General features: G+C 42.9%; 55 protein-coding genes, 1 tRNA gene and 1 pseudogene (1 of these 57 only partly in view). 36 read left to right on the top strand and 21 right to left on the bottom strand.

Going from position 1 to position 57,533, the window contains the following annotated elements; translation table 11 throughout:
* A protein-coding gene (locus WKK05_RS29175; protein WP_341526505.1) for a response regulator transcription factor crosses the window boundary here: on the bottom strand, positions 1-220 show its 5' portion. It extends 509 nt beyond the left edge of the window; only the first 220 of its 729 coding nucleotides appear in the window; the start codon lies at positions 218-220; its stop codon lies off the left edge, out of view.
* 171 nt (positions 221-391) lie between these two features.
* On the opposite strand from WKK05_RS29175, the gene radA reads away from it, so the two are divergent.
* The 6 genes and pseudogenes from radA to WKK05_RS29145 all read left to right on the top strand — a co-directional run bounded on the left by radA (position 392) and on the right by WKK05_RS29145 (position 7,522).
* Complete coding sequence (radA, locus tag WKK05_RS29170; protein WP_341526504.1) at positions 392-1,912, top strand: DNA repair protein RadA; 1,521 nt, start codon at positions 392-394, stop codon at positions 1,910-1,912.
* Positions 1,913-2,055: 143 nt separating this feature from the next.
* Positions 2,056-2,464 (top strand): annotated as a pseudogene (locus WKK05_RS29165) (hypothetical protein); the annotation flags it as partial.
* 124 nt (positions 2,465-2,588) lie between these two features.
* Positions 2,589-5,312 (top strand): serine/threonine-protein kinase, encoded by a 2,724-nt coding sequence (locus tag WKK05_RS29160; RefSeq protein WP_341526503.1) that lies wholly within the window; start codon positions 2,589-2,591, stop codon positions 5,310-5,312.
* Between the two features lie 55 nt (positions 5,313-5,367).
* Positions 5,368-5,586, top strand: a complete 219-nt coding sequence (locus WKK05_RS29155; protein WP_341526502.1) for a hypothetical protein — start codon at positions 5,368-5,370, stop codon at positions 5,584-5,586.
* 42 nt (positions 5,587-5,628) lie between these two features.
* Complete coding sequence (locus tag WKK05_RS29150; RefSeq protein WP_341526501.1) at positions 5,629-5,781, top strand: hypothetical protein; 153 nt, start codon at positions 5,629-5,631, stop codon at positions 5,779-5,781.
* A gap of 514 nt (positions 5,782-6,295) precedes the next feature.
* The gene (locus WKK05_RS29145; RefSeq protein WP_341526500.1) at positions 6,296-7,522 is read left to right on the top strand and encodes a serine/threonine-protein kinase; all 1,227 of its coding nucleotides are present in this window, start codon (positions 6,296-6,298) and stop codon (positions 7,520-7,522) included.
* 46 nt (positions 7,523-7,568) lie between these two features.
* Here WKK05_RS29145 and WKK05_RS29140 read toward each other — a convergent pair whose 3' ends face one another.
* A complete protein-coding gene (locus tag WKK05_RS29140; protein WP_341526499.1) occupies positions 7,569-8,477 on the bottom strand; it encodes a DUF3365 domain-containing protein in 909 nt (302 codons plus the stop codon).
* A gap of 586 nt (positions 8,478-9,063) precedes the next feature.
* Here WKK05_RS29140 and WKK05_RS29135 point away from each other — a divergent pair.
* Both WKK05_RS29135 and WKK05_RS29130 read left to right on the top strand, forming a co-directional pair.
* Positions 9,064-10,890 (top strand): serine/threonine-protein kinase, encoded by a 1,827-nt coding sequence (locus WKK05_RS29135; protein WP_341526498.1) that lies wholly within the window; start codon positions 9,064-9,066, stop codon positions 10,888-10,890.
* Positions 10,891-11,220: 330 nt separating this feature from the next.
* Positions 11,221-12,114 (top strand): hypothetical protein, encoded by an 894-nt coding sequence (locus WKK05_RS29130; RefSeq protein ID WP_341531221.1) that lies wholly within the window; start codon positions 11,221-11,223, stop codon positions 12,112-12,114.
* Between the two features lie 16 nt (positions 12,115-12,130).
* On the opposite strand, the gene WKK05_RS29125 is transcribed toward WKK05_RS29130, so the two are convergent.
* Entirely contained in the window at positions 12,131-12,820 is a 690-nt protein-coding gene (locus WKK05_RS29125) for a peptidoglycan-binding protein (RefSeq protein ID WP_341526497.1), read from the bottom strand.
* 275 nt (positions 12,821-13,095) lie between these two features.
* Here WKK05_RS29125 and WKK05_RS29120 point away from each other — a divergent pair, with 275 nt between their 5' ends.
* The 8 genes from WKK05_RS29120 to WKK05_RS29085 all read left to right on the top strand — a co-directional run bounded on the left by WKK05_RS29120 (position 13,096) and on the right by WKK05_RS29085 (position 21,834).
* Complete coding sequence (locus WKK05_RS29120) at positions 13,096-14,544, top strand: hypothetical protein (protein WP_341526496.1); 1,449 nt, start codon at positions 13,096-13,098, stop codon at positions 14,542-14,544.
* Positions 14,545-14,786: 242 nt separating this feature from the next.
* On the top strand, positions 14,787-15,248 hold the full coding sequence (rimP, locus tag WKK05_RS29115; protein WP_341526495.1) for a ribosome maturation factor RimP: 462 nt from the start codon (positions 14,787-14,789) through the stop codon (positions 15,246-15,248).
* A gap of 133 nt (positions 15,249-15,381) precedes the next feature.
* The gene (gene nusA / locus WKK05_RS29110) at positions 15,382-16,671 is read left to right on the top strand and encodes a transcription termination factor NusA (RefSeq protein WP_341526494.1); all 1,290 of its coding nucleotides are present in this window, start codon (positions 15,382-15,384) and stop codon (positions 16,669-16,671) included.
* A gap of 153 nt (positions 16,672-16,824) precedes the next feature.
* The gene (locus tag WKK05_RS29105; protein ID WP_341526493.1) at positions 16,825-17,082 is read left to right on the top strand and encodes a YlxR family protein; all 258 of its coding nucleotides are present in this window, start codon (positions 16,825-16,827) and stop codon (positions 17,080-17,082) included.
* Between the two features lie 125 nt (positions 17,083-17,207).
* The gene (locus tag WKK05_RS29100) at positions 17,208-17,444 is read left to right on the top strand and encodes a hypothetical protein (protein WP_341526492.1); all 237 of its coding nucleotides are present in this window, start codon (positions 17,208-17,210) and stop codon (positions 17,442-17,444) included.
* Between the two features lie 138 nt (positions 17,445-17,582).
* Positions 17,583-20,705: a translation initiation factor IF-2 gene (infB, locus tag WKK05_RS29095; protein WP_341526491.1), complete on the top strand. Its 3,123-nt coding sequence runs from the start codon at positions 17,583-17,585 to the stop codon at positions 20,703-20,705.
* 178 nt (positions 20,706-20,883) lie between these two features.
* A complete protein-coding gene (locus WKK05_RS29090; protein WP_341526490.1) occupies positions 20,884-21,540 on the top strand; it encodes a low-complexity tail membrane protein in 657 nt (218 codons plus the stop codon).
* A gap of 96 nt (positions 21,541-21,636) precedes the next feature.
* Positions 21,637-21,834 (top strand): hypothetical protein, encoded by a 198-nt coding sequence (locus WKK05_RS29085; RefSeq protein ID WP_341526489.1) that lies wholly within the window; start codon positions 21,637-21,639, stop codon positions 21,832-21,834.
* Here the strand turns inward: WKK05_RS29085 and WKK05_RS29080 are convergent.
* Positions 21,831-22,370 (bottom strand): alpha/beta hydrolase, encoded by a 540-nt coding sequence (locus WKK05_RS29080; protein WP_341526488.1) that lies wholly within the window; start codon positions 22,368-22,370, stop codon positions 21,831-21,833. The genes WKK05_RS29085 and WKK05_RS29080 overlap by 4 nt on opposite strands.
* A 497-nt stretch (positions 22,371-22,867) precedes the next feature.
* Here WKK05_RS29080 and WKK05_RS29075 point away from each other — a divergent pair, with 497 nt between their 5' ends.
* Positions 22,868-24,559: a DUF1565 domain-containing protein gene (locus WKK05_RS29075; protein ID WP_341526487.1), complete on the top strand. Its 1,692-nt coding sequence runs from the start codon at positions 22,868-22,870 to the stop codon at positions 24,557-24,559.
* A gap of 355 nt (positions 24,560-24,914) precedes the next feature.
* Here the strand turns inward: WKK05_RS29075 and WKK05_RS29070 are convergent, their stop codons facing one another.
* Positions 24,915-25,184 carry a DUF3493 domain-containing protein gene (locus WKK05_RS29070; protein WP_341526486.1) on the bottom strand — a complete coding sequence of 90 codons (270 nt, stop codon included), beginning with the start codon at positions 25,182-25,184 and terminating at the stop codon, positions 24,915-24,917.
* A gap of 33 nt (positions 25,185-25,217) precedes the next feature.
* On the opposite strand from WKK05_RS29070, the gene WKK05_RS29065 reads away from it, so the two are divergent.
* Positions 25,218-25,289, top strand: a tRNA-Thr gene (locus WKK05_RS29065).
* Between the two features lie 120 nt (positions 25,290-25,409).
* Here WKK05_RS29065 and WKK05_RS29060 read toward each other — a convergent pair.
* The 4 genes from WKK05_RS29060 to WKK05_RS29045 all read right to left on the bottom strand — a co-directional run bounded on the left by WKK05_RS29060 (position 25,410) and on the right by WKK05_RS29045 (position 27,314).
* Entirely contained in the window at positions 25,410-26,105 is a 696-nt protein-coding gene (locus WKK05_RS29060) for a Rid family detoxifying hydrolase (protein WP_341526485.1), read from the bottom strand.
* Positions 26,102-26,398: a pentapeptide repeat-containing protein gene (locus tag WKK05_RS29055; RefSeq protein ID WP_341526484.1), complete on the bottom strand. Its 297-nt coding sequence runs from the start codon at positions 26,396-26,398 to the stop codon at positions 26,102-26,104. Before WKK05_RS29055 ends, WKK05_RS29060 begins: the two co-directional genes overlap by 4 nt.
* Positions 26,399-26,404: 6 nt before the next feature.
* Positions 26,405-26,773, bottom strand: coding sequence for a pentapeptide repeat-containing protein (locus WKK05_RS29050; protein WP_341526483.1), 369 nt, complete (start codon positions 26,771-26,773; stop codon positions 26,405-26,407).
* 109 nt (positions 26,774-26,882) lie between these two features.
* On the bottom strand, positions 26,883-27,314 hold the full coding sequence (locus WKK05_RS29045) for an NUDIX hydrolase (protein WP_341526482.1): 432 nt from the start codon (positions 27,312-27,314) through the stop codon (positions 26,883-26,885).
* 194 nt (positions 27,315-27,508) lie between these two features.
* On the opposite strand from WKK05_RS29045, the gene malQ reads away from it, so the two are divergent.
* Positions 27,509-29,017: a 4-alpha-glucanotransferase gene (malQ, locus tag WKK05_RS29040; RefSeq protein WP_341526481.1), complete on the top strand. Its 1,509-nt coding sequence runs from the start codon at positions 27,509-27,511 to the stop codon at positions 29,015-29,017.
* A 135-nt stretch (positions 29,018-29,152) separates the two neighbouring features.
* Here the strand turns inward: malQ and WKK05_RS29035 are convergent, their stop codons facing one another.
* Complete coding sequence (locus WKK05_RS29035; protein WP_341526480.1) at positions 29,153-29,968, bottom strand: RodZ domain-containing protein; 816 nt, start codon at positions 29,966-29,968, stop codon at positions 29,153-29,155.
* Complete coding sequence (locus WKK05_RS29030; protein ID WP_341526479.1) at positions 29,940-30,755, bottom strand: pseudouridine synthase; 816 nt, start codon at positions 30,753-30,755, stop codon at positions 29,940-29,942. Before WKK05_RS29030 ends, WKK05_RS29035 begins: the two co-directional genes overlap by 29 nt.
* A 133-nt stretch (positions 30,756-30,888) precedes the next feature.
* On the opposite strand from WKK05_RS29030, the gene WKK05_RS29025 reads away from it, so the two are divergent.
* Complete coding sequence (locus WKK05_RS29025) at positions 30,889-31,602, top strand: DUF2993 domain-containing protein (protein WP_341526478.1); 714 nt, start codon at positions 30,889-30,891, stop codon at positions 31,600-31,602.
* A 293-nt stretch (positions 31,603-31,895) separates the two neighbouring features.
* Here the strand turns inward: WKK05_RS29025 and WKK05_RS29020 are convergent, their stop codons facing one another.
* Together WKK05_RS29020 and cbiT are read right to left on the bottom strand one after the other, a co-directional pair.
* On the bottom strand, positions 31,896-32,783 hold the full coding sequence (locus tag WKK05_RS29020; protein WP_341526477.1) for a phosphatidate cytidylyltransferase: 888 nt from the start codon (positions 32,781-32,783) through the stop codon (positions 31,896-31,898).
* A gap of 183 nt (positions 32,784-32,966) precedes the next feature.
* Positions 32,967-33,569 carry a precorrin-6Y C5,15-methyltransferase subunit CbiT gene (gene cbiT / locus WKK05_RS29015; RefSeq protein WP_341526476.1) on the bottom strand — a complete coding sequence of 201 codons (603 nt, stop codon included), beginning with the start codon at positions 33,567-33,569 and terminating at the stop codon, positions 32,967-32,969.
* Positions 33,570-33,663: 94 nt separating this feature from the next.
* On the opposite strand from cbiT, the gene WKK05_RS29010 reads away from it, so the two are divergent.
* Complete coding sequence (locus WKK05_RS29010; protein ID WP_341526475.1) at positions 33,664-35,088, top strand: serine/threonine-protein kinase; 1,425 nt, start codon at positions 33,664-33,666, stop codon at positions 35,086-35,088.
* Positions 35,089-35,210: 122 nt separating this feature from the next.
* On the opposite strand, the gene WKK05_RS29005 is transcribed toward WKK05_RS29010, so the two are convergent.
* A complete protein-coding gene (locus tag WKK05_RS29005; RefSeq protein ID WP_341526474.1) occupies positions 35,211-35,393 on the bottom strand; it encodes a hypothetical protein in 183 nt (60 codons plus the stop codon).
* Positions 35,394-35,577: 184 nt separating this feature from the next.
* Between WKK05_RS29005 and tatA the strand changes: the two genes are divergently transcribed.
* A complete protein-coding gene (tatA, locus tag WKK05_RS29000) occupies positions 35,578-35,751 on the top strand; it encodes a twin-arginine translocase TatA/TatE family subunit (RefSeq protein ID WP_341526473.1) in 174 nt (57 codons plus the stop codon).
* A gap of 40 nt (positions 35,752-35,791) precedes the next feature.
* Here the strand turns inward: tatA and cphA are convergent, their stop codons facing one another.
* A complete protein-coding gene (gene cphA / locus WKK05_RS28995; RefSeq protein WP_341531220.1) occupies positions 35,792-38,497 on the bottom strand; it encodes a cyanophycin synthetase in 2,706 nt (901 codons plus the stop codon).
* Between the two features lie 172 nt (positions 38,498-38,669).
* A complete protein-coding gene (locus WKK05_RS28990) occupies positions 38,670-39,533 on the bottom strand; it encodes a cyanophycinase (RefSeq protein WP_341526472.1) in 864 nt (287 codons plus the stop codon).
* 571 nt (positions 39,534-40,104) lie between these two features.
* Between WKK05_RS28990 and trmD the strand changes: the two genes are divergently transcribed.
* The 6 genes from trmD to argH all read left to right on the top strand — a co-directional run bounded on the left by trmD (position 40,105) and on the right by argH (position 46,213).
* Positions 40,105-40,842: a tRNA (guanosine(37)-N1)-methyltransferase TrmD gene (gene trmD, locus WKK05_RS28985; protein WP_341526471.1), complete on the top strand. Its 738-nt coding sequence runs from the start codon at positions 40,105-40,107 to the stop codon at positions 40,840-40,842.
* 38 nt (positions 40,843-40,880) lie between these two features.
* On the top strand, positions 40,881-41,366 hold the full coding sequence (ispF, locus tag WKK05_RS28980) for a 2-C-methyl-D-erythritol 2,4-cyclodiphosphate synthase (RefSeq protein ID WP_341526470.1): 486 nt from the start codon (positions 40,881-40,883) through the stop codon (positions 41,364-41,366).
* 258 nt (positions 41,367-41,624) lie between these two features.
* The gene (locus WKK05_RS28975) at positions 41,625-43,412 is read left to right on the top strand and encodes an ABC transporter substrate-binding protein (protein ID WP_341526469.1); all 1,788 of its coding nucleotides are present in this window, start codon (positions 41,625-41,627) and stop codon (positions 43,410-43,412) included.
* 178 nt (positions 43,413-43,590) lie between these two features.
* Positions 43,591-44,379: a nickel pincer cofactor biosynthesis protein LarB gene (larB, locus tag WKK05_RS28970; protein WP_341526468.1), complete on the top strand. Its 789-nt coding sequence runs from the start codon at positions 43,591-43,593 to the stop codon at positions 44,377-44,379.
* Positions 44,380-44,491: 112 nt separating this feature from the next.
* Entirely contained in the window at positions 44,492-44,698 is a 207-nt protein-coding gene (locus WKK05_RS28965; RefSeq protein WP_341526467.1) for a hypothetical protein, read from the top strand.
* Between the two features lie 117 nt (positions 44,699-44,815).
* A complete protein-coding gene (argH, locus tag WKK05_RS28960) occupies positions 44,816-46,213 on the top strand; it encodes an argininosuccinate lyase (protein WP_341526466.1) in 1,398 nt (465 codons plus the stop codon).
* 150 nt (positions 46,214-46,363) lie between these two features.
* Here the strand turns inward: argH and WKK05_RS28955 are convergent, their stop codons facing one another.
* Positions 46,364-46,528, bottom strand: a complete 165-nt coding sequence (locus tag WKK05_RS28955; protein WP_202928350.1) for a hypothetical protein — start codon at positions 46,526-46,528, stop codon at positions 46,364-46,366.
* Positions 46,529-47,276: 748 nt separating this feature from the next.
* On the opposite strand from WKK05_RS28955, the gene WKK05_RS28950 reads away from it, so the two are divergent.
* Entirely contained in the window at positions 47,277-47,771 is a 495-nt protein-coding gene (locus WKK05_RS28950; protein ID WP_341526465.1) for an NUDIX hydrolase, read from the top strand.
* A 283-nt stretch (positions 47,772-48,054) separates the two neighbouring features.
* Complete coding sequence (locus WKK05_RS28945) at positions 48,055-48,888, top strand: alpha/beta hydrolase (protein WP_341526464.1); 834 nt, start codon at positions 48,055-48,057, stop codon at positions 48,886-48,888.
* Positions 48,889-48,892: 4 nt separating this feature from the next.
* Here WKK05_RS28945 and WKK05_RS28940 read toward each other — a convergent pair whose 3' ends face one another.
* Complete coding sequence (locus WKK05_RS28940) at positions 48,893-49,693, bottom strand: pantothenate kinase (protein ID WP_341531219.1); 801 nt, start codon at positions 49,691-49,693, stop codon at positions 48,893-48,895.
* A 152-nt stretch (positions 49,694-49,845) separates the two neighbouring features.
* On the opposite strand from WKK05_RS28940, the gene WKK05_RS28935 reads away from it, so the two are divergent.
* Both WKK05_RS28935 and WKK05_RS28930 read left to right on the top strand, forming a co-directional pair.
* The gene (locus WKK05_RS28935; protein ID WP_341526463.1) at positions 49,846-51,570 is read left to right on the top strand and encodes a diflavin flavoprotein; all 1,725 of its coding nucleotides are present in this window, start codon (positions 49,846-49,848) and stop codon (positions 51,568-51,570) included.
* A 163-nt stretch (positions 51,571-51,733) separates the two neighbouring features.
* Positions 51,734-53,446 carry a diflavin flavoprotein gene (locus tag WKK05_RS28930; RefSeq protein WP_341526462.1) on the top strand — a complete coding sequence of 571 codons (1,713 nt, stop codon included), beginning with the start codon at positions 51,734-51,736 and terminating at the stop codon, positions 53,444-53,446.
* Between the two features lie 491 nt (positions 53,447-53,937).
* Here WKK05_RS28930 and WKK05_RS28925 read toward each other — a convergent pair whose 3' ends face one another.
* The gene (locus WKK05_RS28925) at positions 53,938-54,171 is read right to left on the bottom strand and encodes a type II toxin-antitoxin system HicA family toxin (RefSeq protein WP_341526461.1); all 234 of its coding nucleotides are present in this window, start codon (positions 54,169-54,171) and stop codon (positions 53,938-53,940) included.
* On the bottom strand, positions 54,171-54,395 hold the full coding sequence (locus WKK05_RS28920) for a hypothetical protein (RefSeq protein ID WP_341526460.1): 225 nt from the start codon (positions 54,393-54,395) through the stop codon (positions 54,171-54,173). The genes WKK05_RS28925 and WKK05_RS28920 overlap by 1 nt, the downstream gene beginning before the upstream one ends.
* Positions 54,396-54,742: 347 nt before the next feature.
* On the opposite strand from WKK05_RS28920, the gene WKK05_RS28915 reads away from it, so the two are divergent.
* From WKK05_RS28915 to WKK05_RS28900, 4 genes are all read left to right on the top strand, one after another.
* A complete protein-coding gene (locus tag WKK05_RS28915; protein WP_341526459.1) occupies positions 54,743-55,078 on the top strand; it encodes a BrnT family toxin in 336 nt (111 codons plus the stop codon).
* Positions 55,079-55,138: 60 nt separating this feature from the next.
* Positions 55,139-55,297, top strand: coding sequence for a type II toxin-antitoxin system HicA family toxin (locus tag WKK05_RS28910; protein ID WP_341526458.1), 159 nt, complete (start codon positions 55,139-55,141; stop codon positions 55,295-55,297).
* A gap of 52 nt (positions 55,298-55,349) precedes the next feature.
* A complete protein-coding gene (locus WKK05_RS28905; RefSeq protein ID WP_341526457.1) occupies positions 55,350-55,913 on the top strand; it encodes a Uma2 family endonuclease in 564 nt (187 codons plus the stop codon).
* Positions 55,914-56,148: 235 nt separating this feature from the next.
* The gene (locus WKK05_RS28900; protein WP_341526456.1) at positions 56,149-56,721 is read left to right on the top strand and encodes a DUF308 domain-containing protein; all 573 of its coding nucleotides are present in this window, start codon (positions 56,149-56,151) and stop codon (positions 56,719-56,721) included.
* A 73-nt stretch (positions 56,722-56,794) separates the two neighbouring features.
* Here the strand turns inward: WKK05_RS28900 and WKK05_RS28895 are convergent, their stop codons facing one another.
* The gene (locus tag WKK05_RS28895; RefSeq protein ID WP_341526455.1) at positions 56,795-57,337 is read right to left on the bottom strand and encodes a phycobiliprotein lyase; all 543 of its coding nucleotides are present in this window, start codon (positions 57,335-57,337) and stop codon (positions 56,795-56,797) included.
* Positions 57,338-57,533 lie beyond the last annotated feature (196 nt).

Here is a 57,533-nt window from a genome sequence, read left to right as displayed (position 1 = left end):
CCTTTCGTAATTCTTGACACACACCGTAGCCATCTAGCTTTGGCATCATCACGTCCAAAACTACTAGGTCAGGATCGGATTTACGAAAAGTTTCTAAAGCCTCTTCCCCGTCGCCAGCCGTTACTACATCGTAGCCAATCATGGAAAGGCGCGTTTCCAAAATCCGGCGAATGCTGGCTTCGTCGTCTACCACCAGGATTTTTTCTTTATGACTTTCCAAGTTTCTCAACGCTCCTTCACTAAAATTTTACATGATTAATTTTTAATACCATAATATTAAGATATCATTCCATGAATTCATTTGGAAAAAGCTCTAACTGCCTACTATTCTTAGATTTTACTTTTTTCCAGTGATTAAATAATAATTAAGATTATTGAATAACATTTAAGAATGCCAAAGTCTAAAACCTTTTACGTTTGTAACGACTGTGGGGCAGAATCGCCTCAGTGGTTTGGCAAGTGTCCAGCTTGTGGCACTTATAATTCTCTAGAAGAACAGATTGCTGTCCAGTCTTCTGGAGATATGCCCAGTCGGGGAGTTAGTAGTTGGCACACAGCACAGAATAATGGCAAATCTGCTACTAAAACACCTAAACAGCGAGCTTCTCTGACATTTGAGCAAATTAGCGATCGCCAACTCACACGCTGGCAGTCAGGCTATGAAGAATTGGATCGGGTACTTGGAGGCGGGATTGTCCCCGGTTCTATGGTTCTCATTGGAGGTGATCCAGGAATCGGTAAATCTACTTTACTACTGCAAGTATCAAATGAACTAGCACAAAGATACCGCATTCTCTACATTTCTGGGGAAGAATCAGGACAACAAATCAAACTGAGAGCTTCTCGTTTGGGAGTATCAAAATCCTTAGATGTGGATATTAATGCGATTGAAGTAGTAGCAGAAGATACTCCGAAATCGGAAGATATTGAAAGTGTCAGTGCAGATTTGTATGTATTACCGGAAACAGATTTAGAAGAAATTTTGCGGGAAATAGACTCCTTAAAACCGAATGTGGCGGTGATTGATAGTATTCAAACAATTTTCTTGCCAGCTTTAACCTCTGCACCAGGTTCAGTAGCCCAAGTGCGTGAATGTACAGCGGCTTTGATGAAAGTGGCGAAGCATGAAGATATCACAATGTTAATTGTAGGACACGTCACCAAAGAAGGAGCGATCGCTGGGCCGAAAGTCTTAGAACACTTAGTAGATACAGTATTGTATTTTGAAGGCGATCGCTTTGCCTCCCATCGCTTATTGCGAACAGTGAAAAACCGCTTCGGCGCTACTCATGAAATCGGCATTTTTGAAATGGTGGCACATGGACTACGAGAAGTTCCTAACCCCTCAGAGCTATTTTTAGGCAATCGTGACGATCCAGCGCCAGGTACTGCGATCGTAGTTGCTTGTGAGGGAACTCGCCCCATCGTTGTTGAGTTACAAGCCCTTGTAAGTCCCACCAGCTACCCTTCTCCTCGTCGTGCAGGGACTGGCGTAGACTACAACCGCTTAGTGCAAATTCTCGCCGTGTTAGAAAAACGCGTAGGAATTCCCATGTCAAAATTGGATTCTTACGTGGCTTCTGCTGGGGGATTGAGTGTATTAGAACCAGCAGTAGATTTAGGCGTAGCAATTGCGATCGTTGCCAGTTTCCGCGATCGCATTGTCGATCCAGGTACAGTCTTGATTGGAGAAGTTGGCTTAGGCGGACAAGTGCGCTCAGTGTCACAAATGGAACTGCGGTTAAAAGAAGCAGCTAAGCTGGGATTTAAAAGAGCAATCGTCCCAAAAGGGACAAAATTTCCTGACCTTAACATTGAAATATTACCAGTATCTAAAGTCATAGACGCGATTATTGCGGCAATCCCACAACACTCATTAGAAGACAGCGATTTAGAACCAGACGAAGAGTAGGTTCCAAAAGCGGCGTTGCTGAATCAACCTATAAACTTGCTATTTGCACCTACTCTGCGAGAACGATTTCATCGAATGCGCGAGCTTTCCATATCCAGATTCAGCAGCGTCCTTTGTCCCCTTATTAAAAAGGAAGACCCACTATCACATCCATTGTCACCCAAAACTATCAAATAACGTGGGAAAAACTACCCGACGATTACAAATTGCCAGATGACCCAGTGGTCTGATACGGAAGGCGGGGAATATTCTATTAAACCAACTTACCCCCCTGGTAAATGGTTTTTTTACTAGTGCGTCTTAAAAGTACCAAATTATGCGATTTTTGAACCTGATAGCGGCAACTTAGAAATTTATCGCCTAGATAACAATACAGGCAGGTACATTGTGCAAACCCCTAACGACAACCAACTTTACTGGATAGGGGAAATGAATCTTTACCTTGGTGTGTGGCAAGGGAGACGTGAAAATCGTACAGGTAATTGGTTGCGGTGGTGGGATGAACAAGGACAACTTCTACTGTGGGGTTTCGAGTTAGCTGAACAAGATCGCGGACTTCTTGAAGAAGTCCGCGATGTGAGCTTTGCTTGTATCCAAAGTTATAGATTCCACCTTATCAAACGCCGCTATTTATGGTGTGCCAAAATAAATATCAGTAAAACTACGGTCTTGATAAATGGCGTGGAATCCAGGGCAGCAGTTGTTTGGCGATCGCTACATTATCGAAAGAGAATTGGGTAGGGGCGGAATTGGCATTACCTACCTCGCTAGAAACCCAAGTGATGAGTTCCGCGTAATCAAAACTCTTCTAGACAAGTTTTTTAATGACCCTAAATGGACACCGCACTGCAACAAGTTACGGCAAGACTTCCGAGATGAGGCTTTGCGACTGGCTTTATGTCACCATCCTCATATTGTGCAGATAGAAAATGTCTTTGATGAAGGTAATTTTCCCTGCATGGCGATGGAGTATATCGAAGGGCAAGATTTAGGTAAGCGAATCACTGAAAACGGTGCATTATCAGAAGCCGAAGCACTTATATATATTCAGCAAATTGGCGACGCTTTAACTTTAGTTCATAACAAAGGCTTGCTGCATCGGGATTTGAAGCCGAGTAACATCATGATGCGTGCAGGTAAACCCGAAGCAGTGCTAATTGATTTTGGTATTGCCAGACAATTTATCCCTGGTGCTATTCAACAGCATACAGAGAATCGTACTGATGGTTACGCCCCACCAGAGCAGTATGTACCGGATGCCGAACGGGGAGAATATATTGATGTTTATGCCTTAGCTGCGACATTGTATGCTTTGCTAACAGGACAGTTGCCAATGCCAGCACCAGCTAGATTACAAAATTTTACGCTGCGATCGCCTAAAGAATTGAATAGCAGTGTTAGCGATCAGGTGAATGAGGCAATTATGAAGGGGATGGCGTTAAATTACAGGTTCCGTCCCCAGTCGGTGCAAGAGTGGTTGAACTTGTTGGGAACGAATGTAGGGTCAATTTCGGCAACAACACCTCAAACACAATCTAACCAATCTACTCAAAATACTTCAAGATTTATTTTCCAGGTTTCTCAAAGTTGGGAATGTGTACAAACCATAAGAAACTATGCAGACTCTGTTCATTCTCTTGCTTTTAGTCCAGATGGCAAGCTATTAGCTACTGGTCTTTACAGTGTGAAATTATGGCAGCTTATCAATGGTCAAGAAATAAAAACTTATGAATATCCTAGCTGGATTCTTACTTTTAGTGCAAATGGTAAAAATTTAGCTAGTTCGTTGGGTGAAGAATTGAGTGTTTGGGATATAGATAGCGGTAAAGAAAACCTTAATTTTACACTAGGCTGGAACAATATAGATTTCGTTGCATTTAGCTCTGATGGTCAGATGCTTGCGGCTAGTATGAGAAAAGAAGAAATTCAATTATGGGATGTAAATACTGGAGATAAAGTTCGTACTATCACAATTACTGAAAGATATGGGCATCTAGTTTTTAGCTTGGATGGACGGATTCTTGCTGGTGCTACTGTAGGTATGAAATCCGAGGATATTATTAAGTTATGGGAAGTATCTACTGGCAAAGAAATCTGCACAATTTATTCTCGCTCCAAATATATAAATGCTCTTGCATTGAGTCCTGATGGTGAGATTTTAGCCAGTGAAGAAACCTACGGCGGTTTTTTTTACCCAAGTAAATCTCGGATCAGACTATGGGATGTAGCGAATGGGAAAAATATCTACTCTATTAAAGCTGATTCTGAAGTTTCTTCTCTTGCCTTTAGTCCCAATGGAGATATATTAGCCAGTGTGGATCGTTATAACGGTAATGTAAAAGTATGGCTGTTAAGTCGGGTTCAAGGAAAACAAGTTAAACTCACAAATATCCACACTTTAACTTCCAGTTACAGAGGTTTTAACAAGCCAATCAAATTTAGCCCTGACGGTCGAATTTTAGCAGATGGCATTACTCTGTGGGATGTAGCTAGTGGTAGAGAAATCTATAAACTCAATGGACATAGCGAAGCAGTTGATCTATTGACTATTAGCCCTGATGGTCAAAATATAGCTACTACGAGTAAAAGTGGTATTACACTATGGCATATACCTAGTGGCACTTTTATTCGTCGGTTTGAAAAATATTCTTTAGATACTGTAGTCTTTAGTGCAAACGGAAAGATTTTAATTAGTGCTAATAAAGATAGAATGATACTCTGGGAAGTAGCCACTGGAAGAAAAATTCAGGACACACCTTGTGAACTTAAGGAATCTAGAGTAATTTCAGCAGTTGCTTTAAGTCAAGATGGAGAAATATATGCTCAAGCCGCATATTCAGATAAAAAAATTAGACTAATAAAAGTCAGCACTGATCAAAACATTTCTACTATTACAACTCAATCTGAGGGTGTTGGCTGTCTTGCTTTTAGTCCAAATAAAGAGATATTAGCAAGCAGTAGTTTTGATAAAATCATTAAATTATGGGAAGTAAAAACTGGCGAAGCAATCCGAACTATCAACACCTATCCTCATAGTGCTACTTCTATTGCTTTTAGTCCGAATGGGAAAATTTTAGTGTGTGGTGGTAGTGATTGCATCCAGTTGTGGGATGTGGAGACACATTATGGAAGATTAATCTGCACTATTAATACTTCTATAATAAGCTCCTCAAATTCTTCCAGTGCTAAAGGTTCACTTATCTTTAGCCCTGATGGGCAAATTTTAGCTAGTAGCAGCAATGACAACACAATCAAACTTTGGGATGTGGCTTCTGGAAATGAAATTGGTACTCTGACTGGTCATTCCTCACAGGTTAATTCCATACTATTTAGCCGTGATGGGCAAATTCTAGTTAGCGCCGCTAATGATGGCTCAATCAAAATTTGGCAACGCAGCTAGTCTGGCAATAACAGCGTCAAAATAGTAAGTAAGGCTGGCAAACAATAAAAACAACATGAAAGCATACGAATTCCCAGCGAATGTTACCACCGAAGTCAAAATAGAATTACCGAATGCTGTTTTACAACAGTTAGCAAATAATCAGCAGGTAAAAGTAATTATTCTCGTCAATGAACCCACAGAAGAACAAGAGGAAGCAGATTGGCATCGTTTTGCAGCCGAGCAATTATTAAAAGGCTACAGCGAAGATGATGCTATCTGCGACACAATTTAATCGATGCAAAATTATCAATCTGGCTAAGTTATTTTTCTCAAATTGCCTTTTTCTGATGCAGTAACATTCAAACTCCGTCTAGTGTTATTACTTTTAGACAGAGGATATGATGATGTTATTGTGGCGCAGATTAGCAGTCAAAGCACTCAAACACTTTTTGATTTTGAAACTATAGAATGGCAGCAAGCAGGTTGAATGCGTCCGTCGGTAGTTAAGTTGCATAATATAAACACAGTATCAAAGCTTCTATTAGGCGTGAATCCGGATGATTTGGATTAATTATTGTAACTTCAAGTGCTTTTCATAATTGCTTCCTTTTTCACAAAGATTAACTTTTGAGAGCGATCGCACATTTAACACTAAAAATATCTATAATATTTAACTCTAGGAGTCCATAGGGTTTCTTCACCTTTTTATCTCACCCACTTACGGCTTCTTTCAACAAAGCACCCGCAGATATTACTGCAAACACGGGTTATGTTCTGACTGCTAAAATATCTAAATACGAACAGTATTATAAAACTACTCAAGAAAAAATTGTCTATTTGGTCACACAAGACCGTCAACAAATTGTAGAAAAGTCTATTTTCTCATCTTGAGGGTGATGCTAACCTCAATTCTAAGGGGCATATCAGCTTTTATCGGCTAGAGTTTCTATCTTTCAGCAAACCAAATAATGTATCAACAAAATCGCAAGGAGTGCGATGAAATGTCACAGTCTCCTATGACAAGACCAGAAATAGCTGCTGGAACTCTGATTGATAATCGCTATATTATCCAAAAACTTTTGGGACAAGGCGGATTAGGACGAACCTATTTAGCGTATGATACTCGTCGTTTTAATGAAGCTTGTGTTCTTAAGGAATTTGCACCCATTGGCACAGGGGAAAATGGACTGGAACAATCTCGCAACTTATTCAAAAGAGAAGCTAAAATTCTCCACCAGCTGCAACATCCTCAAATCCCCAGGTTCTTAGCTTGCTTTGAGGGAGATGGTCGACTATTCCTGGTACAAGAATATGTTGATGGTAAAACATATTCTGCGCTGCTGGGAGAACTTCAACGTCAAGGCAGAAATTTTGTGGAAGCGGAAGTTATACAGTGGCTAAAAAAACTGCTACCTGTTTTGGAATACGTCCATCAGCACAACATCATCCATCGGGATATTTCACCTGACAATATCATGTTACCTGAAGGCACGGATTTGCCAGTGCTGATTGATTTCGGTGTAGGCAAGCAAATTGCTGACTTGAAGGATGGGAGAAACTCCCATCACGTAACCTTTGTTGGCAAAATGTCTCTTGTCGGCAAAGTGGGATACGCTCCACGTGAGCAGATTAGCTTAGGTTTGTGTTCTCCCTGTAGTGACCTTTATGCTTTAGGAGTAACAGCTATTGTGCTACTTACAGGACGAGATCCATCTCTGCTAATGGATCAGTACTCCTTAGAGTGGCAATGGCGTTTTTATAGCTATGTTAGTGATGCTTTTGCTCAAGTACTTAATCGGATGTTAGCAGATACGCCTAACAAGCGATACCAAACAGCCAGAGAAGTTCTTGCTGGATTAGAGCGTCTTACAGCACCAGAAGTAAGAAAACCTGCACCGATTGTGGATTTGTCTCCTACCGTATTTCATCCTGAATATCAGGCTATAACACCAAGGCCACAATCGTTTAATCAATATGGAGAAACAATATTAAGTTCGCCTCTTACTTCACCAATTGAGCAAATTGAACAACCTTCGCTCAATCCAGCATTTATCAAACGTTGTCAGGAAGAGTTGGCCTATTACATAGGCCCAATGGCCAATCTAGTCGTAGAAGAAACATTAGCTGAAACTCCTCACATTTCAGCTGAGCAACTTGTTGAACTCATGGCTAAAGAAATTCCAGACATTCAAGCAGCCTTTAAGTTTAAAAACAAACTATTGTCTTAGGCTTTTGCCTGCTATTAATGTAAGAAAATTATCAATTATGATTTTATTAATTACCTGTACCCCCATGAGTACGCTTGATTCTTTTCATCGCCATTTCTAAACTTAATTGCATTCGTTTAAAAGCTTGAGCCAAATTCCCAATTTCATCATTAGAAAACTGCTCAAATTCAACGTCCATATGTCCTGTGCTGACTTCTTCTGCAATACGAGTCATACGTTTTAGGGGTTTTACAACTTGTCTATTTAAGAAAAAGTTAACTAACAGAATGGTTGCTATAAAAATAGCCGATACTATCATAATAATTAGTAAAGAAGATTGATTAGCTTTGTTGATGACTTTATTCGCTGGGACTGAAATTATTTGAGCGCCGACAATTTCATTCAAGTTCCAGCCAAATCCATTAGCTGTGCCATAAAGAGAAATCATACTTGGAGGTGCAGCTTCAGGTGTGCTATGACACTGCAAGCAACTTTGTTGAGAAATTGGTAGCGGACGAGCAATGTAAAAAATATCCCCACCAGGAATTGAGCGATATCCACTTACTTCCTTAGTGTTTGGGTTCTTTCTAAAACTTTCTACAATTTCTGCCTCAAAGCTGTCAGCTTTGTCCCGAAGATTAGTAGGATTGAGAGTTGCTTCTTTATAAAAGAAATCACGGTAGTCTGCTGTTTTTCGCAAAATCTCAAAGACTTCTCGTGCTGAATATGCAGGTACACTTTGCGGCAAAAACTCAGTTGTTAATTTGTCAACTAGTTGTGGATTAACTTGAGTATTGGTGTATTTACGAACAGAACTCATGGTTTCCATCAACATCAGACCTGTTGAAGCAATATCTTGTTTAGCATTCTGTCTTAATAGAGAAGAAAGAGCCAATCCAGTTAAGCTCAGACCGAATACCAAAATTACAAGTAGTAAAATTGTAAATTTTTGTCTCAACTTTAAATTTTTTAACATAATCTGAGTTCACTTGCTAATAACATTCTTATTCACTCTTAATTATGGGCAAATAACTAAAAAGTTAGTGAAAAGGCATAATTAAGGTAAAACTATTGGTAGTCTATTTTATATTTAAGCTCTGTATTTCAGATAATAGCGGGACATTTCTGCAACCTAAATTATTTTTATAAATATTTGTAGCCAAAATAGAGATATCTCGGTTGAAGCTTCTGCTACTTCGACTTCGCTCGGCACAAGTACACTCAGGGCAAGACGCTCAGCACAAGTCCGCTCAGCTTCAAATAATCACTTTAATTGACTTTGCCTAAACTTTTTTGCGATCGCCTATGCCAATGCGCTGAATCCCTTGAGAACAAACTGCGCGATCGCCTGCTCTCTTACCTTCACCTTTGTTAACAGAGTGTTGTTTATTTATATTCAGATACTTGTCTGCAAACCATTGTTAAATATCAGAGTCAATTAAAATTTTCTTTAAGTAACTAGTTTGCAAAAGCTACGGCAATTTCATTTGAGTATCAAATACTTCTGCTGGGTATGATAATACCGTGCCAAAATAAATACCAACATTTGGCAAATATTACTAATGGTGTGGAATCCAGGAAAGCTTTTATTTGGGGGGCGCTACATAATCGAAAGCCAACTAGGCGAAGGCGGAATTGGCATTACTTATCTTGCCAGAAATCAACGGAACGAACTGCGAGTGATCAAAACCCTCAAAGAAGAAATCCTCAATAACCCTGCCTGGATACTCCATCGAAATAAATTACGGCAAGACTTTCGTGATGAAGCAGTTCGGCTTGCAGTGTGTCACCATCCTCATGTAGTGCAAATAGAAACCATATTCGATGAGGGGAATTTGCCTTGTATAGTCATGGAATACATCGAAGGTGAAGACTTAGGACAGCGCCTGAAGCGGGTGGGGATATTGCCAGAAGCAGAAGCAGTACTGTACATCCACCAAATTGGTGATGCTTTGACGCTAATCCACTCTAAAGGATTACTGCATCGGGATCTCAAGCCACGCAATATTATGATCCGCATTGATAAGCCAGAAGCAGTACTAATAGACTTTGGGATCGCTAGAGAATTTATCCCCAATGCAATCCAGAGGCATACAGTATATCGCACTCCTGGTTTTGCTCCACCTGAGCAATATGAATTGGAAGCACCGCGAGGAGAATACATTGATATCTATGCTCTAGCTGCTACTTTGTATAATTTGCTTACCGCAGTTGTACCGACGAATGCAGATGACAGACGTCACAATATTACCTTAGAACCACCACAATTTTTTAATCCCCACATCAGCAACCGCGTAAATCAAGCGATTATGCGCGGCATGGATTTGGAGTCAACCTATCGCCCCCAGTCTGTGCAGGAGTGGTTGAATTTATTAGATTCTGATCCTAGAGAGAATGTAGCTTCAGCGCCTTTTCCTTCAGCAATAACGCTTTTAACGCAACCTCCTGAACGTGTTGCTCCTACACCAGTACCAGTTGTAATGGAGCATCACAACTGGCGGTGCGTACAGACCCTCAGAGGTCATTCCAGTATGGTTAATGCGATCGCCATTAGTCCAGATGGGCAACTTATTGCGAGTGGTAGCAACGACAACACTATCAAAATATGGCAACTAAATAACGGCAAGTTACTACGTCATTTAGGGCGTTGGTTTTCTGGTCATTCCAGTATGGTTCATTCTGTTGCCTTTAGTCCCTACGATCAGCTTCTTACTAGCGGCAGTTGGGATAACACTATTAAAATATGGCAGGTGAACACAGGTAAAGAACTCACTACTCTCACAGGTCATACTAATTGGGTGAACTCCGTTGCTTTCAGTCCTGATGGCAAACTTTTGGCTAGTGGTAGTGCAGATTCCACTATCAAAATTTGGCAAGTACATACAAATAGAGAAATCCAAACTTTCATCGGTCATACCGACTCAGTTTGGTCAGTTGCTTGGAGCCAGAATGGTGAAATTCTGGCTAGTGGTAGTGCCGACTACACAATCAAACTGTGGCACGTAAATACAGGCAGAGAAATCACTACACTTACAGGTCATTCCTTCTTTGTCAACTGTATAGCTTGGAGCCAAAATGGAGAAATGCTCGCTAGTGGTAGCAGTGACAATACCATCAAACTGTGGCAGATACGTACAGGCAGAGAAATCTGCACACTTAGAGGTCATTCTAATTCAGTTTCATCAATTGCCTGGAGCCAAAACGAGCCAATTATCGCTAGTGGCAGTTGGGACTACACAATCAAACTGTGGCACGTAAATACAGGCAAAGAAATCACTACACTTACAGATCATACTAATTATGTGAGAGCGATCGCCTTCAGTCCCGACGGAAAAACCTTAGTAAGTGGTAGTGATGACGACACTATCAAGATTTGGCGAAAGGAATAATTCATACAGCAGTTTGCCAGTTAATGAGCTAGACATTTTCAACTTAAAAGCCAGATACAGAGGCAATTTAACTCCTAACTCCTGTACAGACGCGTAGACGCAGGGAGTGCGGCTTCTCGCAGAGTATAATCACGTCTCTACTCCCCACCTTATTCTTTTAACCCTGTAGATAGACTCACTATTTCTCAAAACTTGAAACAATTGGGAAACAGGCTCTATTTTTGCATTCAATCCGTAATCTGACAGGCTATTGCTTGCATTAATGTCAGCAGTAAGGTGCTTGCTGAGATGAGGCTTAAAAAATTTTGAATATTGAATATTGAGTTACTTATGGGCTTTGGTATTGGTGACTTATTCTGGATTTTCCTGCTCCTTTCTTCCTTGCAACCCATCTGGCAAAAACGTCAGATAGAATATCGACGTGTCCGTGCTTTACAGGAGTTTCAGCAGGAACGTAAAAGTCGAGTAATTTTGCTGATTCATCGCCAAGAGTCCATCAGCTTACTAGGAATTCCTATATCGCGCTATATTACTATCGAAGACTCAGAACAAATACTGCGGGCAATTCGTTTAACGCCGCCAGATGTGCCAATTGACTTAATTTTGCATACTCCCGGCGGTTTGGTATTAGCTACAGAACAAATTGCTAGAGCATTAATTCGCCATCAGGCAAAAGTCTCTGTCTTTGTGCCTCACTACGCCATGAGCGGCGGTACAATGCTAGCTCTTGCTGCTGATGAAATTGTTATGGATGCCAACGCTGTCTTGGGGCCAGTTGATCCCCAACTAGGTAACTTCCCAGCAGCAAGTCTTTTGAAGGTAGTTAAAGATAAACCCATTAGTGAAATTGACGACCAAACCCTAATCATGGCAGACCTTGCAGGCAAGGCAATTCAGCAAGTACAAAGGTTTGTGCGGACTTTGCTCAAAGACAGCATACCCAAACAAAAAGTTCTGCCAGAAAACATTGAACCGATTATCGAAGCTTTAACAACTGGGCGCGTCACCCACGATTATCCCATCACAGTTGAGGAAGCTACAGAAATGGGGCTGCCCATAACAGTTGGGCTGCCCCGTTCTATTTATGATCTTATGGATTTGTACCCACAGCCACAAGGAGGGCGACCCACCGTCCAGTACATTCCCATGCCTTTCGATGACCGCCGCCCAATTTTACCCTCGCCCAAAGGCAGACCCTTGGAAGAACCAAATCAAAAGATTTGAGTTTTGAGGGTGAGAATTATCTTGGTGAAGCTGTTGGCGAAGCTGTTGGCGAAGCTGTTGGCGAAGCTGTTGGCGAAGCCGTTGGCGAAGCCGTTGGCGAAGCTGTTGGTGAAGCTGTTGGTGAAGCCGTTGGTGAGGCTGTTGGCGAAGCCGTTGGTTTTGGTGACGGTGAAGCCGTTGGTTTTGGTGACGGTGAAGCCGTTGGTTTTGGTGACGGTTGACCTGTAGGCTGGCTGAAGCTCTTCTTCGCTTCTTCATTTAGCTTTTGGCGGAGTGCTAAATTAGCAATTCCAGTTTCTTGCAGCTGATATTTTTTCTGAAACTCCTTCACCACCGCTTCCGTCCGAGTTCCATAAAAATGATCGCGGGGAAGGGGAGGATTGGGTTTGACAACTGCATTCAAATTTGCTTGCAGAATTTGAACGATATTAGCTGCAAAATTTTGGGTTTTTGGCCCTGCTATGCCATCAACAGGTAGCTTGTAACCCTTTTGAAACTCACTAATTGCCTTTTTAGTTTCGCTATCCGTCAAAGGTGTATTTGTCACCTTGACGTTGTAGCCTAATCCTCGCAAAACAGCACGAAATTGCTGTGGCGTATAACTACGCTGAGGAGCTGCAAAACCTGTATTGTAGCTTACTAAACTAGCGGATACCAAGCATATAGCAGCAATGGTCACGCTTGATTTTCCAAATCCACACCACATAAATTAAAACTCCATTGGATTAAATCAGCAGGATTATAGACGTTAACAGGTGCATTTTAAGTTTCTTTAATAACTTTTTTTTGATTATTAATGATTTTTGATTAATTTTTAACTTATTTGTTTAAGTGGAGTGATTTTACCAAAAATAATTTTTGTCATCTATCCACAGAAGTATATTTAATTAGAAAATAGTGTTAGTGTTGAAAGATTTGAAAGTAAAAGACTTACAAAGCTTACACCATAATATTTAAAATCTGTATAATTTAAAACCAGAAATGAAAAATGTACAATTATCAAAGCGGCGAAGCCTTTTGTTTGAGAGGTTAATGGCAATTATTGCCGTAATAAACTTAGGCTTAGTTTTGTTTGATTTAAGTTACGTACAGTGGCGGGATTTTTACTTGCGGAGATTGCCGCAAATTACCAAAGTTTATGATCCTATTAAAGGTATCGAACCCCATCGAGACACCACGAGCTATCTAGAAGCAGTAGCCGCCTTAGAAGAACAAGTAAGTCAGACAGGGTTACAGTCACCTCAGACAAAGAACCAACTTGTGCAATTAAGTCGTCTTAGTACCGAGATAATTGACAGCAATCCGTTTGCCGGAGTGAATAAGAGCGGGACTCTAGAAAAAATCAAAAATCGGATGCGCGATCGCACCCGTCAAAAATCTGCAAAACAAGCTTTTGCCACATTTTGGAGTCAGCCGTATTTAACCCAGAATGGCTGGGTGCGAGAAATAAACTTTTTTAACCAGAAAATTCGCCCTTTAATTGCCACTAATTACTACCGCAGGATCGGGGAAAACGGCGAATCCCTCGATCATTTCTGGATTATTGACTTACCATTTGTGATTTTATTTGGTATTGAATTGCTAGGGCGTACCTTCTACATCAGACGCCAACATCCCGGTTTAAGATGGTCAGAAGCAGTTTTGTGGCGTTGGTACGACCTATTTTTGCTGTTGCCGTTTTGGCGGTGGTTGCGAACTATACCTGTATTAGTCCGTCTTGATCAAGCACGCTTATTGAATCTCCATCCGGTACAACGGCAACTTAATCAGGGGATCGTCGCCAACTTTGCTGAAGAACTCACAGAAATTGTAGTGGTAAGAGTAATTAACCAAGTTCAGGGTTCAATTAAGCGGGGTGAGTTGACACACTGGCTATTGTCACAAGAAAACCTACGCCCATACATAGATATAAATAACGTTAATGAAGTAGAAGCGATCGCAGGTCTTTTAGTGCAGACAGTCGTCTACCAAGTGCTGCCCAAAATCCAACCAGATACCACCGCCATTTTGCGCCACACTATCGAAACCGTCTTCCATGAAATTCCCGTTTACCGCAACCTGCAAAACTTCCCTGGAGTGGAACACGCACAAACCCAACTAAGTGAACAACTAGCAACTCAAATCACAACTAATCTATACAAAGCTTTAGTTAGCGCTGTTGAAGATCCAGTTGGTGCAAAACTCTCCGCTCAACTGGTACAACACTTCAGTCAAGCTTTGGGAGGAGAAATACAAAAAAAACAAGTCCTCTCAGAAATTCAGAGCTTACTTTTTGACTTTTTAGAAGAAATCAAGCTCAACTACGTTCAACGTTTATCCCAAGAGGATATAGACCAAATTCTTGAGCAAACCAGACAGCTACGAACACAAGTCTCAGTTCCAGAAGTGTTAGAAAAAGGCGCTGCTCTCCCAGAAACTAGAGAAAGGTGAGAGGGGAGTGGCAGAGTGGGGAAATAACTTCTTAATGACTAATGCTAATCCCCTATGAAGCCAGTTTCCTGAAAGGAGGGAACCTCCGCACGGAACTGGCTCACCAATGCCCAATAACTACCAAAGAAATGCGCTAAACTCAAATTAGGGGCGAACCATTTTTGGTTCGTCACAATACTTCTTGGAAGATATCCATATCGCAGGAAGTGGGTTGATACCCACTTTTTTTATTGAATTCTCGCATGGCTCATCCCTTAGTTCCACAAATTATTGATTTGGCAACACCAGTGGCAGAAGAACTGGGGTTGGAAGTTGTTGGCGTGGTTTTTCACACTAACCAAAGTCCGCCAGTGTTGCGGGTAGACATCCGTAATCCTCAGCAAGAGACTGGGTTGAATGATTGTGAGCGGATGAGCCGTGCTTTAGAAGCCTCCCTAGATGCAGCGGAGATTATTCCAGATGCTTATGTCTTGGAAGTTTCCAGTCCTGGTATTTCGCGGCAACTGGTTACTGACAGGGAGTTTATTTCCTTTAAAGGATTTCCTGTAATCATCTCCACTTCACCAGCCTACGAGGGACAGCAAGAGTGGAATGGTCAGTTAATACGTCGGGATGAGACGACAGTTTATTTAAACCAAAAAGGCCGAGTAGTCGAAATTCCTCGCTCCCTAATTACTAGGGTGCAGCTGGATGAGCGCCGATAAACAAGTGACTAGAGGCTAGGGACTAAGGACTAAGGGCTAGAGGCTAGGGGCTAGAGTAAAACTTTTCTCTAATCCCTAACCCCTAGTTTTTAGTACCTAATTCCTAGCTCTTGATTTTTAAAGGAGATTGCTTATGTCAATGGTAACGTTACCTGGATTAAAAGAATTAATTGAAAGTATAAGTCGCGAGCGGAACTTACCCCGTCTTGCAGTTCAATCAGCTATTAGAGAAGCACTACTAAAAGGCTACGAACGTTATCGTCGCGCCCAAAATTTAGAGCGAAAACAGTTCGAGGAAGATTATTTTGATAATTTTGAAGTAGAACTCGATATTGATGGAGAAGGGTTTCGCGTTCTTTCTACCAAAACTATTGTTGAAGAAGTCAGCAACTCAGATCATCAGATTTCTTTAGAAGAAGTTCAATTAGTAGCTCCAGAAGCACAGTTAGGAGACTCTGTAGTGCTGGATGTGACACCAGATCAGGGAGAATTTGGTCGCATGGCAGCGATGCAAACCAAGCAAGTATTAGCGCAAAAACTCCGGGATCAACAACGCCAAATGGTGCAAGAGGAGTTCCAAGACATAGAAGGAACTGTTCTACAAGCAAGAGTTTTGAGGTTTGAAAGACAATCAGTGATTCTGGCAGTTAGTAGCGGGTTTGGTCAGCCAGAGGTAGAAGCCGAATTACCGAAGCGCGAACAACTACCCAATGATAATTATCGCGCGAATGCCACATTTAAAGTCTATCTCAAGAAAGTATCCCAAGGGCAGCAACGGGGGCCGCAATTGCTCGTGTCTCGTGCCGATGCTGGTTTGGTAGTTTATCTTTTTGCCAACGAAGTGCCAGAAATTGAAGATGAAGTGGTGCGGATTGTCGCGGTAGCGCGAGAAGCCAATCCCCCTTCCCGTTACGTAGGCCCACGGACTAAAATAGCAGTAGACACCCTAGATCGCGATGTAGACCCAGTAGGTGCTTGCATTGGAGCTAGGGGATCGCGGATTCAAGTGGTAGTCAACGAATTGCGTGGGGAAAAAATAGACGTGATTCGCTGGTCTCCAGACCCGGCAACCTATATTGCTAATGCTTTGAGTCCAGCACGGGTAGATGAGGTGCGCCTCATGGATCCAGAAACTCGGCAAACTCACGTACTAGTCGCTGAAGATCAACTGAGTTTAGCTATTGGCAAAGAAGGACAAAATGTTCGCTTGGCAGCTCGCCTAACTGGTTGGAAAATTGACATTAAAGACAAAGCTAAATATGACTATGCAGGAGAAGATGCCAAATTTACAGCCTCACGAGCCAAGTATCAACTAGAGCAAGAGCAAGAGGAAGATGACATCGATTATGAGGAACAAGAGGATGAAAATCACGAAGAACTAGAATTAGAAGATGACGGTTTTGACCCTGAAGACGATGAGTAATTGATTATCCTTGTCGAGTTCTGTTACTGTTGAGTGCATTCCTAGTCTTTAGTAGCCATTACTTTTGTCCCGGCGACTTGGTATAAGTAAAAATTGGATAATAACCAGCTTTTTTTACCAACACACTGCTGACCTGAAAGTAGCAGAAAACCGATGAAACCAAATTATCGGCGCTGTATTAGTTGCCGCAAAGTAAACTCCAAAGATGAGTTTTGGCGGATTGTCCGCGTCTTTCCGTCGGGAAAGGTACAATTAGATCAGGGCATGGGGCGTTCTGCCTATATTTGTCCGCAACAGGGCTGCCTGCAAGCGGCTCAAAAAAAAAATCGACTAGGGCGATCGCTACACGGCGCAGTGCCAGAAACACTGTACCAAACATTGTGGCAACGCCTAGCCCAAACCAATACCTAAAATAAAATTTAGTTGGAACAACTTTATTTGTGGCGGTAATCAACAGAGGAATGGTGAGGAAAGCCGACTAGTTCAGCTGGCAACACCTCCTCTCGCGATCGCTAGGGTTAGTGCCAAAATAGTAAATGGGTGTAGTTGGTAAGCGGCCCTCCAATCAAAAGAGGGGCGAAGCAACACTCCCAACAGATTCATTTGATTGTGTTGTGGAAGACTCAGAATCAGCAAAACAAGAAACTACAAAATGGCAGCCTGGTAGCGCTCAGGCGCAGTTCGGCGTCAAAAGTTCCTATAAAAAGTTTTTATTTAAAAAATTTTTATGGGTACCCATCAACCATCATCATTGGTGGAGATGCCAGCATTAAACCGAAACATCTCTCTTTCCTGATTGGAGGCACCGGCAAAATCATCAAGGGCAACCAAAAAACAGTAATCAAAGGATGGAGATGTCGCACTCCCAGGCAACCATCCGCTAAAACTGTAAATTAAAGGGGAAAGAGTGGATGAACAACGGCAAAGTTAGAATCTATGAATTATCAAAGGAATTGAATTTGGATAACAAAGAGCTACTAGCAATTTGCGACCAGCTCAATATTGCGGTCAAAAGCCATAGCAGCACGATTTCAGAATCGGAGGCAGAACAAATCCGATTAGCTGCCGAAAAACACGCAGCTACAAATGTGACGCAAAAAAAGGAACTAGGTACAATAAACCATAAACCAAATTCACCCCAAAACGGTGGACCCACGCGACCAGCTGCACCCCACAAACAGCAAATTTTGGAAATTCGTAAACCCAAAATATTGAGAAACACTACTCCCAACGCCTCTGAGGCGTCAGTTGCTACTAATAGCCAACTTGGTTCGTCTGAAGTCAATTCTCCTGCACCTCCACGGCCCTTCGCTACACCAGTCTCAACCATGAAGCCGACGGTACCTGTTAAGCCTGTCCCCCGGAATCAGTCAGAGACCGTAGAACAACCTCCTCTAACAAATCCGGAAGAGGCGCCAAATCCAAATCAGCCACCGGAAAAAATAGCAGGGGAAAAACCAGAAAAAATAGTTACTTCCAGAGCGAAACCGGAAAAACCCCAAAAACCGCAACTAGTGGCGCCACCGTCCAGACCCGCGGCAGAAGAAAAATTAGAGGTATCTGATCTGGCAAGTCAGGGAGAGAAACCGATCCTCAAACGCGAACGCCAACGGCACGAAGACGATCGCGATCAAGCTAAGCCAAAAGTTGCCAGATCGACAACTGACCAAACTCCACAAGGAGCGCCGCAAAAGCAAGCTCGTCCCACTTTACAACCTGTGAAACCGGAGCTGAGAGGCACTAGACCATCAGCACCAGTAGGAGATGGGCAAAGACCCAGACCAGCACGTCCTGGTGAAGCTGTAGCAGCAATGCCAATCGCTACTCCACCTAGAGCGATGTCAGGAGCAGCGGCGAAAGCTGACGGCTTGGGTGATGATCCAGTCACACCTGATCTCCTTGATTTGAAACGTCCGACTCCACCTCGTCCTAGTAAAGGTGGTAAGAAGTGGGTAGAAGAAGAAATCATTGACGAAGTTAAAGAGAAAGCTGGTAAGGCTGCTGCCAAAGGCAAGCGGATCAAGCCAATACTTGACGACGAGTTTGAAGAAGATTTGCTCGATGATGACGATCTAGACTCCCCAGCAATTGTCCAAGTTAGCCTTTCGATTGCTCGTCCTGCCAAGCCTAAAGCAGCTCGACCTGTACAGCTAGCAGGCACAGCAGTTGCTTCCATCCCAACTGCCAGAACTAGAAAATCATCTAGCTCCAACCGCGACCACAACCGTCGCCAAGAAGCAGAGCCAAAGCGTGAACGTCCAGAAAAAGTCAGAGTCACAGGCCCTTTGACTGTGCAAGAACTGGCAGACTTATTGATCGTTGCTGACACAGAAATTGTAAAAATTCTGTTCCTCAAAGGGATGGCGGTGAGTATCACCCAAAATCTGGATATTCCGACAATTAATCTAGTAGCAAAAGAACTAGAAATAGAAGTCGAAATCACTGAACCAGAAGCAGAAGCCCGGAAAGTAACAGAAATGCTGGATGTGGCAGATTTGGAAAATCTCCATCGCCGTCCACCAGTTGTGACAATTATGGGTCACGTAGACCACGGTAAAACAACCCTGCTTGACTCGATTCGCAAAACCAAAGTGGCTGCTGGCGAAGCTGGTGGTATCACACAACACATCGGTGCATATCATGTGGATGTGGAACATGAAGGCAAAATGCAGCAAATTGTCTTCTTGGATACCCCTGGTCACGAAGCCTTTACAGCAATGCGGGCAAGGGGAGCTAGGGTAACAGACATTGCCATATTGGTAGTGGCTGCTGATGATGGCGTCCGTCCTCAAACTATTGAAGCCATTAGTCATGCTCAAGCAGCAGAAGTGCCAATAGTTGTGGCGATCAACAAAATTGACAAAGAAGCAGCACAGCCAGACCGGGTGAAACAAGAATTAACTCAATTTGGTCTGACACCCGAAGAATGGGGCGGCGATACGATCATGGTTCCTGTGAGCGCGATCAAAGGCGAAAACCTAGATACGCTCCTAGAGATGATTCTGCTTGTAGCAGAAGTAGGGGAACTCAATGCGAACCCAGATCGTACTGCTAAAGGAACAGTGATTGAAGCCCATTTGGATAAAGCCAAGGGAGCAGTCGCTACCCTGCTGATTCAGAATGGAACCCTGCGTGTAGGAGATATGTTAGTAGCCGGTTCCGCCTTTGGTAAGGTGCGAGCAATGGTGAACGACAGAGGCGCAAGAGTCGATATTGCCTCTCCATCCTTTGCTGTAGAGGTGTTGGGCTTAAGTGAAGTACCAGCGGCAGGCGACGACTTCGAGGTCTTCGAGAATGAAAAAGAAGCACGAAACCTAGCAAGCGATCGCGCCGACAAACAACGCCTATCCCGCCTCTTACAAGGACGCGTTACCCTCACAACCCTGTCGGCTCAGGCACAAGAAGGCGAGTTGAAAGAACTCAACTTGATCTTGAAGGGCGATGTCCAAGGTTCCGTAGAAGCCATTGTGGGAGCGCTCAAGCAAATCCCCCAAAACGAAGTCCAAATTCGGATGTTGTTGGCTACTGCTGGGGAAATTACCGAAACAGATATCGACTTAGCAGCCGCTAGTAATGCTGTAATTATTGGTTTCAACACCACCTTTGCCAGTGGAGCCAGACAAGCTGCCGACGAAGCTGGTGTAGATGTTCGAGAATACAACATTATCTACAAACTCTTGGAAGACATTCAAGGAGCCTTAGAAGGTCTTCTCGAACCAGAGTTGGTGGAAGAACCCTTGGGTCAAACCGAAGTACGCGCCGTCTTCCCCGTCGGTCGTGGTGCAGTGGCTGGTTGTTACGTTCAGTCTGGCAAGCTAGTTCGCAACTGCAAAGTGCGGGTGCGACGTAACGGTAAGGTGATTTATGAAGGTGTGCTTGATTCCTTAAAACGGATGAAAGAGGATGCCCGTGAGGTCAACGCCGGCTATGAATGCGGTGTCGGTATGGATAAATTCAATGACTGGGTTGAAGGTGACATCATTGAAGCCTACCAGATGGTGACTAAGCGCCGTACTCTGACATTGACGAAATGATCACCAAGGGAGAGTGGGAGAATGGGAGAGTAGGAGCAATGAAGATAACGAAAGTGATGAAAAAGGCAAAAAGCGGAAGTTAGTCAACAATTGTTCTTTCCTCCCTCACCATTTTCATTCATTCCCCTCTCCTCTTGCTCCCTCTCCTGTTCTCCCTATCTCCCCCTCCCCCTGCTCTATGGCTTCATTTCGCACTGAACCTATCTTATGGATTCACGTCGCTGGCTTAGCGACACTGCCTATTTTTTTGGTACTTTGTTTATTGTTTTTGTCCGTGGGCGAACCGCTGTTGCCAGCGTGGATAGAACTGTCATTAGTCGCCGCTATTGGTGTTGTTCCTCTGCTGGGGATGCAGTTACGCCGACCTTTTTACATATTTGCTATTTTAGGAATTGCCCTCAAACCAGAAAATCTCACCGAGCAGCAACGAAAAATTCTTTGTTTAATTAATACAAAATTAAATCGAGTCCTGTCATTGATAGCAGCAATATTATTACTTGGTGTGCTGTGGCAGATACATTCAGTGGTTCCATTAGTCGCTGATGTAGCTAAATTTTTGCCTCAATGGCGCAGCCTAGCGCTGCTATTGGCTGGTTTAACCTTTCTGGCAAGCAATCTATTTTTACAAATTCCTGTGAGCGTAGTCAGAGTTTTGGTGACTAATGAGACAGAATTTGCTGCCTTAGAACCATTATCTTTAGAAAAGATTAAACAGGATTTCACAATTCTCGGTGTGCGGGTTAATCAAATTTTGCCCCAGCTGTTTCAATCTTTAGTAGAAATTAATACAGATTCGCAACAGCAGCCTGCAAAGTCAGACCTTGACAGGTCTTAAGCAGTTATAAGGCTGTCCTATGTGAGTAGCTTCGTAGTTGCTGAGAATGAGAACTGCTATAAAACTTTTGAAGTTAAAACTGAGGAATGAGGAACTATGGCCCAAACTCCAGCTTATGGCGAGCGCCAACTTTCTCCAGATTCTGAAATTTGGTATAGTCTCAAATATGCGATCGCTGCAAGTTCCGGCTTTCAACGCTGGCAGCTAGAACGTGATGCTCAATTACAGGGGCTTCGTTTAGAACAGCAGGTACAGCGGTATTTGCGAGAGACTTTAGAAACTTTAGCTTACTAAAAATTAAGTAAATCTTGTAGCCCTAATTGCAAGCGGCGGAGTTGACGGTATGCACTCTCCAAGCGATCGCCGTCAACTTCCACTTCAGACGTGGGATAATTTTTAATAATTTCAATTACTGACACCCGCTCATCTTGTTTAGCAGAGAGTATCAAAGCAGCACGCAAAGCTTGGCGGTCTGCTCTCCGAGATGGTGTATGAATAACCTTACTAATTTCATCTAAAATAACGTTACCAATACTGCTATTTAAAACTTTATCTAAAAGCAGAAGATTTACTTTCACTGGTTCTGTCAAATATTGACGAACTACCTTTGGATTTTGTCGCGCCAAGGCCAAATTAACTCGTAGCGAACGCGAAACTTCGCCTGTTTGGGCAAACGTAGATAACTCTTCCACTGAAAGTGATTCACGGAAGACGCTGTATTTTAGTACTACTCGTTCAGCAGCAAAGGCAGGAAGAGTGCCTAAGAGTAAAATACAGGTACTAACTATTAAAACTACCGAGCGACGCAGCGACAAAAATTTATAATGCATTTTACCTAAATTTGAGAAGGTTTGCTGTTTTTATAAGTTTATAAAAGGAGTCAAAAGTCAGGAGTAGAGACGCGATTATACTCTTACGAGCAGCCGCTCTTCGAGCGTCTACGCGTCTGTACAGGGGTCAAAAAATTGTAATTATTTTCTCGGCGTTGCTGAGTGAGAATATGAATTTGTTTCACGCAGAGGCGCTAAGACGCAGAGAGTAAGAGTTGAGAATACCCGATTTTTGCATTTCATGTCTAAATTCAGCAATGCTATTTTCTCAATTTCCCCCTTGTTCTCCTTGTCCCCTTGTCTCTCGTGTTCCTTGCCCCACTCCCTCTTCGTAAAATTTTCTGAACTCAACAGTATAAGTTCTGTGATTTATCTAAGGAATTTAGCTGAAGAAGTGCTGATCATCAAGTATAGTTTTGCATGGGTTACACAGCTACATAGCTGTTACTTTTAACCCATGACAACGTACGCAATTCAGCACACCACAGTCGTTAAAAATGAAACATTGGGGTTTTGATACTTCTTTAGCGAAAAATTTTCGCTTTCTTTCTGGCAATCAGCTCAAATCTACTTTAAGCATAGGAGCCGGATTAACGGCTTTGTTAGTTGTTTCTGGTGGTTCAATACTACTCCCTAGTGAAGTAAATGCTGGGGCTACTCACCAAGGATCTGCTCCTCATCTGACAGCGCAAGCTCCTGCAACTGCAACAGTTATTTATGTTGACCCAGCCACTGGCGCAGATACTGCTGGTGCTGGTGCAACGGCAGCAGCGCCCTACAAAACGATCGCCTTTGCCCTCGGTCAAGCTCAAGCAGGTACAATCATTCAATTGGCCCCTGGTAACTATAACAAAGAAAGTGGAGAAACTTTCCCACTTGCGCTTAAACCAGGGGTGACGCTGCAAGGTGATGAATCAGCCAAAGGTCAGGGCATCTTGATTACAGGCGGAGGTTTTTACACCAGCCGCACCTTTGCTAGACAGGATATTACAATTCTGGCGGAACAAAATACTACGATCACAGGTGTCACTGTTACTAACCCGAACTCGCGGGGTACAGGTGTGTGGGTGGAATCAACTAATCCCGTTATCAAAAACAGTACTTTTACTAACAGTGTAAGAGAAGGCGTTTTTGTCACGGGTACAGGTAATCCCAAAATCGAAAACAACCTGTTTGTGCAAAACAAAGGCAACGGGGTTTCAGTGGCTAGAACTGCTCAAGGAGAGATCCGGAATAACGTATTCCAGGATACAGGTTTTGGTCTGGCGATCGGTGGTACTTCCACACCTTTAATCACAGAAAACCAAATTATTCAAAACCAAGACGGTCTTTATATCTCAGAGTCAGCTAAGCCCGTACTGCGTAAAAATGTAATTCAGAACAACAAGCGGGATGGTGTTGTTGCCACTGTGAATGCTCAACCCGACCTTGGTACAAACGAAAGTCCTGGCGGCAATCTCATTCGCAGTAATACTCGTTATGACGTGAATAACGCCACCAAAACAAATCAGATTGTTGCTGTTGGTAACGACATCGACCAGAAAAAGATTTTTGGTCAAGTAGATTTTGTTGCTGCATCTGTGACTCCACCTCCAGGAGGGCCTGTTGCTTTCAAAGATGTGCCAGCAAATTATTGGGCAAAAGCCTATATCGAAGCTTTAGCTTCTCAAAACATTATTGCTGGCTTTCCTGATGGCACTTTTAAACCCAACGACCCGGTAACTCGCGCCCAATTTGCCACGATTATCACCAAAGCTTTAACGCCACCAACCAAACGTGCAGCCATTCAGTTTAGGGATGTAAAAAGCAATTTCTGGGCTTATAAAGCAATTCAATCTGCTTACCAAAGTCAATTCGTCTCTGGTTACCCTGATGGGACTTTTAAACCACAGCAGCAGATTCCTAGAGTACAGGCGTTAGTCTCTTTAGCTAATGGTTTGGGCTTAACTGCAAACAATCAGAATGTCCTTTCCTTTTACACCGATGCTGCTCAGATTCCTAATTATGCGATCGCGCCAGTTGCTGCTGCAACTTCACGGCAATTAGTGATCAACTATCCCACAGCTAAACAACTTAATCCTAACCGTGAGGCAACTAGAGCAGAAGTTGCTGCCTTTGTTTATCAGGCACTCGTCAACGCCGGACGCGCTCAACCAATTCCCTCATCCTATCTGGTAACAGCTCAGTAAAACCCTAGTTGGAAAATAAGAAGCGCCAAGACTAACAAATTGTCAGTTTGGCGCTCTAAAAATTGTGAGTTTTATTAAATTTGAGGTCTTTAAATTTAGATGACCCCTTTTGAACTTTATTTAGTTTATATTCAGGGTCTTTATATTAGCTGACCCCGTTTGAGCTTTTTCTAGTTTCTCAGAAATTTTTGCTTTTTCTTATTTCCTAATATTTTTTTAATTTTTTCTTTATTGATGTTTTAAGACTATGTAAAAACTTTAATTAAATTGAATAATATGAAGTTTCTTTAAAGGTAAACAGTCAAAGAAATTAACAGCAAAGTTTCTTCCTTTAGAAGTCATAGCTTTGATCCCTCTATGGGCGTCGTTGCCGACGCTGTTCCCAGCGCCAGAGGAATATCATTAAGGCAACGATTCCTATTTGGAGTGCCAAGTTAGGTAAAGCGCTGTCAAGATCCCGTCCGGCGAGTACTCGAAAGAAAAATATGAATGCGCCAATAAAACCAGAAGCACCGAAAGCTACATAGAAAAATTGCCGCAAGCCGCGATAGGGCGTTGCCATTTCTGCTTTGAGGCGGGCATATTGTTCAGAGTTCAGGCGATTTTTGGGATTTGGATTTACCATGAGTGAATCATGCTATACTATTAGATTGTGTACGCCGATGTGGCTCAGTGGTAGAGCAGCTGATTCGTAATCAGCAGGCCACGGGTTCAAATCCCGTCATCGGCTTTAAGCAAAGTATTCTTCAACACTAAAGTCTGACATAAATGTAGCTTTTAGCCAAATAGGTCTAGAGAGTATAGGGGAAGCTTTATCCACCTACACCCTTAGTTTCACACTCTATTAGCACTAAGCGCTAATCACAGCGATCGCATCAATCTCTACTAGTACATCTTTTGGTAACCGCGACACTTGGACACAAGCCCGCGCTGGGGCTGTATCTTCCGGGAAATATTTAGCATAAACGGCATTTACTGCTGCAAAATCATTCATATTAGCCAGAAATACGGTGGTTTTCACTACATCTTGGAAAGTTGCACCAGCGGCTGTGAGGATGGCTTCAAGATTAGCTAATACCTGCTCAGCTTGCTTTTTGACATCATCAGTGTAGACGACATCACCGAGTCGGGGGTCAATGGCAATTTGTCCAGCTATAAATACAAATTGACCAGAAGCTGCGATCGCTTGATTATAAGGGCCAACTGGAGCCGGTGCTTGATCAGTACGAATTACTTTACGAGTCATAGATATCACTTTCTCTAACGATGCTACCTGTTTACCGATTTCCATCTCAGAGGCAATCGGTTGGTAAACTTCTCCATCAGGCATTATCGCACCAGTTAGGTCTGCATCTTGAAGGTTCGCCCCATAGATATTTGATCCAGTTAAGTCGGCTTTGCTAAGATTTGCTCCTTTCAGATTTGCTTTCATTAAATCTGCTTGTTGTAAATCTGCTCTCTCTAAATTTGTCTCTTTTAGACAGGCTTTTCTGAAATTTACATTTCTAAGATTTGCAGCACCTAGATCAGCCTCCGCTAGATTCATGCTAGACAAATCCTTTTGAGATAAATTAACACCCCGAATTTTGATCTCTGTAAATTAGCATCTTTGAGTATGATACGAGTTAGATTTGCTTGACTCAAATCAGCTCCAAACAAGTTAGCCCCAGTGAAATTAGCGTTATTTAGGTTTGCTCTAACAAAATTTCCTTCTTTCAAAAAGGCTTCAGTGAAATTGGCAGATTCTAGATTGGCATCACTCAAATTAGCATTATCGAGGTTGGCATTACTAAAGTTCGCGATATTTAGGGTTGCCTTTCTTAAATCAGCTCTGCTCATACCGTTTCACTTTAAGGTTGATAACATGGGCAAGCTCTTGAGGCTATTGAGGCTCTTGAAGCAGGGGAAGCAAGAAAAGTGATATGTATCAATAATTTCGTGAAATGGTATCAGGTCTGCCCAACTTAAATTTAAACGAGAACTTTCCACCAAACCACTTAAGTTTGCGCTTGTCAGAGATGCCCTAGTAAGATTTGTGTTTTGAAGAAGTGCGTTACTCAGGTTTGCATCATTCAAATCTGCTCCCGTCAAATCTGCACTTGTTAAGTCTATTCCGCTCAGATTTGCACCTTTAAGGTCTACTCCTCTCAAATTTTCTGAATGAAACTTCCGTTGACCTTGTGCGTATTTCTCTAACAGTTCCTTAGCAACCATAATGCACCATTAAATACCCTTGACACAGTATAATCGCAAGGATTCTGTGTCACAGATATTCCCCTCTTCCCCTCTCTCTGCGACCTCTGCGCCTCTGCGGTTCGTTACTCTAACCTAACCTCGGACGTATCCCATAATGCCGATACTGCCAATAATCCCGTAGAATCTTGTCGTGGTCAAAACACAAATTACTCGGTACATCCCAAGACTCAAAAATACCTACACTCTTGGCATCATCCCCAGCTTGAGGTTCTCCCGATGCTGTAGCCAAAAACACAATGCTAATTGTATGCTGGCGGGGATCACGACTGGGGTCAGAATATACCAGTAATTGTTCAATCAACTCCACCTGTAAACCCGTTTCTTCCTCAGCCTCCCGCCGCGCCGCCACTTCCACAGGTTCGCCATAATCCACAAAACCACCAGGAAGCGCCCAACCTAGGGGTGGATTATGTCTTTCAATTAACACTATTGGTCGATGAGGTCGATCTACTAGTTCGATGATGATATCAACTGTCGGTGTAGGATTTCGGTAACTCATAAGTTATTTGTCATTGGTCATTGGTCATTGGTCATTGGTTTTTCACAAAAGACAAAAAGAGTTTACTTGATTTATCCTGCAAATACTGTTACGTGATAGATTCGATGCGATTGGCTTTGCCAATGCCCTTGGGCGATCGCGCCGAACCCACCGTGTATTAATAAAATCGCTCCTTCCCATAATTAAGGTTCACTATGCCTTTTCCCAGATCAAGCGGCATTTTGTTGCATCCTACTTCTTTTCCCAGTCGATTCGGTATCGGAGATTTAGGTTTAGAAGCCTACCGTTTCATTGATTTTCTCCAACAGACCTATCAACAATATTGGCAAGTTTTACCATTAGGCCCCACTGGATACGGTAATTCTCCGTATATGTCCTACTCGGCAATGGCAGGGAATCCCTTGCTAATTAGCCCAGAAAAACTGCTAGATGAGGGTTTACTAGCTGAAGGAGACTTTGCCAACTTACCAGCATTTCCAGTAGAAAAGGTAAATTTTGAGCAGGTTGTACCGATTAAGATTGGGCTATTAAAAAAAGCCTGTGAAAACTTTAGAGCTAATGCTAACCCCACACAGCAGCAAGATTTTGCAAGATTTTGCGACAGCAAAGCCTACTGGCTAGATAATTACGCCTTATTCATGGCGCTCAAAGACGCTAATGATGGTGCAAGCTGGCATAAATGGGAACCAGAACTAGTCAAACGTGAACCCCAAGCATTAGATCAGGTACAGCGTCGGCTCAATGGAGAAATTTTTTATTACAAGTTCATTCAATTTCAGTTTTTCCGCCAGTGGTCGGAGCTAAAAAGCTACGCCAATCAACGTGGTATAGATATTATTGGTGATATCCCCATCTACGTAGCTCACGATAGTGCAGATGTATGGGCGCATCCTGATATTTTTTCCTTAGATGAAAAGACAGGAGAAGCCGCACAAATGGCAGGAGTCCCACCAGATTACTTTAGCGAGACTGGTCAATTATGGGGCAATCCAGTTTATGACTGGGAGGCATTGCAACAACAAGACTTTAAGTGGTGGGTGCAACGTTTTGAGGCAATGCTGGATTATGTAGATATTATTCGCATTGACCACTTCCGGGGGTTCGAGGCTTTTTGGTCTGTGCCGCAAGGGGAAGAAACTGCTATGAATGGCAAATGGATTAAAGCACCAGGTGATACTTTTTTTGAAGTGATTAGACAGAAATTAGGCAAACTACCTGTCTTGGCAGAAGATTTAGGGGTAATTACGCCAGAGGTAGAAGAGCTGCGAGACAAGTTTGAATTTCCAGGTATGAAAGTTCTGCAATTTGCCTTTGGTTCTGATCCCGGTAATCCGTTTTTACCATTCAATTACCCACGAAATGCTGTAGTTTATACCGGGACTCACGACAACGACACAACTGTGGGCTGGTTCAATACAGCTAGTGACAACGAAAAGCAAAGTTTGTTGCTTTATTTAGGTTGTATTAGTGATGATGGTATCCACTGGGATCTCATTCGCCTGGCTTTGAGTTCCGTAGCCAACCAAGCGCTTATTCCTTTGCAGGATGTTTTAGGGTTGGGAAACGAAGCGCGGATGAATTTTCCCAGTCATGCTGAAGGTAACTGGGAGTGGCGCTATCAAGCGGCAGATTTGACACAAGAATTAGGCGATCGCTTGAAAAATCTTACCAGACTGAATGGCCGCGCCCCTAAAACTGAGTAAAGAGTGGTTAGTTAGGAGTAGAGACGCGATTAATCGCGTCTGTACAAGAATTAGGAAGAGACGCGATTAATCGCGTCTGTACAAGAATTAGGAGTTATTATTCTCTCCCCTGCTCCCTTTGTCCCTATCTTCTTCTCAAAACTTGGGCTTAGCCGCAATTTGAATTTCTTCCATTTTCCCTGGTTCTCCCATTTCTTTGGCTTTCTCCTGATTGACACTCATCAATACCCCACCAGCATTATCAGTTTTTACTGTCAATTGTTCTTGGGCTTTCCAAGTGCGGTGAGTTCCCTCTGGGAGAGTACCCTCAAACTCCGTTTTGCCATCAGCTATTACGCGAATCCAGGATGAAGCTTTTAAGGTGACACCAATCTGTACTGCCTGAGTTTCTTTTAAACTGTTGAGATTGTCACTGACGGGTTTAACTTTTAGTGACTCTTGTGCTTGGGCTGCTTCCGGTTTGACAACGTACTCTTTTTCTGAGTCTGGTGAATTTTGGCTGTTACTTACTTGTAGCGTGGCATTATTCAATAACTGAGATAAGCCATTTACAGTGCATACAATTAGAAATATGTAAAGAAAATAAAGATGAATTGGGCGTAATTGGCCTAAACGTGGAGTTTTACCAGTAAATTTAGGATTTGCTTGTTGAGAACTAATAGGAAATGTGCTGGCAAATTTCGTTCCATTAATACCTAATGCATCGGCAAATTGCCTGAGTAAACCCTGAATATAGACTGGTTCTGGCAGATCATTGAAATTACCTTCTTCAATCGCCTGCAACAGCCGCCGAGGAATTTTCGTCAACATGACTACTTGCTCTAGGGATAGACCCTGTTCTTGACGCAATGCCAAAAGTTGAGCGCCCATTATTGCCAACTTTTCGGCTCTTTGTTGCTCTAATGCAAGTGCTACCTGCTGATTATTTTTCTTCTTTCTTAGCCATTCCATGCTTTTGTACACTCCTTAACTCAGCTGAATCTTTAATAGGTTGCTTTATCTGATCTTGCAAAAAGCGAATCTCATGATCTTTTAGGAAACGATATTGACCCTCTTCTAAAAAGGGTTCTTTTGAACTTTGTAATTGAATTGAACCTATAGCAGTTCGATGCAGCTTGATTACTGGGTATCCCAACTGTTGGGCTACACGCCGAATTTGGCGATTTCTTCCCTCCTGTAAAACAATCTCTAAACAGCTTTGATCAGCAAAACGTTCTATCAGGTGTACCGTGGCTGGCCGTGTTTTTCTTCCCTCCAACACCACACCCTGACGCCAGATTTCCAATACTGCTTCTGGGGGATGCCCTTTTACCAAAACACGATATGTTTTAGAAATACTATGGCGGGGATGGGTTAATTTAAATGTCAGGTCTCCGTCATTTGTCAGTATTAATGATCCCGTAGAGTCTGCATCGAGACGCCCAACAGGATGAATACCTGAACCTTCGCGTAATTCTTTCGGTAGTAAATCTAGGACTGTCGGTCTTCCCTGTGGGTCATCACAAGTTGAAACTACCCCAACTGGTTTATGCAGCAACAAATATATTAAAGCTGGACGCTGCTTTCCGGAGATCGGCTTACCATCTACAACGATCGCATCTTTTTCGGTATCAACTTTTTGTCCTAAATGTGCCAATACACCATTTATCCGCACGCGCGATTGCCGAATCATTACTTCGGCTTCACGCCGTGAGGCAATACCCCATTGAGCGAGAATTTTTTGTAACCGTACCTCCATGTGGAAATTGCTGATTTTTTGTTAACAATTACATGATATTTGGATTTTGTCCTAAGTAAACCTAAATGTTACATTTAAGGTTTGTTTAGCTTTCGTCTATTGTTTAGCAAATACTTATAAATGCAGTAGTTAAATGCCAGAGAAAAACTTCCAATCAACAAATGCAAGTAAGATCAGGATAATTACGCAAGTACTGACAACCGCACTCAAGCTTTGGTTGAGATCGCAAGTTAGCGAAGTATCTCAATTAGAAGTAGAGATTAAAGCAAGCGATCGCCAAATCCTCTCTGGGCGTATTCCCTCAGTATCTATATTTGCTACTAATGCAGTTTATCAAGGTCTCCTTGTAACGCAAATTCAAATAGTGGCAGAAAATATTCGGGTAAACATTGGCTCAATACTTAAAGGTCAGCCTCTACGGCTATTAGAAATAGTCCCAGTAGTTGGCGACTTGATTGTAGACGAGAAGGATCTTAACTCTTCTCTCTCATCTGACTTATTATCTTCTGCTTTCAATGATGTACTAGTTAAGCTTTTACCAGAATACTCTCCAGAATCCCAGCCTATTAACTGGCAAAAGATTCTCCTTGAGAATAACCAAATTATACTGCGTGGCATCCAACTTCCCAACACTCAAGCAACGCCTCTGGAGGTTTGTGTGGGTTTAGAGTTAGTCGATACTCAGGTATTACAACTGACACACATCTACACGCAGCATGGTCAAGGAGCGCTACTAGAAGGTAATGGTGGGTATAATTTGGATCTTGGGTCAGATGTTAGTATCCGAGAACTAACGCTGACCCCAGGCAAGCTAGTGTGCCACGGGCGAATTAATGTTAACCCTTGATGGTTAAAAATCAAAAATGCTCTCTTCTTATTTTAAATAATATATCGGTTCTTAAAACAAGAACAGTCAGGATTATGGAGCGGAAAAAATGGGGGAGATGAGGGAGTAGAGGAAGTAGCACTTCTCTACGAGAGGCTGCGCCCTAAGCGCAGCTATGCCGCAGGATTTACGGCTCCTTTCGGCTTCTCTGCGAGAACGTAGGCGTTAGCGAAGCTTTCGCTTTAGCGATACGCTCAAGGCAAGCCGCTCAGTGACCGAGGGGCAGAGGATAAATGCCCAATGCCCATATCTAATTAATTTGCTAGTAGCGGCAATAGTAGTGTCACAAAATAGTAAACCAAAGGAGCCGTGAAAATATAACTGTCAGTGCGGTCTAAGATTCCACCGTGTCCGGGGATTAACTGCCCGGAATCCTTGACTCCAGCATCTCGCTTGAGCATAGACTCAGTAAGGTCGCCTAAAAGACTAGCAATACCAATCAGTAAACCCAGTGCTAAACCAGTGAGGGGGGATCTGGGAAAGTGGAGATAATAAGCGCCACCCAAAGCTACAACTAGACTAGAAGTAATGCCAAAGATCGCACCTTCTACGGTTTTTTTAGGACTGATTTCAGACAGACGGGTTTTCCCAAAGAATTTGCCAATAATGTAAGCACCAATGTCTGCTGCCCAAATACACAAGAAAGTCAGCAGTGTAATAGTCAAACCTCGTGGTAGAGAGTTGAAATTTACCTCGCCCCAAAAATCTGTCCAATTTGTGGGCCAATAACCCCCTAATGGGAGATTGCTAAAAGTAGCACTATCGATCGCTCGCAACCGCACCCAAAAACTTGGCAAATAACCTACATAAAATAGCCCCATGATAGAAGCAGAAACATCCGCGATCGTGGCAAATTTAGGCTGAAATAACAGATAAAAACATATAAGCGTACCAGCTATTGGCATCACAGCGTCCGCTAAACTGCCATCAAGGGTACAAATACCTAGCAAGATGAGACTGAAAGCTATGGTAGTTTTAGCGGCGGGAGCTATGCCTCTGGCTCGTACCAAATTAAAATATTCTTGTTGGCCCAAAAAGACTACCACCGCAAACATGGCAGTAAAGTACCAACCTCCTAAAAGGGTTGCACTAAGAGCAAGGGCGATCGCAACAATTCCACTAATAATCCGAGACCAAGGCATAGAAGTATTTGGGATGGGGCATTGGGGATTGGGTACTGGGGATTGGGTACTGGGGATTAGGTATTGGGTATTGGGTATTGGGTATTGGGTATTGGGTATTGGTAAGCTTTTTCCTAGTTCCCAGTCCCTAGTCCCTAGTCCCTAGTCCCTAGGCCCTAGTCCCCAGCCCCCAGTCCCTAGTCCCTAGTCCAGTTTCTCACCACTGAGGATAAAAATGGGATCGACAGCTGCAAAGGTTTGAGAAAAGCCGCGTGTTTCTAAACGGTTGACCGCAGATTGGACAACTTCTATATTTCTCGCTCTTAACTGGGAAAAAGTCTGAGAAATAGCATACAAGCTCTCAAGATTAACAGCTGTGGCAACAACTCGACCTGATGGTGGTAAATAACTCCATGCAGCTTGCAAAATTTCCTGAATGGGGCGTCCTCCTTCAATACAAACGCGGTGAGGAGTCACCTTAAGCTCATGCAAACACTCTGGGGCGCTCCCTTCAATGACTTCGACATTATTGACTTCAAAGCGATCGCAGTTGCGTTTGATTAAACTAGCTACTTCTTCATCCCTTTCTACAGCGATAATCTGCGCGTTGGGACAAAGTAATCCCACCTCTACTGGAATTGTACCTGTCCCTGCACCAATATCCCATAATACTGAATCGGGTTTTAACCGTAGTTGGGCAATCAATAGCAGCCGGACTTCTCGCTGGCTAAGGGGAATCCCTGGCAAATGCTCAAATAATTCATCGGGAATACCAGGGGTAATGTAAGGCCAAAGTTGGGAAGGCATAGAATTACACAACTATACTAAAAATATCGGCTTGCCAATTCGACGAGCTATTAGCTATGGAGACCTTGCAAACGTAGCATTATAAAAATTGATAATGATTGGAAAAATATTAGGTGAGTCGCTTGAGGGCGATAGCTTGGGTTCACGCTACGAAGTTCAGCAGCTGTTAGGAAAAAAAGCAGGGCGGCGGACGCTGTTAGCGCGGGATAAAATTAGTGGTGAATTGGTAGTTGTCAAGTTACTCTCTTTTGGCAATGATTTTGAATGGGATGATCTCAAGTTGTTTGAGCGGGAAGCTGAAACTTTAAAATCTTTGTCACATCCTTCAATTCCTCGTTATTTAGACTATTTTGAAGTTAATTTACCTGAAATTAAAGGATTTGCCTTAGTACAAACTTATATCCCAGCCCAAACTTTAGAGCAATATCTACAATCTGGGCGGACTTTTACAGAAGCTGAAATCAAACAGATAGCCAAAGCACTTTTAGAGATTCTGATTTATCTACATGGGCTGTATCCGCCTGTAATCCACCGTGATATCAAGCCTAGCAACATTTTATTAGGGGAACGCTCTGGCAATAGTGTAGGCCAAGTTTATTTGATAGATTTTGGTTCTGTACAAACTGTCCTCGCTACAGAAAGTGGAACTCGAACTGTAGTCGGAACCTATGGTTATATGCCACAGGAGCAATTTGGTGGACGTGCTGTTGCAGCCTCAGACCTTTATAGTTTAGGCACGACGTTGATTTACCTAGTGACAGGTACTCATCCAGCCGATTTACCCCAAAAGGATTTTTGCATTCAGTTTGAGCAAGTAGCTAATCTTAGCCCTAGTTTGACTCGTTGGTTAAAGTCGCTGACTGAACCTAGTTTAGAGCGGCGTTTGAGTTCTGCCTCAGAAGCACTGAAAACTTTAGATGAGCCACAGTTTGAAATTGATAAGGCTTTAGCTGTTGGTAAACCAGCAGGTAGCAGAATTCAACTAACTAAAACTTGGAATTCTCTAGAAATTATCATTCCACCGATTGGTTTTCATCCTTCAATAGTCTTTACAGGTGTGTTTGCGATCGCCTGGAATTCATTTATCCTATTTTGGACAATAGGCGCTCTCTATACTCCTTTTCCGATCAACATCCCTTTTGCCTTATTCTCACTTCCTTTTTGGGGTGCTGGCTTTGTGATGATGTATACATTTCTCTTTCATCTATTTGGACGCATCCGCCTGCGTTTAGATCAAAAGCAAATTAGCTTTATCAACGATTTATTGGGATTGAAATTCAACCGTACCCGTGCAACGCCTCGACAGCATATACGTAAGCTCGTTTATATTCCTAAAAGCTATGAGATAGATTTGAGCAGCGGTACTAGAATTGAGGTTACGCCCCAATTGTTTATTTGGGCAGGAGTACACAAGTATCAACTCGCTGGTTCTGGCGGTGTGATTAACTCCGAACCAGAAATCGAATGGCTAGCTCAGGAATTGAGCAATTGGTTAGATATACCGATTACTAGAGAATAGCCAGAACGTTGATCAATACGCTCAGGACAAGATAATTTTTACTATTGATAACCTCACTCTGAGACGTTGCATTGCAACTTTTTATTAGAAATTACCATTTTGGGCTTCTGCTGTTGCTTTCTCTAGCTGGATGCGATCGCCTTCGGCTTGAGCGATGATAATGGCAGCTTAGTGCTTTCTGTAGCGCAAGTCCGGATGGATGCTACTTTTTGGCTAGTGTCGCGTTGAGTATCACTATAACGTTCACTTTCGACTATTAATTCATCCAGAATTATTATCAAGATGAGGGGGGCGTAGACGCTCATGGTATACTTACGTCCTCTAGATTAAGTTCGCGGAGACTTTCGATATATATTTTTTCTAATTATTATTATTTTGCGAAAGTTTATATCTTCTTAAAAAGTTCTCTGGCAAGAATTACCAAGTTAGCTTCGGATCTTACGAGAGTAGACTTGAGTTATACCGCTTTGAATTGTTTAGGAGAAATAGATGTTTGGATTAGGATGGACGGAAGTGGGTGTAATTGCAATAGTCGCTATTTTGATTTTTGGGCCAAAAAAAATTCCCGAACTGGGAAATGCATTAGGCAAAACCTTGCGGGGTTTTAAGGAGGGACTGAAAACTTCCAATGATGATGCTAGTCAAGAACAAGAACAGCAATAGTCAAAAGTAGAGACGCGATATATCGTGTCTCTACTTTTGACTACAGCAAGGTATTAACAACTGAAGAAGGTGTAATCCCATTTTGGGAATCGGCGATCGCACTACCCGTATTTTGTTGGTGTGTCTCTTCCTTGACTACACCACGTGTCTTAATTAAGTTAATAGCGCGATTGACGCTTTCTGGCAAAATTACCACCAAACTGTTATCAGGAGCCGTATCCAAAGCTTTGTTAATTGCTTGGGTTTCATCCATAATTGATTCAAAGCGGCAATCAGGCTTAACTTGGGTAATCCCTCTAGTAATCAATTCCACGGCTGAACCTCGTGGGCGTCCCCGCGTGTCGTCGTCTTCTTTTATGATGATGTAGTCAAAGATTTGCGCTGACAATTTACCCAAAGTGACAAAATCTTCGTCGCGGCGATCGCCAGGGCCGCCAACTACGCCAATCCGTTGTCCAGTAGTCCAGTTGCGAACAAAAGAACCTACAGCTTCGTAGCTGGCTGCGTTGTGGGCATAGTCGACTAAGGCGTGAAAGTTCCCTAGATTAAATAAATTCATCCGTCCTGGGGTTTGACTCACTGAAGCGCGGAAAGTCTTTAAGCCAGCACGAATCTGTTCAATTGTGACGTTCTGCACAAACGCTGCTAGACTTGCTGCTAAAGCGTTGGCAATCATAAACGGCGCTCGTCCACCCATTGTTAAGGGGATATTTTCTGCTCTTTCTATACGGTGTGTCCAATCGCCTTTAACAATTGACAGATAGCCATTTTCATAAACTGCTGCAACTCCTCCCTTTTGGATGTGTTTTCGCACTAACTCCGAGTCGGGGTTCATAGTGAAGTAAGCAATATTAGCTTTAGTTTTTTCTGACATAGCAGCGACTCGGCGATCGTCGGCGTTGAGTACCGCATAGCCATCTGGGAATACAGCTTCTGCTACTACACTCTTGAGGTTAGCTAACTGCTCAATCGTATCTATATCACCGATTCCGAGGTGATCAGCAGCTACGTTCAACACTACGCCCACATTTGCTGCTTCAAAGCCTAATCCAGAACGGAGAATACCACCACGGGCTGTTTCCAGTACTGCTACTTCCACTGTTGCATCTTGTAGGATGAGGTGGGCGCTTTGAGGGCCTGTATTATCTCCAGCTTCTACTAAGTATTCTCCGATGTATGTTCCGTCGGTTGTGGTATAACCTACTACTTTACCAGTTTGCTTATATATATGTGCTAAGAGTCGGGTAGTAGTGGTTTTGCCATTAGTACCTGTGACGCTAAGAATAGGAATACGGCTAGATTGTTCGTGGGGAAACAGCATATCCATTACTGCTCCAGCGACATTGCGGGGGATGCCTTGGCTGGGAGCGACGTGCATTCTAAAGCCGGGGGCAGCGTTAACTTCGACAATTACCCCATCCACTTCCCGGAGCGGGCGGCTAATATCGGTGGTGACAATATCTAGTCCAGCAATATCCAAACCAATAATTTTCACTACCCGTTGTGCTAGCCACAGGTTTTCTGGGTGGATTTCGTCTGTGCGGTCTACAGCAATACCGCCTGTACTTAAGTTTGCTGTTGCCCTCAAATAACAAATTACGCCTTGGGGTAGCACGCTATTTAAGGTGTAACCTTGCCTTTCTAAGAGTTGGTAGCTGGTGCGGTCTAGTTCAATCTTGGTGAGGACGTTATCATGTCCATCTCCACGATTTGGGTCTTTATTGGTTTCTTCAATCAATTCCGAAATTGTGGATCTGCCATTGCCAACCACATGAGCTGGTACGCGTTCAGCTACTGCTACTACTTTGCCATCTACCAGCAGTACTCTATGGTCGCGCCCAACATAATACCGCTCGACAATGATTGCACGGGAAACCTGCCTGGCTGCTTCGTAAGCGGCTTCAGCTTCTTCCCAACTTCTAATATCAATGGTGATACCCCGTCCATGATTGCCATCTAACGGTTTGATGACGATAGGATAGCCACCTACGTATTCTACAGCTTCTTCTAAATCGTCTAAGAAGTTGATCACCGTACCTCTGGGTACTGGCACACCAGCGGCTGCGAGAATGCGTTTAGTAGCTTCTTTATCACAGGCTAGTTCTACGCCCAAAACGCCAGTTCTATCGGTCATTGTTGCCTGCATCCGCTTCTGGTTCATGCCGTAGCCTAGCTGAATCAAAAAGCGTGCCTCAAGGGGCATCCAGGGAATGCCTCTTCTTTCTGCTTCTTTAATGATTGCTTCTGTAGAAGGCCCTAGTGAAGCATCACGGCAAAAGTCTTTCAGGTCTTGGATGTCTTGATCTAGTTCTGCTTTGGGATAGCGACCTCGATCAACGATACTCTGGCACAGCCGCACAGCAGCTCGTCCAGCGTAGCGTCCCGCTTCCTCATTCAGGAACTCAATCACTACTTGGTAAATTCCGGGTGTGGCAGTTTCGCGGGTACGGCCAAAGCCTACGTGCATTCCCGCTAATTCTTGTAGTTCTAAAGCTACGTGTTCCACAACATGACCCATCATCGTGCCTTCTCGCACCCGCATCAGAAAACCACCACGACAGCCAGGGGAGCAATAGTGACCCTCCAGACTTGGCAGTGCCTCAACTAATCCTTCATAAAAGCCGGGGATTTCATTCGAGGGCGTCTCGGCAAGGTTTTCTAAATCGAGGCGCATGACGATCAGTTTGTGGCGTCGAATGCTCCAGTAATTTGGGCCGCGTAAGGTCTGGATCTTGAGGATTCTCATGGGAATAGGGTAGATGGAGATTCGGAACCAAAATTCTAGTTTCTTACTGAAATTGACCGCTAAACTGTTCATTCCAAACAGTTTTTTCTTTTTACATCGTATTCTTCCGATTTTTCTACAGCAAGGAATAAACAACAGGTCAATTCAGTGTAACCTCAGATACTCTATCCCGTCAGCTGGAGATTCTGTGTACAGCAGGCAATACAGTGCGCTGGTACAGGTGAAAGCGATCGCCATAGCTGAGGATATGTAGACGTAAATTATGTATGGTTAGCGGTTCATTGGCACTGACATGGGGTTCGTTTGTGTGAGTCACCTCAGTAGGATCAACAATCGTGACGCTGCCTTTACCCATAACTTGTAGCCAACCATCGCGTTCAAATACAGCACAAGTATCTTCATCAATACCAATACCTAAGCGATCAGGATGAGCTGAGATCGCGCTAATCAGTCGTCCCATCCGATTCCGGTTGTGAAAGTGTTGGTCAACAATTACTTCTGGGATAAATCCCAAACCTGTTGCCATGTCTACTAGGGAACGATTTGGCGACTCCCCACTACCACCACCAGCAATCATATGATGCCCCATCACTGCTGCTCCTGCACTGGTTCCAGCTAATGTAAGTTGTCCTGACCTCACCCGCTGCCGGATAATTTCCATTGCTGGCGTATCTGCCAATACACCACAGAGGCGCAGTTGGTCTCCTCCAGTCAAAAATACCCCACTACAGGCTTCTAAGGATGCTTTGACTTGGGGTGTTTCACACTGTTCTCGTTCGCGGATGTCTAAAATCTCGACCTTTTCAGCACCCATTTCTTCGAAGATCCGAATATACCGCCCACCAATGATGGCAGGTTCGCGGGAAGCAGATGGAATAATTGTAATATAGGCCTTACTAGCACCAGCACGAACAAAAAAAGTTCGCAGAATATCGCGTCCGTGAACTTTATCTTCTGCGCCTCCGATAACCAGAACGGCGGTTTTAGTTGCTTGGGGTGTCCTCATTTCCAGCGATTTAGCTTTTAATTGCGGCATTGTGTTTCTCCTGTCAACAACTTCAGGTGAATTTAACAAGGTTCAGTAGCCTAATGATTTTTGCACTTTGCTTTTTCGCGAGGACACGGTTTGACGCACGCGACGCCTCAATCTAGTTATGTTCGTTCCCGTCCCTCAAAGCCAGTGCCTTGTTCTTCACCTGTCCACATTTTCCAGACTGGCAAAATATTGCTTGGGTAACTAGGGGAGGACATCTCTCTTGCGGGGGTTCCCCCCGTTGAAGAAAGTGTCCCTTTTCTCTCTGGGCTTGGGGACGAGAATTCCCTTGTGGGGTTGGCGGCGAGCAGGTCTTGACACGCTTTTTCCTGAGGCTGGCTCGATGCATCCTGGAAGTTGTTAACTTGATCGGATTATTAATTTAAATGTAGTTGTGACAATATTTAAACATAAATTAAGTAATTAGAAAAACTTTTGATCCCACCTAAAATCTAAGAGTTCTGGTACCTTTAGTTACTATTGATAAACTTTACCTATAGTTCTAACCGACATTAGCTGCTTGTGCTTGCTAGACATTCAAATTTAAGATTAGTGTTCTCGAATACGAATAACTGTGCGCTTTGATATAGTTACGCTTTTTCCTGACTGTTTTACTTCCGTTTTGAGTTCTGGGTTGCTGGCTAAAGCCTTAGCCAAACAGATTGCCGAAGTGCATCTGGTTAATCCACGTGACTTTACCACCGATAAGCACCGGAAAGTAGATGATGAACCTTACGGTGGCGGTGTGGGGATGCTGATGAAGCCAGAACCGATTTTTGCCACTGTAGAGTCGCTGCCGATTCTACCTCGCAGAGAGGTAATTATGATGAGTCCACAAGGTGAAACAATCAATCAACCTCTGTTACGAGAATTAGCAACAAATTACGACCAATTAGTAGTTATTTGTGGGCATTACGAAGGGGTGGATGAAAGGGTAATACATTTAGTGACTCGCGAGGTGTCTTTAGGCGATTTTATTCTGACAGGTGGAGAAATTCCGGCAATGGCTTTAATTAATGGCGTAGTGCGCCTCTTGCCAGGAACCGTAGCCAAAAAGGAATCCTTAACAGCAGAAAGTTTTGAAGAAGGTTTATTGGACTATCCTCAATACACCCGTCCAGCAAATTTTCGTGGATTGAAAGTACCTGAAGTATTACTCTCTGGAAATCACGCAGCCATCGCCCAGTGGCGCTATGAACAACAGATTGAAAGAACACGCGATCGCCGTCCCGATTTGTTTCAGAAATGGAAGGATGGGGTAAGAGGCAGGAAGGCAGGGGAGCAGGGGGGCAGACGGGAGAATAACAAATAACCAGTAACAAATGACCAATGACAAATAACAAATGACAAATGACTAAAATTCGTATTGGTAACGGCTACGATATTCACCAATTGGTGAGCGATCGCTCTTTGATTTTAGGAGGAATCCACATTCCTCATGAGCTGGGTTTATTAGGTCATAGTGACGCTGATGTCTTAACCCACGCAATTATGGATGCCATGCTTGGGGCTTTATCCTTGGGGGATATTGGCCATTATTTTCCTCCTAGCGATCCCCAATGGGCAGGAGCAGATAGTTTACTACTATTAACTCAAGTAAATCAATTGATTCGGCAGCAAGGTTGGCTAATAGGAAATATTGACTCGGTGGTAGTGGCAGAACGTCCAAAGTTAAAACCGCATATTCCTAAAATGCGCGACAAGCTTGCTACTGTTTTAGAATTAGAACCAAATCAAATAGGCATCAAAGCTACTACCAATGAAAAACTAGGCCCTGTAGGGCGTGAAGAAGGTATATGCGCTTATGCTGTTGCCTTATTAGTAGCTTCAGATTAACTTTTTTTGGTTACATCAGTGAGGCTATTTAACTATCATTTGTTTATGAGAAACTCCCATAACATGAGAGTGAGATGAAAAATATAACCCAATACAGTTTAGTTAAAGCTTGTTCATACATATTTAATCTTTGTAGATACGCGCTACGGCGCGTATCTACAAAGATTCTCGGTTGTGCGAATTATATTGTCTAAACCGTATTGAAATATAACCCATGCTGATGCACAAATTAAACTCAAATATTCATGTATTTAAATTATGAAAATTACTAGTAGTATCTTGCCTAAAATTAAGCGTTTTTGGTTACTAATAATCCTGGCTTCAGCAGTAGCGCTTACAGTTACCGCCTGTAACCCTGCTAACTTTAAAACCGCATCTGCTCAAGTACCACAATTAGTAAGTGCCATTCTCAGTGACCCGAAAACATTTAACTTTCCTCTGAGTCAAGAGTCTCCTAATGTTTTCCCGCTCATTTACGAAGGGTTAATCACCGAAAATTATGATACAGGTGAAATTGAGCCAGCTTTAGCAGAATCCTGGCAATTTTCTGATGATAAATTAAAAATTGTTTTTACTCTGCGCGAGGGTTTGAAATGGTCTGATGGGCAGCCACTCACTGTAGACGATGTGGTGTTTACCTACAACGACATTTACTTTAATGAAGCAATTCCCACTGATGTCAGAGATGTCTTGAGGATTGGGGAAAGTCGTAAGCTACCAAGCGTGAAAAAAATCGATGAACGTCGGGTTGAGTTTACTGTCCCAGAACCCTTTGCACCATTCCTACGTAGTGCTACTGGATATCCAATTTTACCCGCCCATAGCCTAGAAAAATCTGTAAAAACTAAAGATCAAGATGGTAAACCAATATTTCTATCACAGTGGGGCGTTGATACTCCTCTGGATCAAATTATCGTCAATGGGCCTTACAAACTAGAACGCTACGATACTAGTCAGCGTGTAGTGTTTCGGCGCAACCCTTACTACTGGCGTAAGGATGCTCAAGGGAATCCCCAGCCTTATATTGAACGGGTAGTTTGGCAAATCGTAGAGTCAACAGATACTTCTTTGCTACAATTTCGTTCTGGCGGGTTAGATACTGTGGGAGTTTCGCCAGATTACTTTTCTTTACTAAAAGTGCAAGAAAAGCAAGGTAATTTCAAAATTTTTAATGGTGGGCCAACATCGAGTACATCATTTGTTTGGTTCAATCTTAATAAAGGTAAAAGAAATGGGAAACCACTGGTCAATCCAGTAAAATCGCGTTGGTTTAATAATGTGCAATTTCGGCAGGCTGTAGCCTATGCAATTGACCGCCAAACGATGATTAACAACACTTTTCGCGGTTTAGGCACTCCACAAGATTCACCAATTTCTGTACAAAGTCCTTATTATCTTTCTCCGAAAGAAGGGTTAAAAGTTTATAATTACAATCTGAAAAAAGCCAAGGACTTGTTACTAAAAGCAGGATTTAAGTACAATGACAAAAATCAGTTAGTAGATGATCAGGGAAATCGTGTCCGCTTCACTTTGCTTACGAATGCTGGCAATAAGATTCGTGAGGCAATGGGATCGCAGATTAAACAAGACCTAAGCAAAATTGGTATTCAAGTCGATTTCACGCCGCTAGCATGGAATACTTTCACAGACAAAACTTCTAACTCCCTCGACTGGGAAGCTTCTCTGATGGGACTGACTGGCGGTTTAGAACCAAATGATGGGGCTAATGTTTGGGCGCCTGAAGGTGGATTGCATATGTTTAATCAGAAGCCCCAACCGGGACAACCACCAATTGAAGGTTGGGAAGTAGCTCCTTGGGAAGCGCAAATTGGTAAGCTTTACATTCAAGCAGCAAGGGAATTAGACGAAGCAAAGCGCAAAGAAATTTATGCCGAAACCCAACAGATTACTCAAGAAAATTTACCATTTATTTACCTAGTTAACCCTTTATCACTGTCAGCGGTACGTAATCGTTTTGAAGGTATCCGATTCTCCGCCCTTGGTGGCGCATTCTGGAATATTCATGAAATTAAAATAACGAAGTAGTCAAGAGTCAAGAGTAGAGACGCGATTATACTCTGCGAGAAGCCGCTCTTAGAGCGTCTACGCGTCTGTACAAGGTCAAGAGTCAAGGGTCGAAAGTCCAAAAGAATTAATTTGGAATTTTGACTTTGGAGTTTTTAATGCGCTAAAAAAATGACAAAAAATTAAGGACAAATGACTAATGACAAATGACAAAACTTTGCGATCGCTCCTTGAAGGTGTCGCCAATGGTAAAGTTAGCCCAGATATGGCATTAGACTCACTCAAAGACTTTGCCTATGAATCTGTGGGTGAGTTTGCCAAAATTGACCACCATCGCCAACTGAGAACTGGTTTCCCAGAAGTGATTTGGGGGCCAGGTAAAACGCCTGAGCAAATTGCTCAAATTATGGAAGTGATGCGCCTCCGCAATCCAGTGGTAATGGCTACTCGGATTGAACCAACAGTTTACGCTGCACTGCAACCAAAAGTAAGAGGTTTGCGATATTACGAATCGGCGCGAATTTGTGCGATCGCTCCTCTCACCATAGAACCACAGTTCGAGGGTGTGATCAGTATTCTTTCTGCTGGTACTGCTGATTTACCTGTTGCGGAAGAAGCTGCTGTCACCGCTGAACTTTCTGGTTTCCAGGTAAAGCGCCTCTGGGATGTTGGCGTCGCAGGAATTCATCGCTTGCTAAGTAACCGCCACCTCATCGACTCAGCATCAGTGCTAATTGTGGTTGCGGGAATGGAAGGTGCTTTACCAAGCGTTGTTGCAGGTTTAGCAGATTGTCCTGTGATTGCCGTACCCACCAGCATTGGTTATGGCGCAAGTTTTGGTGGTTTAGCCCCCCTATTGACAATGCTCAATTCTTGTGCTGTTGGGATAGGTGTAGTGAATATTGATAATGGATTTGGGGCAGCAGTTTTAGCTGGGCAAATTTTACGAACTGCCGAGAAATTGCAGTTGGCATCGTCTGGATCTTGAGTTATGACAGTTACGTACTTACCGCTAAGTGCTACGCGCGATCGCGGAAATTACGTGTTATCTCAACTAATCATAATTAACACATCCAGCCCCAACTTCTTAATCAGTAAATATGAGCCACTACAGCGATTTGATATCTCAGTTACTTTGGCATTTACCTGTAAACTTGACAACACTGGCACAAACAATTACCGACCCAGACCTGATGGGTCAGATCCAAAAATCTTGGAGCCACTTTATACAAACAGGTCAAGTATGGGCGCTATTGATTGGTTTGGTCATTGGTTATATCATTCGGAATCTCACTAGTTACGGTTAAATTTCTCAGGAGTGAGGAGTCAGGAGTCAAGAGTCAAGGGTCAAGAGTCAGTTATTTCTCCCCTACTCCCCCACTCCCCCACTCCCCCACTCCCCACTCCCTACTCCCTTCAAATACATGACCGAAAAAAAAAATTGGAGTCCGCGGTTTGAATCAGGATTGCATCAAGCGATCGCCCATTTTAATGCCAGTATTAGTTTTGATATTGAATTAATAGAATATGACTTGGATGGTTCTCAAGCTCATGCCCAAATGCTGGCTCACACAGGCATTATTTCTCAAGCCGAAGGTGAGCAGTTGGTTGCTGGGTTAGAGCAAATTCGCCAAGAATACCACCAAGGAAATTTTCAACCAGGTGTCGATGCTGAAGACGTACATTTTGCCGTCGAACGGCGGCTAACAGAAATTGTTGGCGATGTCGGTAAGAAACTGCATACGGCGCGATCGCGTAACGACCAAGTAGGTACAGACACTAGGCTTTACCTCCGCGACCAAATTCAGCAGATTCGCAGCCAATTACGGAAATTTCAAACTGCCTTACTAGATATAGCCGATCAGCACATTGAAACTTTAATTCCTGGCTACACTCACTTACAACGCGCCCAACCATTGAGTTTGGCTCACCACCTTTTGGCATACTATCAAATGGCCAAACGTGACTGGGAACGCCTGGGAGATGTTTCTCGCCGTGTAAATATTTCACCCTTGGGGTGTGGGGCTTTAGCAGGAACTACTTTTCCCATTGACCGCCATTACACAGCTGAACTATTAGGTTTTGAAAATATTTATGCAAATAGCCTTGATGGAGTGAGCGATCGCGACTTTGCGATCGAATTCTTGTCTGCTGCTAGCTTAATTATGGTTCACCTCAGTCGGCTCGCAGAAGAAGTAATTCTTTGGTCATCTCAAGAATTCGGCTTTGTCACCCTTAAAGATAGCTGTGCCACAGGTTCCAGTATCATGCCCCAAAAGAAAAACCCCGATGTGCCAGAATTAGTACGGGGAAAAACAGGACGTGTATTCGGTCATCTCCAGGCGTTATTGGTAATTATGAAGGGGCTACCCCTGGCATATAACAAAGACCTACAAGAAGATAAAGAAGGTTTGTTTGACAGCGTTAAGACAGTCAAAGCCTCTCTGGAGGCAATGACAATTTTGCTGAGTGAAGGTTTAGAATTTCGCACTCAACGCCTAGCACAAGCAGTAACAGAAGATTTTTCCAACGCTACTGATGTAGCAGATTATTTGGCAGCGCGGGGAGTTCCCTTCCGAGAAGCATACAACCTCGTCGGTAAGATAGTAAAAACCTGTATTGCCGAAGGTAAACTCTTGAAAGATTTGAGTTTGGAAGAGTGGGAACAATTCCACCCAGGATTCGCAGCAGATATTTATGAAGCGATATCCCCTCGTCAAGTTGTTGCAGCCCGCAACAGTTATGGTGGCACAGGCTTTACACAGGTAAGAAAAGCGCTCCTGATTGCACGGGAGCAAATCTCTCACAATAGGGGGGTTTAGTACTAGGAATTTGGTACTGGGGACTGGGAAAAAATTTTTTAATCCCAATATCTAATGCTCAATCTCCAATCCCCACTAATTAAATTAGGGCGCACAATTGTACGCCCTAAAAACTAAAACAATCAAAGACTAAGGATTGTAACAGGCATCTTACTCAGCATCAACTGCTGCTGCGCCTTCTTCTTCCTCACTCTTCGGTGGTCTTTGTTGGAACCTTCTCTGCATTCTTCCTGTCGTAGTCCGTTTACGAAACTTCCGGGCATATGCCTGGTTCCGTAGCGCCTTTTCTTTTTTGGGGTTACGGCGCTTAGCCATGTTCACCTCATTAATAAACAACAAAAAAACCACATCTAGGCATCACTTAGGCAATATCAGCTACTAATGTTATTGATATACTTTTGGCCTAGTGCAGCAATTAATACACTTGGAACAGCCTCTTAGTCTACCGCATTCGACTTTATTCTGTCAAGATTATGTCAATACTTCTTTAGAACCTTTTATCCATCAGATTAGATTCCAAATAGATTAGATAGATATAAATTAGATAACTAGTTGTTGTAGTTATTAGAATAAAAGCATATTGGATGAATATTAATTTTAATATGTAAATAATAGATGACGGAAGTTACTAATTAAGTTCAGGGCGGATACAAGTAATAAAATTATCTAATTGAGATGATTTAGATTAACATTTGGCATTTGAGCTAAAAGGCTAGTACAGTAGGCGTAAATAAACTTACCATTCAAAATCGCTCTTAAGCTTGCTTAATCATCTTCTTGAAGTTTTCATTACACGTCAAGGTAGTAATATTATTTACAGCTTTCAGCAATACTAACACTAGCTATGAACTGCAAAAGTTATGAATTAATGAATGTTATGTATATATGCATACAGTACTTTTTTTGAAGCCTGATGTTAGAATTATTCACATTCTACGCAACTCGTTAGAATAAAATCTAAGCCACAAACATTTTTGTATAAAACAAAACTTAACTAAAGTTTTATTAGTTGAGTCTATGTAAGTGGTAGTAAGTTATAAAACACAACACAGAAATTTGAAGATTGAATATTCTTGCTTTTTTTCCGGCAGTTGTCCAGTCTACACGTAGTTTATGGCGTTATGGACAAACGGTACTGGGTATTATATTTCGTCATCCCATTACTGGTACTAGTATCATTCCAATTTTACCCGATGGTCGAATTGTATTGATTCGGCGGCGCGACGATGGTCAATGGGCATTACCTGGAGGTATGGTTGACTGGGGAGAAGATATCCCCACTACAGCCCGGCGTGAGTTGATGGAGGAAACAGGATTAGAATTAATAGGAATTCGGCGTTTGGTTGGAGTTTACTCTGCACCAGATCGTGACCCTCGAATCCATTCAATTTGTGTTGTGCTTGAAGCCGAAGTGCGTGGAAAAATGGAGGTTCAAGATACTTTGGAGGTTATAGAAATTCAGGCTTTCTCTCCTAACTCCCTACCTCCTGGGCAAATGTCTCATGACCACTCTCGGCAGTTGCGAGACTACTTGAATGGTTTGACAACATTAGCCTAAAACTCCTTAGTTGTTAATCAATAACCAAATAATTACTAATTCGTAATGCTCGCTAAAGGCGAGAAACAAGCTACGTAATTCGTCATTTAATCCCTACAGAGCTAACACTAAATTAAAAATGAGCCTAGTGCTTCTCGACGGAGGATTTAAAGCCACAGTGGTTGTAACTACGAATTACGTTAGTGCAGTTCTCTTCGGCGTAGGAGCGTCATTATAAATTACGAATGATGTTGACTAGTGGCGATTTTTGACTAGTATTTTAAAAGTTAAGCACTCAATTAAAATGGATACGCTATTCCGTAACTCCCGGAGAAAGCTTTCTCAAGGGCTAATATTCTGGCGTGAAGTCGGTGAAGGAACTCCTGTTATTTTTTTACATGGTGCATGGAATGATAGCAGTCAATGGATATCTGTGATGGAATCGTTTTCACAGGATTTTCATTGCTTCGCACCTGATTTATTAGGATTTGGTGAATCAGAGAATCCAAACATTCTCCATTCAATTGATTTACAGGTGGAGTGTATAGCTGAGTTCCTACAAGCTGTGAAACAAGAAAAGGTTTATTTAGTAGGACATTCTCTTGGCGGCTGGATTGCTGCTAGCTATGCTTTAAAGTATCCAGAGCAAGTTTATGGTGTGGTACTGCTAGCACCAGAAGGCGTAGAGATAGCAGGACAAGAACAGCATTGCCAAAAGATGCGGCAATTATTGAATTATTCACCATTAGTAGTTAAATTGTTGCGATCGCTCAGTCCCTTAACTAAAATTTTGGGTACACATGAACAAATCGCACAAGATTTACAACTACGTCAGCATCTTTTACGTTATCCCATAGCTTGCCAGTTACTTTACAAAAGAGAGCAAGCAGAAATTGAGGTTGAATTATTGCAAAAGCGGCTCTACATGATAGAAGCCCCAATTTTAATTTTACAAGGTAGTGAAGATACGCCAGATGCCTTAGCTAAAAGTCAGGCTTATTCTCTACTAGCACCAAAAGCCGAGTTAAAAATAATTGCTGATGCAGGAAATGATTTAGCAGAAGCTTTTGCTGGGGATGTAGCGATTGAGATTCGGGAGTTTATTAAAGGGAATTGGGCATTGGGCATGAAAAGTTAGATTTCTATGATCTATTCTCCGATACTATTTCTTGCATTCCCAAAAAAATTAAATTTGGTTCGACTATTAAACGCGTTGCAATTTCAGGATATAAGGCTTGAAGATAGTTCATTAATAAAGTGCGATCGCCTCCTTTAATTGCAATCTTTCCTTCAGGGAATAAATGCCACCACGCCTCAATAAAATCTTTAATTCCGGCGACTAAAGTGTAAATTACTCCACTTTTAATAGCCTCTGTTGTATTAAGTGCAAAACGTGGAATTAGAGATGTAAAATCTTGCGTTTCTACTAGTGGTAATTGCCCTGTTTGTTGACCAAGAGTTGTAAATTGCAACCCTATTCCTGGTAGAATTGCGCCTCCTACTAAACACTGGTTAGCATCAGCAGCTGTAAAAGTTAACGCTGTCCCAGCATCAATCACTAACACTGGAAAACCCCAAGTTTTACCCGCACCCCACAAAGCCAAAGCGCGGTCAATTCCTAAACTGGGATACACACCTTGAAGAGGTATTTGGTCTAAGGTAATCACGCGAATATTTGGGTAAGTTTGCCAAATAGCTGTTTGACTGGGAACTACTGAGGCTAAAAAGATAAGGGGGAGAGGGGGAGAAGTGTTTGTTAGGGAATCACTTTGCTGATGGAGTGGAAAAATTGTTTCTAGCAAATCATCTAGGGTTTTAGACTTAGCTAACTGCTGTACTAGAGACTCAGGTAGATACTTGGTATCCCAAGCACGGTAAAGTTTTTCGCCGAAAAACAACGCCCAATGCAACCGAGTATTGCCAATCTCCAAAGCTAGCCACATTTCTCTTGTCCCCACTTTCCCGCTCTTCCCCAAGGGTTTTACACTTTTAACTTTTTTAAGTAAGCCATAGATTTTTTAATAAAAATTAACATTCAAGGCGTGTCAAAATAAAACAAGAGGAATAAATACTCAATTTGTCAAGGAGGGGAGTTATGGTAGCGCTCACCGAAAGAACTGAAAAACGGCTCACCATACAGACTGTGGAAATTGCCCAAGATACTACGGCAATTCGCTCATTGGATTGGGATCGCGATCGCTTTGATATTGAGTTCGGTCTACAAAACGGTACTACATACAACTCATTTCTGATTCGGGGCGAGCAGACTGCTTTAGTTGATACCTCCCACGAAAAGTTTCGGCAACTATACTTGGATACGCTTACTGGGCTAATCAACCCAGGAGAGATTGATTATTTAATTGTTAGCCACACCGAACCAGACCACAGCGGCTTAGTTAAAGATATGCTGCAACTGGCTCCTGAGATTACAGTTGTTGGCTCGAAAGTTGCAATCCAGTTTCTTGAGGAGTTTGTACATCAGCCATTTAAGCGGCGGATTGTCAAAAATGGCGATCGCTTAGATTTAGGCAACGGACACGAATTTGAGTTCGTGATTGCCCCAAATTTACATTGGCCGGATACCATCTTCAGCTTTGACCATAAAACCAAAATCCTTTATACCTGTGACGCTTTCGGAATGCATTATTGCTCCGACAGCACCTTTGATGAAGACTTAAAAACTCTTGAAGCAGACTTTCAATATTACTACGAATGCTTGATGGGGCCGAATGCTCGCTCAGTGTTGTCTGCCCTCAAGCGGATGGCGGAACTCAAGAATATTGGCATGATTGCCACTGGTCACGGCCCGTTACTATCCCATCATGTTGAAGAACTAACCGGACGTTACCGCACTTGGAGCCAAAAACAAACCAAGTCAGAAACAGTAGTTGGCATATTTTACGTTTCTGAATATGGCTATAGCGATCGCCTCGCTCAAGCAATTGCCAACGGTATCAGCAAAACCGATGTCGCCGTTGAAATAGTAGACTTAGGCGCAGAAGTAGATTTACAAGAGTTGCGGGAACTAGTTAGTCGCTGTAGTGGAATAGTTGTTGGTCTACCTCCAACTTCTGGTGCTGCTAATATTCAAGCTGCCCTCAGCACAGTTTTAGGATCTGCCAAAGAAAAGCAAGCCATCGGCATATTTGAAACCGGCGGTGGCGATGATGAGCCGATAGATCCTTTAGTCAGTAAATTCCGTAATTTGGGTTTGACAACTGTTTTTCCAGCGATTCGGATAAAACAAACCCCCACAGAAAACACCTACAAACTGTGTGAAGAAGCGGGTACAGACTTAGGTCAATGGGTGACGCGCGATCGCAGCATCAAAAACATGAAATCCTTGGGTGCTGACCTCGACAAAGCACTCGGTAGACTCAGCGGTGGACTATATATTATCACCGCCAAAAAAGGCGATGTATCCAGCGCCATGCTTGCCTCGTGGGTTGCACAAGCTAGCTTCAAACCCTTGGGATTTTCCATTGCGGTAGCTAAAGACAGAGCAATTGAATCACTCATGCAAGTAGGCGATCGCTTTGTCCTCAATGTCTTAGAAGAAGGTAATTATCAAAAACTCATGAAACACTTTTTAAAGCGGTTCGCCCCTGGTGCAGATCGCTTTGAAGGTGTGAAAACTCAGCCAGCTGAAAATGGCGCTCCCATCCTCACCGATGCCTTGGCATACATGGAGTGCGAAGTCGTCAGCAGAATGGACTGCGGCGACCACTGGGCAGTATACAGCACCGTCTACGCTGGACGAGTGTCCAAGCCAGACGCTTTAACTGCCGTGCATCACCGCAAAGTTGGAAATCATTACTAGGGGCTAAGGACTGGGGATTGGGGACTAGGGAAGAAAGTAGAAAAATTAAAATTTGAAGGGTAAGAGGATGGTTCTTTCTTTTCCTCTTTACTTTTAACAATCCCTAATCCCCAGTACCCAATCCCCAATACCCAATCCCCAGTACCCAACCCCCAATAAAGCCATGTTAAAAAATAAACCCCGTGACGTTCAGGTTTTCCCTGTTGCTACAGATACCAGAGTACTGCGATCGCGCAGTTGGACAAGGCTCAGATTTGAAATTGAATATGCTCTTGCCAAGGGTACAACTGCTAATTCTTATTTAATTGAAGCTGATAAAACTGCCATCATCGATCCTCCAGGGGAAACGTTTACAGAAATCTATTTGCAAGCTTTACAGCAGCGTTTCGATGTCACAAAGCTAGATTATGTGATTTTGGGTCACGTCAATCCTAACCGCGCTGCAACTTTAAAAGCTTTACTGGAAATTGCCCCCCAAATTACCTTTGTGTGTTCTAATCCTGGGGCGATAAATTTACGCGGGGCGTTAGAAAATCCTGATTTGCCGATTATCGTTATGCGGGGGGAAGAAACCCTAGATTTAGGCAAAGGACATCATTTAGAATTTATTCCTACGCCCAATCCCCGTTATGCAGATCATCTCTGCACCTATGACCCACAAACAGAAATTCTTTACTCAGATAAGTTATTTGGGGCGCACGTTTGTGGAGACCAAGTATTTGATGAAGGCTGGGAAGTCTATAACGAAGATCGTCGCTATTATTTTGATTGCTTAATGGCTCCCCATGCCCGTCAAGTTGAAACAGCGCTGGAAAAACTTACCGATTTACCTGTGCGGTTATACGCTACCGGACACGGGCCTTTGGTGCGCTATGGCTTAATCGAACTGACCAAAAATTATCGTCAATGGAGTCAGCAACAAACAACGGCTGACTTGACAGTCGCGTTAATTTATGCATCAGCTTATGGAAACACTGCCACTTTAGCCCAAGCGATCGCTCGCGGGATCACCAAAGCTGGTGTCGCTGTAGAATCGATTAACTGCGAATTCACCGAGCCTGAAGAAATTCGGGCGGCTGTAGAAAAATCTGCTGGCTTTGTCATCGGTTCTCCCACCCTCGGAGGTCATGCACCCACGCCTGTGCAAACAGCTTTAGGAATTGTTTTATCTACCGCGACTAATAATCAACTTGCTGGTGTCTTTGGTTCTTTTGGTTGGAGTGGAGAAGCAGTTGATTTAATCGAAGGTAAACTCAAAGATGCTGGTTTTCGGTTTGGTTTTGACCCTATCCGTGTGAAATTCAAACCTAATGATGCCACCTTGCAATTGTGCGAAGAAGCCGGAACCGACTTTGCCCAAGCATTGAAGAAAGCTAAGAAAGTGCGATCGCAAAGTGTTCCCGCCACCAGCGTAGAACAAGCTGTTGGGCGAATTGTCGGTTCGCTGTGCGTTGTCACAGCCAAGCGAGACGATGTATCTAGCGCCATGTTAGCCTCTTGGGTGTCTCAGGCTAGCTTTAATCCCCCCGGTTTAACCATAGCTGTGGCTAAAGACCGCGCCGTCGAAACTCTGACACACTCAGGAAATAAATTTGTCCTCAACGTCCTCAAAGAAGGGAATCATTTGGGGTTGATGAAGCATTTCCTTAAACCTTTTGGCCCAGGACAAGACAGATTTGCGGATGTTGCTAGCCAAGAAGCTGAAAACGGTTCTCCTATACTTACGGATGCCCTAGCATATCTTGAATGTTCTGTACAAAATCGCATGGAATCTGGTGATCATTGGCTAGTTTATGCGACTGTCGAGAATGGCAAAGTGCTAAATCAAGATGGTGTTACAGCTGTGCATCAACGCAAGTCGGGAACTCATTATTAATTGGGGACTAGGGATTGGGGACTGGGGACTGGGAATTAGGAAATTCCTCCCCAGTCTCTATAAATGAAGTTTCGACATCTCGGCGTTCCAAGTTCTGAAGCTCAAATGTCGTGTTCGGAACTCAAAGTTTCGTGTTCTGAAGCTCAAATGTCGTGTTCTGATCTCGAAATTCCAAGTTCTGAAGCTCAAATGTCGTGTTCGGAACTCAAAGTTTCGTGTTCTGAAGCTCAAATGTCAAGTTCGGAACTCAGAGTTTCATGTTCTAAAGCTCAAATGTCGAGTTCGGAACTCAGAGTTTTGTGTTCTGAAGCTCAAATGTCGAGTTCTGAGGTAAAAAGTTGAAGTTTGGGGAGCGATCGCATATCATCTTGTTTCCACAAATCGCTTATGAGTTATGTTGTTTGAAGAGAATCGATTCTTAATTCACAACTTTATCTGTGACTGTATCTTTTAGAGTGTTTCAAGTGAAAACTGAATGCAGGCTTTCAGATTTACTCATAAGTAGACAAAAAATCCTCTCTTGAGATACCCGCTTGAGTACAGATGGATCTCAGTGTCGAACCTTTAATTTGAGAGTGATTAGGCATAGTTAGTGGGGTTTTTGTCCCATCCTCGTTTTCTCGAACCATGACAATATGCTCTCGCTCCCTAATAACAGTAAATCCCAGAGATTCCAGTGTCTTAATTACTTTGGCTTTAGGTGCGTCTACTGGAAATTTAGCCATTAAATAGCAACCTCAGCTTCCGCCACAAAAGCTTCTAGCACTGGTGATTCTTCTTCAATAACCTCTTGACCAAATGTCTCGATATGACAGCGAATAGCGGATTTTACATCAGCTAGTGCTTCTTCATAGGTGTCACCTTCGCCAACTACAACTCCTTTGATACCCAAAGGATAGGCTACGTAACCGTCATTATGTTTTTCAACAATAATTTTGATTGCTCTCATTAGTTTTTCCTGTATTCTAATTTCGTTTAACTTGCATATTTACAGCCTTTGGAGAAAACAATCAATTTGCTTTGCGTTGTGATTGCTGTTTTATCTTCAAAGTACCTTCCCCACAGCATCGACACTTAACCGAAGTATATGATTACTCTACCGTACTTATATTTACATCTTGCATCAGTTCTAACAACCGTCTCAAAATGAATTCTATTGCTAATAGCTAAAGTCTTCTATACAAGACTGAGCGATGGTTATAGTCCACTTAAGTTAACTTCAGCTATTAGCCTTGTACTTCGAGTGCAAGGCGGAGTTTTATCAACTCTGCATAGCTAATCGGATATGATCTGGTCATGGAGTTTGAGCGGGATAAATCAAAAGCAGCCGCCAATTTGAAGAAGCACGGTGTCAGCTTTGAAGAAGCCAAAACTGTCTTCGGCAATTCTCTGGCAACGATCACGGATAAAGCAATGAGCCAGAATATGAGACAGGTAATCATGTATCGGGATGAAGATGGCTACTGGGTTGTAGAGTGTCCAAGTCTCAAAGGTTGTGTTAGCCAGGGCAAAACGAAGGAAGAAGCTCTTTCAAACATTAGGGAGGCTATCACAGGCTATATTGCTGCTCTAGAGGAAGATGGCTTACCCGTCCCGGAAGACACCTTTGAAACATTCGTGGTGGTTGTGTGAGTAAGCTGCCCAATATTTCAGGAAGAGATTGCGTCAAAGCTCTGCAAAAAGTGGGTTTCTATGAAAAGCGTAGAGAAAGCAGTCACATCATTCTGCGACGAGATGAACCGTTTGCTCAAGTTGTCCGTTCCCGATCATCAGGAGTTAGCTAAGGGAACCTTACGAGCAATTATTCGAGATGCTGATTTGAGTGTAGAGGAATTCATTGCATTACTCTAACGTGAGTTATCAAGTGTTTAAGTGCGGCTTTGAATGAAAAAGGAGCAGCTCGATGGATACAGTTGTGCTAAATCTAGACCCAATTGTTCACCTAACGGATGAACAGTTTTATCAACTATGCATGGCGAATAAAGACTTAAATCTAGAACAGAGTGCAACAGGAGAATTAATTATTGTGCCACCAGTAGGAGGTGAAAGCGGAAACCAAGAAGCTAACTTAATTACTGATTTAAATATTTGGAATCGCCAAACAAAATTAGGAATAGTTTTTAGTTCCTCAACTATCTTCAGACTGCCGAATGGAGCAAAGCGATCGCCTGATGCTGCTTGGGTAAAATTAGAACGATGGGAAGCGCTGACTGCTGAGGAAAGGAAAAAATTCCCACCACTAACGCCTGACTTTGTGATAGAACTCCGCTCTCAAAGCGACCGCCTCAAACCTCTGCAAGATAAAATGCAAGAATATCTAGAAAATGGTTTGCGTTTAGGTTGGCTGATTAATTCTCAAGATACACAGGTGGAGATTTATCGGCCAGGACAGCCTGTGGAGGTAATTCAGACACCAGCACTATTCTCTGGAGAAGAAGTATTACCAGGGTTTGAATTACAGCTATAAATTGGTGGGTTAGAATCACCACACGCTCGTTAAAAACTAACTCTTAACGCTCTTCAATCGGCTAAGGCGAGAGATATTTATCTATCAAAAGTAGTATTTGCTAACAATTAGCTGCAATCTTCTTAAAAAACTCAGTAGAACTTGTTGTGTCGCATATATCTTAGGGTTCTACCTTGTTTAACAAAAATTCCCTAGCCTAATCGTAGAGTCGATTTAAACATAGGGAAAAATTTGTATGACAACTAACGTTTCTAACGACGTCAATATCGATAAGAAAAGAAATGGAGCGTTGATAACTGGCGTTCTCTTGACTATTTTCGGAATTATTGCGATCGCATTACCCGTTGTTTCCACCATTTTTGCTGAAACTTGGTTTGCTGTGATTCTGATTTCTTCAGGATTTGCCAAGCTAGTTTATGCAACTCAAACACGCGATCGCGGCGGCTTCATTTGGAAGATATTATTGAGCGGACTTTACATCGCGACTGGTGTAATGCTATTCATTTATCCCCAAACTGGTATCCTCACACTAACTCTGCTACTAGGTAGCTTCTTGCTAACTGAAGGTGTATTCGAGCTGATTCTAGCTTTCCGTTTGCGTCCTCAAGAAAACTGGACTTGGGTGTTAGGTGATGGCATCATTACTCTATTGCTGGGTGCAATGATTTGGTTCCAATGGCCTTTTAATGCGCCTTGGATTCTTGGCACACTAGTAGGCGTTAGCATTCTCTTCACTGGTGTTTCTCGGATAGGGCTATCGCTCAATGCCGGTTCTTTGCTCAAATCTGACTCTACCGCCAGCGCTTAGGCTTGGTAGCTTAGTGTAGGGTGGAGATTATCACCACCCTACTCTCTCGTTGAACTTAATTACGAATTACGAATTACGAATTAGTATCGATCCTTTTTTCCAAATATTGACCAATCATCAACTGCTCACCAGCACGAGAGATAATAGTTTGTCTAGTGCGATATCTGCTACCAATTAGTTTTAACTCTTCCTCAAACACTGAACCGTTGTACTCAGTTCGCAAACACAGTGTTTTAGGGTTCGAGAAATAATATTTTGCGGTGACTGGTTTGGATGTGGCAAAACCGCGATCGCGATACAATATATTTCCCAAAGCTCCAAACAGTGTTGAACCTTGAGACTCCTTTCTATCTTTTAGTACATCAGTACTTTGCCAAATAACTTCTGCACCACAGAGCAAACTAACTGAAGTGGGTAAATCGTGCATCTGAGCTAGTTGTTGCAACTCACTGCATCCCTGCTGTAAAAACCGGATGGTAATTATACTCTCGATTTGCTTGGTCTCTCCCTGCGGTAAGGTGTAGTACCGCCGCTCAGAGCGCCATTTCCCCGCTGATTCCTGAAAAAATTCTGCAAGCTGGGATTCTTCAGCAGTTTGTACTAGTTGTTGTGTCACTCTTAACTTTCCTCACTTACAGTTAATTTTTGCTCTTATTTCTGTGGTACATATCAGCTTATTCTTTGCTACCTATGCAAAAAAGACCTATATGCATTACAACACCCAAAAAGCAATTGCTGTTTAATATTCTTAATATATTATCTTCAAAGGAAAATTACTAGTCTTTTGCTATATTGGCCGTGATTATCTAAAA

This window comes from Nostoc sp. UHCC 0302 (assembly GCF_038096175.1).
Classification (GTDB): Bacteria; Cyanobacteriota; Cyanobacteriia; order Cyanobacteriales; family Nostocaceae; genus UHCC-0302.
This window is presented reverse-complemented; position numbering and strand designations above follow the sequence as displayed.

What these genes read in the sequence shown, in the direction of transcription:
- radA (WP_341526504.1), top strand. Translation starts at nt 392, where the DNA reads ATGCCAAAGTCTAAAACCTTTTACGTTTGTAACGACTGTGGGGCAGAA.
- WKK05_RS29160 (WP_341526503.1), top strand. Translation starts at nt 2,589, where the DNA reads ATGGCGTGGAATCCAGGGCAGCAGTTGTTTGGCGATCGCTACATTATC.
- WKK05_RS29155 (WP_341526502.1), top strand. Translation starts at nt 5,368, where the DNA reads ATGAAAGCATACGAATTCCCAGCGAATGTTACCACCGAAGTCAAAATA.
- WKK05_RS29145 (WP_341526500.1), top strand. Translation starts at nt 6,296, where the DNA reads ATGTCACAGTCTCCTATGACAAGACCAGAAATAGCTGCTGGAACTCTG.
- WKK05_RS29140 (WP_341526499.1), bottom strand. Translation starts at nt 8,477, where the DNA reads ATGTTAAAAAATTTAAAGTTGAGACAAAAATTTACAATTTTACTACTT.
- WKK05_RS29135 (WP_341526498.1), top strand. Translation starts at nt 9,064, where the DNA reads ATGGTGTGGAATCCAGGAAAGCTTTTATTTGGGGGGCGCTACATAATC.
- WKK05_RS29130 (WP_341531221.1), top strand. Translation starts at nt 11,221, where the DNA reads ATGGGCTTTGGTATTGGTGACTTATTCTGGATTTTCCTGCTCCTTTCT.
- WKK05_RS29125 (WP_341526497.1), bottom strand. Translation starts at nt 12,820, where the DNA reads ATGTGGTGTGGATTTGGAAAATCAAGCGTGACCATTGCTGCTATATGC.
- WKK05_RS29120 (WP_341526496.1), top strand. Translation starts at nt 13,096, where the DNA reads ATGAAAAATGTACAATTATCAAAGCGGCGAAGCCTTTTGTTTGAGAGG.
- rimP (WP_341526495.1), top strand. Translation starts at nt 14,787, where the DNA reads ATGGCTCATCCCTTAGTTCCACAAATTATTGATTTGGCAACACCAGTG.
- nusA (WP_341526494.1), top strand. Translation starts at nt 15,382, where the DNA reads ATGTCAATGGTAACGTTACCTGGATTAAAAGAATTAATTGAAAGTATA.
- WKK05_RS29105 (WP_341526493.1), top strand. Translation starts at nt 16,825, where the DNA reads ATGAAACCAAATTATCGGCGCTGTATTAGTTGCCGCAAAGTAAACTCC.
- WKK05_RS29100 (WP_341526492.1), top strand. Translation starts at nt 17,208, where the DNA reads ATGGGTGTAGTTGGTAAGCGGCCCTCCAATCAAAAGAGGGGCGAAGCA.
- infB (WP_341526491.1), top strand. Translation starts at nt 17,583, where the DNA reads ATGAACAACGGCAAAGTTAGAATCTATGAATTATCAAAGGAATTGAAT.
- WKK05_RS29090 (WP_341526490.1), top strand. Translation starts at nt 20,884, where the DNA reads ATGGCTTCATTTCGCACTGAACCTATCTTATGGATTCACGTCGCTGGC.
- WKK05_RS29085 (WP_341526489.1), top strand. Translation starts at nt 21,637, where the DNA reads ATGGCCCAAACTCCAGCTTATGGCGAGCGCCAACTTTCTCCAGATTCT.
- WKK05_RS29080 (WP_341526488.1), bottom strand. Translation starts at nt 22,370, where the DNA reads ATGCATTATAAATTTTTGTCGCTGCGTCGCTCGGTAGTTTTAATAGTT.
- WKK05_RS29075 (WP_341526487.1), top strand. Translation starts at nt 22,868, where the DNA reads ATGAAACATTGGGGTTTTGATACTTCTTTAGCGAAAAATTTTCGCTTT.
- WKK05_RS29070 (WP_341526486.1), bottom strand. Translation starts at nt 25,184, where the DNA reads ATGGTAAATCCAAATCCCAAAAATCGCCTGAACTCTGAACAATATGCC.
- WKK05_RS29060 (WP_341526485.1), bottom strand. Translation starts at nt 26,105, where the DNA reads ATGAATCTAGCGGAGGCTGATCTAGGTGCTGCAAATCTTAGAAATGTA.
- WKK05_RS29055 (WP_341526484.1), bottom strand. Translation starts at nt 26,398, where the DNA reads ATGAGCAGAGCTGATTTAAGAAAGGCAACCCTAAATATCGCGAACTTT.
- WKK05_RS29050 (WP_341526483.1), bottom strand. Translation starts at nt 26,773, where the DNA reads ATGGTTGCTAAGGAACTGTTAGAGAAATACGCACAAGGTCAACGGAAG.
- WKK05_RS29045 (WP_341526482.1), bottom strand. Translation starts at nt 27,314, where the DNA reads ATGAGTTACCGAAATCCTACACCGACAGTTGATATCATCATCGAACTA.
- malQ (WP_341526481.1), top strand. Translation starts at nt 27,509, where the DNA reads ATGCCTTTTCCCAGATCAAGCGGCATTTTGTTGCATCCTACTTCTTTT.
- WKK05_RS29035 (WP_341526480.1), bottom strand. Translation starts at nt 29,968, where the DNA reads ATGGAATGGCTAAGAAAGAAGAAAAATAATCAGCAGGTAGCACTTGCA.
- WKK05_RS29030 (WP_341526479.1), bottom strand. Translation starts at nt 30,755, where the DNA reads ATGGAGGTACGGTTACAAAAAATTCTCGCTCAATGGGGTATTGCCTCA.
- WKK05_RS29025 (WP_341526478.1), top strand. Translation starts at nt 30,889, where the DNA reads ATGCCAGAGAAAAACTTCCAATCAACAAATGCAAGTAAGATCAGGATA.
- WKK05_RS29020 (WP_341526477.1), bottom strand. Translation starts at nt 32,783, where the DNA reads ATGCCTTGGTCTCGGATTATTAGTGGAATTGTTGCGATCGCCCTTGCT.
- cbiT (WP_341526476.1), bottom strand. Translation starts at nt 33,569, where the DNA reads ATGCCTTCCCAACTTTGGCCTTACATTACCCCTGGTATTCCCGATGAA.
- WKK05_RS29010 (WP_341526475.1), top strand. Translation starts at nt 33,664, where the DNA reads ATGATTGGAAAAATATTAGGTGAGTCGCTTGAGGGCGATAGCTTGGGT.
- WKK05_RS29005 (WP_341526474.1), bottom strand. Translation starts at nt 35,393, where the DNA reads ATGAGCGTCTACGCCCCCCTCATCTTGATAATAATTCTGGATGAATTA.
- tatA (WP_341526473.1), top strand. Translation starts at nt 35,578, where the DNA reads ATGTTTGGATTAGGATGGACGGAAGTGGGTGTAATTGCAATAGTCGCT.
- cphA (WP_341531220.1), bottom strand. Translation starts at nt 38,497, where the DNA reads ATGAGAATCCTCAAGATCCAGACCTTACGCGGCCCAAATTACTGGAGC.
- WKK05_RS28990 (WP_341526472.1), bottom strand. Translation starts at nt 39,533, where the DNA reads ATGCCGCAATTAAAAGCTAAATCGCTGGAAATGAGGACACCCCAAGCA.
- ispF (WP_341526470.1), top strand. Translation starts at nt 40,881, where the DNA reads ATGACTAAAATTCGTATTGGTAACGGCTACGATATTCACCAATTGGTG.
- WKK05_RS28975 (WP_341526469.1), top strand. Translation starts at nt 41,625, where the DNA reads ATGAAAATTACTAGTAGTATCTTGCCTAAAATTAAGCGTTTTTGGTTA.
- larB (WP_341526468.1), top strand. Translation starts at nt 43,591, where the DNA reads ATGACAAATGACAAAACTTTGCGATCGCTCCTTGAAGGTGTCGCCAAT.
- WKK05_RS28965 (WP_341526467.1), top strand. Translation starts at nt 44,492, where the DNA reads ATGAGCCACTACAGCGATTTGATATCTCAGTTACTTTGGCATTTACCT.
- argH (WP_341526466.1), top strand. Translation starts at nt 44,816, where the DNA reads ATGACCGAAAAAAAAAATTGGAGTCCGCGGTTTGAATCAGGATTGCAT.
- WKK05_RS28955 (WP_202928350.1), bottom strand. Translation starts at nt 46,528, where the DNA reads ATGGCTAAGCGCCGTAACCCCAAAAAAGAAAAGGCGCTACGGAACCAG.
- WKK05_RS28945 (WP_341526464.1), top strand. Translation starts at nt 48,055, where the DNA reads ATGGATACGCTATTCCGTAACTCCCGGAGAAAGCTTTCTCAAGGGCTA.
- WKK05_RS28940 (WP_341531219.1), bottom strand. Translation starts at nt 49,693, where the DNA reads ATGTGGCTAGCTTTGGAGATTGGCAATACTCGGTTGCATTGGGCGTTG.
- WKK05_RS28935 (WP_341526463.1), top strand. Translation starts at nt 49,846, where the DNA reads ATGGTAGCGCTCACCGAAAGAACTGAAAAACGGCTCACCATACAGACT.
- WKK05_RS28930 (WP_341526462.1), top strand. Translation starts at nt 51,734, where the DNA reads ATGTTAAAAAATAAACCCCGTGACGTTCAGGTTTTCCCTGTTGCTACA.
- WKK05_RS28925 (WP_341526461.1), bottom strand. Translation starts at nt 54,171, where the DNA reads ATGGCTAAATTTCCAGTAGACGCACCTAAAGCCAAAGTAATTAAGACA.
- WKK05_RS28920 (WP_341526460.1), bottom strand. Translation starts at nt 54,395, where the DNA reads ATGAGAGCAATCAAAATTATTGTTGAAAAACATAATGACGGTTACGTA.
- WKK05_RS28915 (WP_341526459.1), top strand. Translation starts at nt 54,743, where the DNA reads ATGGAGTTTGAGCGGGATAAATCAAAAGCAGCCGCCAATTTGAAGAAG.
- WKK05_RS28910 (WP_341526458.1), top strand. Translation starts at nt 55,139, where the DNA reads ATGAAAAGCGTAGAGAAAGCAGTCACATCATTCTGCGACGAGATGAAC.
- WKK05_RS28905 (WP_341526457.1), top strand. Translation starts at nt 55,350, where the DNA reads ATGGATACAGTTGTGCTAAATCTAGACCCAATTGTTCACCTAACGGAT.
- WKK05_RS28900 (WP_341526456.1), top strand. Translation starts at nt 56,149, where the DNA reads ATGACAACTAACGTTTCTAACGACGTCAATATCGATAAGAAAAGAAAT.